At 34.3% G+C, this 57,671-nt stretch carries 41 protein-coding genes and 1 tRNA gene (2 of these 42 cut by a window edge); 28 read left to right on the top strand and 14 right to left on the bottom strand.

The annotated features are described in order from the left end of the window. Both Q0951_RS15850 and Q0951_RS15845 read left to right on the top strand, forming a co-directional pair. Positions 1-1,055 carry the 3' portion of an oligosaccharide flippase family protein gene (locus tag Q0951_RS15850; protein ID WP_299338969.1) on the top strand. It extends 193 nt beyond the left edge of the window, so 1,055 of the gene's 1,248 nt are visible here — the last part of the coding sequence; its start codon lies off the left edge, out of view; it ends in the stop codon at positions 1,053-1,055. A gap of 130 nt (positions 1,056-1,185) precedes the next feature. After that, positions 1,186-2,418 (top strand): glycosyltransferase, encoded by a 1,233-nt coding sequence (locus tag Q0951_RS15845; RefSeq protein ID WP_299338965.1) that lies wholly within the window; start codon positions 1,186-1,188, stop codon positions 2,416-2,418. Here the strand turns inward: Q0951_RS15845 and Q0951_RS15840 are convergent. Genes Q0951_RS15840 through Q0951_RS15830 form a run of 3 tightly spaced genes read right to left on the bottom strand, consistent with a single transcriptional unit; the run spans position 2,396 to position 8,225 of the window. Continuing rightward, entirely contained in the window at positions 2,396-3,913 is a 1,518-nt protein-coding gene (locus Q0951_RS15840; RefSeq protein WP_299338962.1) for a cellulase family glycosylhydrolase, read from the bottom strand. The genes Q0951_RS15845 and Q0951_RS15840 overlap by 23 nt on opposite strands. Beyond that, positions 3,907-5,136: a hypothetical protein gene (locus Q0951_RS15835; RefSeq protein WP_299338959.1), complete on the bottom strand. Its 1,230-nt coding sequence runs from the start codon at positions 5,134-5,136 to the stop codon at positions 3,907-3,909. Before Q0951_RS15835 ends, Q0951_RS15840 begins: the two co-directional genes overlap by 7 nt. Beyond that, positions 5,136-8,225 (bottom strand): hypothetical protein, encoded by a 3,090-nt coding sequence (locus tag Q0951_RS15830; protein ID WP_299338957.1) that lies wholly within the window; start codon positions 8,223-8,225, stop codon positions 5,136-5,138. The genes Q0951_RS15835 and Q0951_RS15830 overlap by 1 nt, the downstream gene beginning before the upstream one ends. A gap of 178 nt (positions 8,226-8,403) precedes the next feature. On the opposite strand from Q0951_RS15830, the gene Q0951_RS15825 reads away from it, so the two are divergent. The 6 genes from Q0951_RS15825 (at position 8,404) to Q0951_RS15800 (ending at position 12,474) form a co-directional block, all read left to right on the top strand. Next, positions 8,404-9,603, top strand: coding sequence for a response regulator (locus tag Q0951_RS15825; RefSeq protein WP_299338955.1), 1,200 nt, complete (start codon positions 8,404-8,406; stop codon positions 9,601-9,603). 12 nt (positions 9,604-9,615) lie between these two features. Next, a complete protein-coding gene (locus tag Q0951_RS15820) occupies positions 9,616-10,122 on the top strand; it encodes a family 2 glycosyl transferase (RefSeq protein ID WP_299338951.1) in 507 nt (168 codons plus the stop codon). After that, the gene (locus tag Q0951_RS15815) at positions 10,119-11,093 is read left to right on the top strand and encodes a type I phosphomannose isomerase catalytic subunit (RefSeq protein ID WP_299338948.1); all 975 of its coding nucleotides are present in this window, start codon (positions 10,119-10,121) and stop codon (positions 11,091-11,093) included. Before Q0951_RS15820 ends, Q0951_RS15815 begins: the two co-directional genes overlap by 4 nt. A gap of 77 nt (positions 11,094-11,170) precedes the next feature. Next, on the top strand, positions 11,171-11,749 hold the full coding sequence (locus Q0951_RS15810; protein WP_299338946.1) for a PhnA domain-containing protein: 579 nt from the start codon (positions 11,171-11,173) through the stop codon (positions 11,747-11,749). Positions 11,750-11,755: 6 nt separating this feature from the next. After that, positions 11,756-12,013 (top strand): DUF1272 domain-containing protein, encoded by a 258-nt coding sequence (locus Q0951_RS15805; RefSeq protein ID WP_299338943.1) that lies wholly within the window; start codon positions 11,756-11,758, stop codon positions 12,011-12,013. A 182-nt stretch (positions 12,014-12,195) separates the two neighbouring features. Further along, positions 12,196-12,474: an STAS domain-containing protein gene (locus tag Q0951_RS15800; RefSeq protein WP_299338941.1), complete on the top strand. Its 279-nt coding sequence runs from the start codon at positions 12,196-12,198 to the stop codon at positions 12,472-12,474. On the opposite strand, the gene Q0951_RS15795 is transcribed toward Q0951_RS15800, so the two are convergent. The 5 genes from Q0951_RS15795 to Q0951_RS15775 all read right to left on the bottom strand — a co-directional run bounded on the left by Q0951_RS15795 (position 12,475) and on the right by Q0951_RS15775 (position 18,126). Continuing rightward, a complete protein-coding gene (locus Q0951_RS15795) occupies positions 12,475-12,945 on the bottom strand; it encodes a nuclear transport factor 2 family protein (RefSeq protein WP_299338938.1) in 471 nt (156 codons plus the stop codon). A 44-nt stretch (positions 12,946-12,989) separates the two neighbouring features. Then, the gene (locus Q0951_RS15790; RefSeq protein WP_299338936.1) at positions 12,990-14,090 is read right to left on the bottom strand and encodes a DUF4407 domain-containing protein; all 1,101 of its coding nucleotides are present in this window, start codon (positions 14,088-14,090) and stop codon (positions 12,990-12,992) included. Positions 14,091-14,224: 134 nt separating this feature from the next. Further along, positions 14,225-15,037, bottom strand: coding sequence for a hypothetical protein (locus tag Q0951_RS15785; protein ID WP_299338933.1), 813 nt, complete (start codon positions 15,035-15,037; stop codon positions 14,225-14,227). Positions 15,038-15,178: 141 nt separating this feature from the next. Then, on the bottom strand, positions 15,179-17,758 hold the full coding sequence (locus tag Q0951_RS15780; RefSeq protein ID WP_299338930.1) for a M56 family metallopeptidase: 2,580 nt from the start codon (positions 17,756-17,758) through the stop codon (positions 15,179-15,181). A gap of 2 nt (positions 17,759-17,760) precedes the next feature. Then, positions 17,761-18,126, bottom strand: a complete 366-nt coding sequence (locus tag Q0951_RS15775) for a BlaI/MecI/CopY family transcriptional regulator (protein WP_299338928.1) — start codon at positions 18,124-18,126, stop codon at positions 17,761-17,763. A gap of 127 nt (positions 18,127-18,253) precedes the next feature. Between Q0951_RS15775 and Q0951_RS15770 the strand changes: the two genes are divergently transcribed. Continuing rightward, complete coding sequence (locus Q0951_RS15770; protein ID WP_299338926.1) at positions 18,254-19,648, top strand: M28 family peptidase; 1,395 nt, start codon at positions 18,254-18,256, stop codon at positions 19,646-19,648. 57 nt (positions 19,649-19,705) lie between these two features. On the opposite strand, the gene Q0951_RS15765 is transcribed toward Q0951_RS15770, so the two are convergent. After that, a complete protein-coding gene (locus Q0951_RS15765; protein WP_299338924.1) occupies positions 19,706-21,097 on the bottom strand; it encodes a dipeptidase in 1,392 nt (463 codons plus the stop codon). A 108-nt stretch (positions 21,098-21,205) separates the two neighbouring features. Here Q0951_RS15765 and Q0951_RS15760 point away from each other — a divergent pair. Further along, positions 21,206-21,287 (top strand) — tRNA-Leu (locus tag Q0951_RS15760). 120 nt (positions 21,288-21,407) lie between these two features. Here the strand turns inward: Q0951_RS15760 and Q0951_RS15755 are convergent. The 4 genes from Q0951_RS15755 to Q0951_RS15740 form a co-directional block, all read right to left on the bottom strand. Further along, on the bottom strand, positions 21,408-24,335 hold the full coding sequence (locus Q0951_RS15755; RefSeq protein ID WP_299338922.1) for an alpha-amylase family glycosyl hydrolase: 2,928 nt from the start codon (positions 24,333-24,335) through the stop codon (positions 21,408-21,410). Between the two features lie 85 nt (positions 24,336-24,420). Next, entirely contained in the window at positions 24,421-25,611 is a 1,191-nt protein-coding gene (locus tag Q0951_RS15750; RefSeq protein ID WP_299338919.1) for a SusE domain-containing protein, read from the bottom strand. Between the two features lie 12 nt (positions 25,612-25,623). After that, a complete protein-coding gene (locus Q0951_RS15745; protein ID WP_299338918.1) occupies positions 25,624-27,222 on the bottom strand; it encodes a RagB/SusD family nutrient uptake outer membrane protein in 1,599 nt (532 codons plus the stop codon). 34 nt (positions 27,223-27,256) lie between these two features. After that, the gene (locus tag Q0951_RS15740; protein WP_299338915.1) at positions 27,257-30,160 is read right to left on the bottom strand and encodes a TonB-dependent receptor; all 2,904 of its coding nucleotides are present in this window, start codon (positions 30,158-30,160) and stop codon (positions 27,257-27,259) included. 315 nt (positions 30,161-30,475) lie between these two features. Between Q0951_RS15740 and Q0951_RS15735 the strand changes: the two genes are divergently transcribed. The 12 genes from Q0951_RS15735 to Q0951_RS15680 all read left to right on the top strand — a co-directional run bounded on the left by Q0951_RS15735 (position 30,476) and on the right by Q0951_RS15680 (position 50,170). Further along, a complete protein-coding gene (locus Q0951_RS15735; protein ID WP_299338913.1) occupies positions 30,476-31,528 on the top strand; it encodes a LacI family DNA-binding transcriptional regulator in 1,053 nt (350 codons plus the stop codon). Between the two features lie 130 nt (positions 31,529-31,658). Continuing rightward, positions 31,659-33,020: an MFS transporter gene (locus Q0951_RS15730; RefSeq protein ID WP_299338911.1), complete on the top strand. Its 1,362-nt coding sequence runs from the start codon at positions 31,659-31,661 to the stop codon at positions 33,018-33,020. Beyond that, positions 33,013-33,711 (top strand): beta-phosphoglucomutase, encoded by a 699-nt coding sequence (gene pgmB / locus Q0951_RS15725; protein ID WP_299338910.1) that lies wholly within the window; start codon positions 33,013-33,015, stop codon positions 33,709-33,711. The genes Q0951_RS15730 and pgmB overlap by 8 nt, the downstream gene beginning before the upstream one ends. Positions 33,712-33,724: 13 nt before the next feature. Further along, positions 33,725-36,031 carry a glycoside hydrolase family 65 protein gene (locus Q0951_RS15720; RefSeq protein WP_299338907.1) on the top strand — a complete coding sequence of 769 codons (2,307 nt, stop codon included), beginning with the start codon at positions 33,725-33,727 and terminating at the stop codon, positions 36,029-36,031. Positions 36,032-36,060: 29 nt separating this feature from the next. Then, positions 36,061-38,028, top strand: a complete 1,968-nt coding sequence (locus tag Q0951_RS15715) for a glycoside hydrolase family 13 protein (RefSeq protein WP_299338905.1) — start codon at positions 36,061-36,063, stop codon at positions 38,026-38,028. A gap of 2 nt (positions 38,029-38,030) precedes the next feature. Next, on the top strand, positions 38,031-38,999 hold the full coding sequence (locus Q0951_RS15710; RefSeq protein ID WP_299338902.1) for an alpha/beta hydrolase-fold protein: 969 nt from the start codon (positions 38,031-38,033) through the stop codon (positions 38,997-38,999). A 59-nt stretch (positions 39,000-39,058) separates the two neighbouring features. After that, the gene (locus tag Q0951_RS15705; protein WP_299338900.1) at positions 39,059-41,491 is read left to right on the top strand and encodes a TIM-barrel domain-containing protein; all 2,433 of its coding nucleotides are present in this window, start codon (positions 39,059-39,061) and stop codon (positions 41,489-41,491) included. A 6-nt stretch (positions 41,492-41,497) separates the two neighbouring features. Next, the gene (locus Q0951_RS15700; RefSeq protein WP_299338898.1) at positions 41,498-43,381 is read left to right on the top strand and encodes an alpha-amylase family glycosyl hydrolase; all 1,884 of its coding nucleotides are present in this window, start codon (positions 41,498-41,500) and stop codon (positions 43,379-43,381) included. 1 nt (position 43,382) lies between these two features. Next, positions 43,383-45,044, top strand: a complete 1,662-nt coding sequence (locus tag Q0951_RS15695) for an alpha-amylase family glycosyl hydrolase (protein WP_299338897.1) — start codon at positions 43,383-43,385, stop codon at positions 45,042-45,044. 6 nt (positions 45,045-45,050) lie between these two features. Next, positions 45,051-47,168: a glycoside hydrolase family 97 protein gene (locus Q0951_RS15690; RefSeq protein ID WP_299338895.1), complete on the top strand. Its 2,118-nt coding sequence runs from the start codon at positions 45,051-45,053 to the stop codon at positions 47,166-47,168. Positions 47,169-47,172: 4 nt separating this feature from the next. Further along, complete coding sequence (locus Q0951_RS15685) at positions 47,173-47,667, top strand: hypothetical protein (protein ID WP_299338894.1); 495 nt, start codon at positions 47,173-47,175, stop codon at positions 47,665-47,667. A 124-nt stretch (positions 47,668-47,791) separates the two neighbouring features. After that, the gene (locus Q0951_RS15680) at positions 47,792-50,170 is read left to right on the top strand and encodes a GAF domain-containing protein (RefSeq protein ID WP_299338893.1); all 2,379 of its coding nucleotides are present in this window, start codon (positions 47,792-47,794) and stop codon (positions 50,168-50,170) included. Here the strand turns inward: Q0951_RS15680 and Q0951_RS15675 are convergent. After that, positions 50,160-51,434, bottom strand: a complete 1,275-nt coding sequence (locus Q0951_RS15675; RefSeq protein ID WP_299338891.1) for a Pycsar system effector family protein — start codon at positions 51,432-51,434, stop codon at positions 50,160-50,162. The genes Q0951_RS15680 and Q0951_RS15675 overlap by 11 nt on opposite strands. Before the next feature lie 147 nt (positions 51,435-51,581). Between Q0951_RS15675 and Q0951_RS15670 the strand changes: the two genes are divergently transcribed. From Q0951_RS15670 to Q0951_RS15645, 6 genes are all read left to right on the top strand, one after another. Next, complete coding sequence (locus Q0951_RS15670; protein ID WP_299338890.1) at positions 51,582-53,144, top strand: YdiU family protein; 1,563 nt, start codon at positions 51,582-51,584, stop codon at positions 53,142-53,144. A gap of 22 nt (positions 53,145-53,166) precedes the next feature. Continuing rightward, on the top strand, positions 53,167-53,448 hold the full coding sequence (locus tag Q0951_RS15665; protein ID WP_299338888.1) for a DUF427 domain-containing protein: 282 nt from the start codon (positions 53,167-53,169) through the stop codon (positions 53,446-53,448). A gap of 23 nt (positions 53,449-53,471) precedes the next feature. Continuing rightward, positions 53,472-54,695, top strand: coding sequence for a bifunctional alpha/beta hydrolase/OsmC family protein (locus Q0951_RS15660; protein WP_299338887.1), 1,224 nt, complete (start codon positions 53,472-53,474; stop codon positions 54,693-54,695). A gap of 15 nt (positions 54,696-54,710) precedes the next feature. Continuing rightward, entirely contained in the window at positions 54,711-55,856 is a 1,146-nt protein-coding gene (egtB, locus tag Q0951_RS15655) for an ergothioneine biosynthesis protein EgtB (RefSeq protein WP_299338885.1), read from the top strand. A gap of 1 nt (position 55,857) precedes the next feature. Further along, positions 55,858-56,802: an L-histidine N(alpha)-methyltransferase gene (locus Q0951_RS15650; protein ID WP_299338883.1), complete on the top strand. Its 945-nt coding sequence runs from the start codon at positions 55,858-55,860 to the stop codon at positions 56,800-56,802. A gap of 74 nt (positions 56,803-56,876) precedes the next feature. Next, positions 56,877-57,671 carry the start of a metallophosphoesterase gene (locus Q0951_RS15645; RefSeq protein ID WP_299338880.1) on the top strand. Its footprint extends 2,913 nt past the window's final position, so only the first 795 of its 3,708 coding nucleotides appear in the window; its start codon is at positions 56,877-56,879; the stop codon falls past the right edge of the window.

Below are 57,671 nucleotides of genomic sequence, written 5' to 3'. Positions count from 1 at the left end.
TTCAATTGGTTACAGCAAAATTCTCAGTTATTTTCGAGCATCATGTTTTTACAAAATTCATTTCTAATATCTATAGAAATGCATGCCTTATAGGTGTTGCTTTCGGACTCTTGATTATTGGATTTTCAAGTCAGTTACAACAATGGTTTCACACCTCTTCTTCTGGTATGTTTGTCATTTTCGGAATTGGTGTCCCTTTGTATTTTTTAATGAGTGTAAACCGAGGAGTATATCAAGGTCAGAGCGCTTTTAAATCTTTATCTATCACTTATCAAGCTGAAATGTTAAGCCGGTTGATCTTTACACTCGGATTAATATTTTTATTTCAAATACAATCATCAATCGTCATAGCTATTGGAATCTTGATCTCATTTGGTTTTGGTTTAATACCGTTTAAGTTCAGACGCTTTCAGTTTAAAACATCATTTGATTTAGAGTTTGAATACTCAAGACAAATTCGACGTTTTTTTGTAATCACAGCGTTTTACGAACTCACTCAAATTATTATAAATAATAGTGATATTCTATTGGTTAAACATTATTTTCCATCTTATGAGGCTGGTCTCTATGCGTCATTGGCTCTTGTTGGACGCATTGTGTACTTTCTGGCCTGGATGTTTGTAATGCTCTTACTTCCTAAAGTTGTTCAGCTTAAAAAAGACGGTAAGTCAACTGCACCAATTTTGTTTAAATACATTGGATACATCGCAGTAATTGCTTTGGTAATTATTTGTGCATGTGCCATATGCCCTGAATTAGGAATTACATTGCTGTTTGGGAAAAGCTATTTAGCCATGGCACCATTACTTTGGAAATATGCCTTAGCCACAGGTTTGTTTGCAATCTCAAATATTTTTGCCTATTACTATTTATCCTTAGATCGTTATATTCCTGTGCTGTTTTCTGGCCTTTTTGGCTTACTTCAAATGGCTTTGGTTATTGTATGGCATGAAAGTTTAGAGCAAGTAGTACAAATGCAAATTGCAGCAATGATACTACTTCTTGTATTTCAACTAGGATACTTCATTTTTGATTCTATTTTGAAAAAGGCTTAAAACGAAATCGAAGCCTTTATTCCTTTCATCTACAGTAAACAGCATTCGGTCTACAGTTGTCAATTATACTGAGTTTTATAGTGCAAATTTACAATGAAATTAATAATTAAAAATAGTAAAAATCCAGTATATGAAATTAGCAATAGTAACAGCATATCCACCGAGTAAAGTCACTTTAAATGAATATGCATACCATCTAGTCAAACATTTTAGACAAAAAGAATCTATTACTGAACTAATCTTGCTAACCGATAAGACCGAAGGTAATAAAGACATTAATTTTACTGAAAACGGTTGTAAAATAACTGTGAGAGAATGTTGGAAATTCAATAGCTATACAAATGTTTTTCATATGACTAAAGCTCTACATCAGATGAAACCAGATGCAGTTCTCTTCAACCTTCAATTTATGAAGTTTGGTGATAAAAAGGTAGCTGCTGCATTAGGACTATTAATGCCTTTGATTTGTAAACTTAAAGGTATTCCTAATATCGTCTTGCTTCACAATATTTTAGAAGAAGTTGATTTAGGGTCTGCAGGATTTACCTCCAATGCATTGATGCAAAACGTCTATGGATTTATTGGATCCTGCTTAACTAGGCTGATCTTACAAGCTGATACTGTTGCAGTGACTATGCAGAAATACGTTACAATTTTACAAGAGAAGTATAAGGCGAATAATGTAACATTAATTCCACATGGAACATTTGAAATAGGTCTGGAAAAACCAGATTATACAATTCCCAACGGACCATTGCAGATCATGACCTTTGGTAAATTTGGAACCTATAAAAAAGTAGAATCCATGATAGAAGCTGTCGCGCTTGTTAGAGCTTCGACTGGATTGAATTTAGAAATTGTAATTGCAGGAACTGATAATCCAAATGTACCAGGTTATTTAGCAAGCGTCAAAGAAAAATATAAGCACATACCTCAAATACGATTTACGGGTTATGTTGAAGAAACTGAAGTGCCAAAGCTGTTTAATGAGAGTGCAGTTGTTGTGTTTCCATATACATCAACAACCGGAAGCTCAGGTGTTTTACATCAGGCTGGTAGTTACGGTAAGGCCGTTGTTATGCCAGATATTGGTGATTTAGCATTACTAATCAAAGAAGAAGGTTATCAAGGCCAATTCTTTGATCCTACTTCTGTTACAAGTTTAGCAACTGCAATTGCATCTATTGTTACTAATACTGATTATAGAATAGCTTTAGGTAAGGCCAATTATAAAGCAGCTACAGCCTTTCCAATGTCTACAATAACAGAGATGTACTTGAACGTATTTAACAGCATAAAAAGCTGTAAAATGGTTTCTAATGAAAAAGATTTAGAACCATCTACTGTCCAGAAATATATTTAAACGCTGACTTTTTTGCCCCATTCTTATTGATGAAGCCAAATTGCTTTTGAGTATGCCTACGCCATGGAAGTTTACCTACAACATCTTTTGGTATATTCTCAAAGTCGTAAAGTGTCCAGGACATAAATTGTAAATTATGATTTGCAATAATTTCCTGGGCTTTTTTATGATAATTTGCCTGATCTTTGTTATTACTTCCAAACGGTTTCCAAAACCCGTTGTAGGATGACATTCCAAACTCGCCCATCACTATAGTTTTATTAGGAATAGATGTTTTTAGAGTGGTTACAGTCTGATCTAAATTCTCCAAATCGTCGTAATAATGAAAGCTTACAAAATCTACTTTGTCTTTTAACAGTAAGGCGCTTTCACTATTAGACCAGCCAATGGTGATTGGGTGATGCTTATCTATAGATTTTACGAGATGTATCATATTGTCTAACCATGCAATCACTTCCTCTTTTCCTCGAGATTCAAAATCTAAATCAGGTTCATTTTTAATATCCCAGGCGAGAATAGCATCATGAGCTTTAAGTTCGGTGACTAGAGTCTCGGCATGACGCCTATTTAAAGTCCAATCTAATACAGAATAATCTCCATAAAAATCAAAAAGGGTCATAACAACTTTCAAGTTATTATTTTGAGCAATATCTAGTGTGCTTTTTAGTTTTTCAAGTTTTGATTTATCAATATTTGCTTTTCCAAAGTCTTCATATTGAATAAACATTCGAATGGTATTTAAGCCTGCGTCTTTAATTATTTTGAAATCTTTTGCTATAGTATCTCTTGAAAATGTATCACTAAACATTTGCCATGGTGTATCCTTGGGGTAGTAATTTATTCCCTTAATATTCAGATGTTCAGTAGCTACATGTTCTGTGTTGTCATTATAGTCTTCAGTAGATTTTTTCACCATATGTCTAATGCGCCAAAACCCATCTTCACGTAGAAGAATTACCTTATAAGTGGATATTTCCGTAGATTCTAAAACAAATTTTTCATTTTGAAAAACACGTTTATATTCAACAACATCTTTATCGGTGATGATTGCTAATTGTCCATCTTCACTAAAAAAATCTAGAGTTGGATGATGTTCAAGAGTTGTAGATTCAATACTAATATTTTGCGAGGTGTTGTATTGAATAAAATCAAAGATATTTGATCTGGCATTGTCTGTATAGTAATCTTTAATTCCATCAGTACGATTGGTTTTGTAGGCAATGTGTTTTACATACCATGCATCCAGATAATTATTTTCTATAGATTTTAAATTTTCTTTGTCCATAACTCTACCTTCGTTGGATAATGGAGCCCATATCACTTTAGGGAGGTATTGTTCAATTTTTTGTATTTCAGTATGAAGAATTGTACTGCGATCTGCACCAGTATTTAGATATCCAAATAAGGCACTTATACCAGCTATGATTAAAGTAATGACCATAATGTAGGAGGCAATTATAATAACGCGAAGTATGCTCTTATTGTAATTTACCATAGTGTTTTTGAATTAAAAGATTGTTCAATACCAGCAGTTTTAATTTTAAAATCATAGGTGTCATTTTCTAAAATATTTGGTTTTAATTTGAAATGAGCAAAACCATCAACCGAGAATTTAATGCGTTGTTCTAGAAGTTCATTATTCTTGTAGATGTAAAGCTTTATCTCTAATCCATCAGGTGCCATTTGTTTCATAAAGCTTTGTAGCGGACCTACAGTAATCGTTCTATTATTATCTGAAAACTCCACGTTGAATTCTTTAAAGACTTGTTTATAGGTTAAAGTTATTGTATTACTTTCTGCCATACCAGTTACGTAAGCTTGGACATTCCATTGCGATTGATGATCTGGATGAATCATTCTTGCTTCAGCAACACCTTTAATGGTTTTACCGTAGCTTTTCAGTATGTTTCCATTATTTGTGGTTATAAAAAAACTCACAAAGGTGCCATCACTAACCACGTTGCCATAGCTATCTTTTAAAACAGAAGTTGAAAAAACGGTTTGTTGATTTCCGTCAGCATAGTCATGAGGTCGTTGAGCCGAAATTGTAAAACCTTTGGGTATTGATGGAAGTACATTAATTGTGAATTCTTTAGAATTGGTATTATGACTTTCGGAAGACACTAACATCCGTCCACTTTTAATTTCAGAATTAATGTTTTTGTAAGCAATGAGATGTCTTGTTTTAACAGTATCGGTAGATATTTTTGTCAAGAACTGGTGTTTTGTTACTACTGTTGTATTGTCTGGTAAAGGATTATCTAAGCTATCTGTGGGAATAACCACTAGCATCGTGTAATCCGTTCCGCCAGCCTCTATACTAGGTGGTCCAATATAAGTTTCCATGTGAGCCACTTGTTTTTTTGAAACGATTTCTATTGATCCACGAATTAAGGAATTGTTGTTTAAAAGTCTCCAATGCAACACGCCTATTTTACGAGTCATATAATCTGGTAGTTTATAATCTATCAGAGTCCCTTTTTTTAGAGGTTCTAATAGTGTTGATCCATGACTGTTAGTACAGTACAGCTGTGGCGCAATAGAATTGTTTGTAGATGAAAACTGAAGCGTTATAGGTTCGCCAGCTTGAAATACACTTTTGTCTGTTAGCAATTTTATATCAGAAAAGGTGTTGTCTTCTCTACGATCTGAAATGTGATCATGAGATAATACGCATGTCAATACAAGAATATGGAAGTAGATAATTTTGAGTTTCATTAGTTCGGATTTCCAATATATGCGTTAGTTTCAATTTTAATATAACTAAATTCTGAATGATTAATGGGTTGTAATTTTGAATTTATATGGTTGTCAATTCTGTGAGGTATAATTTTATTTGAAATGGAATTATTTGAAAGTCCATTGACAAATACATTTTCCATACTATCATTTATTATTTTGATGGATATATTCTCAATTAAGTGATATTCAAAACTCTGTTTTCTCTGTTGCCTTATACCTTCTTTTACAAATTTATGATCTACCCAACTCAGTGTTTTATCACTGTTGTAATATGAAATCAATAGTTGAGGTATTGTGACTTCTTGGATGCCACTATTAAACAAAGTCCCCTGGATTTGTTGTGTCTGCATTTCGATGTCACTTATAATGATTTGCTTATATAGATCTGAACCGGAAACGTTTCCAGCAGCTTGCAAATTAAATTTTGTTGGCTGTTCTTCAAGCTCAATTGGTGTAAACTCATCAGGATCAAATGCTTTTGGAATAGAATCTTGAGTTTGAGACCATGCAATGCCTTCAAAGTTTATTTTGAACGCAGTAGTTTCTTTTGGCATTAATTTGTGTTTTATATGATATTTGGCATTGTAACTAGCTAGCGCTTTGTTATTGTCATTGTACAAAGTTCCTTTCAAGACAATATCAGCTGGCACATTATCAATATTTTGAACTTCACCAATGATAGCATAAGACTTATCAAACTTTACAAGTTTAGCAGAAAGTACTTCCAAAACTGGCTGCTTCAATACATCTTCATGGTGAGTTTGTTCGGTTGTAATTCTTCTTCGACCTTGATTAAAATAACTTGTAGTATTATTTGAATATAATTGATCAGGAGGAAGGTCTGTATCAATCTCTTCTGAATCTAGGTACCATTTGCCATTTAATTTTGTCAATGATTTATAATCTACTCGTTCAATTTTTTCAAGAGGAGTAATCCATTTAGTTGTTACTTTAATTGTGGCTAAACTATCATTTTTGTTTATGATTTTAGTCTCTAAAGCATCCAATTTAGCATAACTACTCAGAAGTCCGTCTGTCACTGATACTTCAAGCATATATTGCGCTATAGTTTTGTTGTTCTCGGGATTGATTAATTGGTGAGCCGTTTCAAAATCTTTAAAATCTAAAGCGTCATAATAAGCTAGAATAACATTCTCAGGGCTATGCTGCGCATCATTTTTGATGTAATAATTATAAATGCCCAACACAAAAATTACAGTTAGGATAAAGGACCAAATATGGGAAACTTTAAGAATAGAGTTTGAGAATACTGAATAGTTACTCTTGAATTTTAGGAATTCAGGACTTGCTTTTATTTTTGTTTTAAGCGCGTTTACAAGCAGCATTTGAATATTTAAAAGGAATGCAATCAGAACAGTGCTTAGAGGAATAACTCCCCAAAGTATTTTTTGCCATTTAGAGACATCGTCTTTTGGTAAAATAGATGGAATTGGAGGTACATTTAATCGTTCCCAAACCATAATGCCATTTTCTAATTGTCTCAAGCGTTGCCATCCGCAGAAGTACAAAATGGGATCATAAAATTTGTCGTTAGAAAAAATATATTTTAGATTATATTTTTCTGGAGTTGTTAAAAACTGTTGTAAAGATCCAATTCCAGCAACGCCCTTGAATTTTGAATTCTCTAATCGTTCTATTGGTCTGGTAGTCAATTCAGGTAGTCTCCTTGCTGAATGGTAATTTCCATCAACGGTCATGGCATTAGTTTGAGCACTAAGCCAAGCCATTTGATCACCAAAGCCAAGAGTTAAAAACCGCCATTTATCATGGTCATCTTGGTTTAAGAAATTGACAATGGGCAACATTTTAATTTTCTGAGGTTGAGATGGTCTAAAATAGCCTAAGCTCATCGTGAAAATAGTCATGCCTACAAATAGACTAGCAAGAAAACCGCCACTAATTCTATGATAAACCGCACCAAATTTTGATTGCATCAAAGTCTTTAGATCACCTTGAACAAATCGGAATGCAAATTCTCCTAAAATGGGTAATGACATAATAGATGCCCATAGTGTAAATCGATCTAAAGTTAAAATATTAAATGCGGTTTCACCTAATAAAAACCTTGGAATTGGCGTACTTCCACCAGTTCCTAAAACGGTTAAAATAGTAATTGATAAACCAAAAAATAGATACCGTCTGCTGTAAAATCTATAAAAAATATAAGGTAAAAGTAAAAGTAAAATACCCCATGGAATTAAAAAGAACACTAATCCGGACGATGTAATTTCAAGAAAATTATCTCTGGATCCGTGTGGTATAGGAACTTGTGTTATTGGATTGTTTTTAGAATTAATCCAATAAGGTAGAATACATCCAATAATGATTATGAGTGAGGCAATTCCAAATGTAATAATACGTTTAAAAAGCTTAGTAAAACTGTTTATGAAACTTCTAAATGTTACTGCTTTTAGAGTGTTAACTTGTTCGGTGGAATGATCCATGATTAGCATTCCAATTAAAGGAAAAATAAAGAAGACCATTCCAAAAATTGGTGTTACGTGATGTGAGGTTACAGTGACAGCAATTAATGAAAGAGAAGTAGCTAAATACCAATATCTACCAGTTTTTAACCATAAATAAATTTCTGGTAATGCATGCATTAAAACGGATATTCCAATAATACTTGGTAACTGACCAAAGACGTGTAAAGTCTCAACAAAAGAAGATGAAAATACAGCAAGTAGTGCTGCATAACCTGCTACAGTTCTATGTCCTGTAATGAGAAGTGAAAAGCGATATACTCCAGTAATAAATAATAATATGCCAATTAAAGCTACAGTAAAGAGTCCGAATTTTAAACCACCAATCATTGAAAACAATGCAATGGATTGATGTACCAAAGGAGGATAACCCATAACAGTAAATCCTGTATACCATTTGTAATTCCAAGGTTCAAACCAACTGTTTGCGTAATGATCTGCAAAAAACAAATGGATTAATGCATCATATGTAGTTTCCAGAGTGAAAAAAATGGAACTTCCATGAAATACAACTCCTAAAAGTAATGCTACTATTAAATATTTATTAGTGGTTTCTTTCATTTAAAAACTATTAGTATTTCGATATGGTAAATATAAATAATATAGATAGCCAGAGGATTATCAGTCATCTACAGGAAACTACCACTCATCGACACTTAAGGTTTGATAGGCTAATTATACTTTTTTTGAACGTCAATCAGGCTAATTTTGGATTCACAAAACGTATAAAAACAGTACTATGAAAATTTTAGCAATAGACGATCAACAGCTTGTTTTACTGCCTTTACAAAAACGACTGGTAGAATTAGGGTATGAAGTAAAGATTGAAACAAATTCTATTAAAGGATTAAAATTATTTGATGCTTTCAAGCCCGATTTAGTAATTGTAGATATAAACATGCCTGATATTTCTGGCATTGATATCATTAAACATATAAAGAATTCAAGTTCAACTCCAACTTCTATTATGGTATTGTCTGGGAACACTCAAGATGATATTATTACTCAAGGATTTGAATTAGGAATTGATGATTACATGAAAAAGCCGTTAAGCCTCAATGAAATATGTGCTCGTGTGAGACGTCTTATAGGAACTCCAACGTCATCAGTAAAACTAACGGAGGATAATTCTAATGTAATCATACAACAACGTTGTGTTGGTGTTGTCATTCCGTGTTACAATGAAGAAGAACGATTGCTAAGTAAAGAGTTTATCGATTATATAGATAAAAATACGGGGTATCATTTGTGTTTTGTTAACGACGGAAGTAAAGACAATACTTTGGAGGTTTTACACACGCTACAAAAAGGAAGAGAAGATTTTATAACTGTTTATAATTGTGAACAAAATGGTGGTAAAGCAGAGGCTGTTAGATTAGGAATGCTTCATATGGCAGCAAAAGAAGACCTGGATTATATTGGCTTTTTAGATGCAGATCTTTCAACAGACTTAGCTGATTTTGATGATTTAGTGAAGGTTATCGAACAATCTGATTTTAAAATAGTAAGCGGTTCAAGAATAGCGAGAATGGGTGCAAATATCACTAAAGAATCTGCAAGAAAAATAATAAGTCTAACCATCAACTTTTTCATAAGAAAAATACTATCCATGGATTTTAAAGACACCCAGTGCGGAGCAAAGATTTTTCATAAAGATGTGATTCATATTGCATTTCACAAAGCATTTGTCACACAATGGATTTTTGATGTTGAAATTTTTAAACGCATGACACATTATTATGGTTTGGAAAAGGCGAGATCAATCATTTGTGAGCAACCTTTGAAGCGTTGGATTCATGCAGATGGTTCAAAATTATCTCTAAAAGACTCTGTCAAGATAATTGGACAACTTGCTCAAATTGCTTGGGTATACAGAAACAAAAAAGGGACTAAATCTAATAATGCATCTCTAAATACTTTAGAGATGATTTCAAACTAAATTCAACATCATATGAAAACAGGAATAATCCTCATATTCCATAACTATGAAAAGCATATCAATAAGGAGGTATTTATTACGCATGCAAACCAATTTGATAATATCATGTTGTGTCTTGTTAATAATGATAGTAAAGACAATACCTACAATGTTTTGAAAGAAATTAAAACAGCTTGTGACAATGTCTCTGTGGTAAATATTAAGAAATTTAAATCAGATGCTGCAGCGGTAAGAGCTGGAGCGCGATTTTTGAATAGTACATGTAAATTAGACCATATTGGATATGTTAACACCAATATATTAAGCTTAAAAGCGAACACATTAGAAATGGTTCTTAAACTGATTAAGCAGAAGCAATATGCAATTATTGAGTATCGTGTTAAGCTATTATCGGCTAAGTCTATTAAGCAAACCCTCTTTAAAAAATTATTTCCGATTCTCGATTGTATTACAAAAATTGAATTAGAAAATCAACATTCTGATTCTTTTCATAACCCTAAAAAAATAATAGTAAAATGATTCTATACCCAATAAAATTTCAGCCCATTTTAAAAGAAAAAATCTGGGGAGGACATAAATTAAATACCATTTTAAACAAGGGAAAACACCAAGGTAATATTGGTGAAAGCTGGGAGTTGTCTGATGTTGAGGGAAATATATCTCAAGTTCAGAATGGTCCTTATCAAGGAAGTAATCTCAAAGCTTTGCTCCAAAATCATAAAGAACAACTTTTAGGTGCTCAAAATTTTGAAATTTACGGAACAAATTTTCCGTTATTGATCAAGTTCCTGGACGCTCATACCGATTTGTCAGTGCAAGTTCATCCTGATAATGACATGGCAGCTGCCTATCATAATTCCTTTGGGAAAACCGAAATGTGGTACATTATGGATAGTGATGCTGATGCTAATATTATTCTGGGTTTAAAAGATGAAACTACAAATACTGAAATTCTAGATCATATTGACATCAACAACGTGGATCATGTTTTTAATAGAACAAAAGTAAATAGAGGTGATAGTTATTTTATTCCTGCAGGAAAGATCCATGCGATAGGAGCTGGTGTGCTTGCTGCGGAAATTCAGCAAACTTCAGACATCACCTACAGAGTTTACGATTGGGACAGAGTAGACGATATGGGATGTAAAAGAGAATTACATACGGAGCTAGCAAAAAAAGCTACTAAGCATTTTGATCTAGATGACAACTACAAATTGCAATATAATTCTGATACTAAGAGTTCAAGTAATCTAGTGAAATGCGAATATTTTACAACCAATCTATTACATTCAAATAGCTCTCAAACATTAGACTATTCTCAACTGGATTCATTTGTTATACTAATGTGTGTTGAAGGATCAGTACAAATAACATTGAATGAGTACACTGAATCAATAAAAATGGGAGAAACCCTGTTAATTCCAGCAGCTGCCAATCACATCATATTAAATTCTCAAAATGCCAAACTCCTCGAAGTTTATATAGATTAATTAATAGCAATAAAATCTTTACACGCTATTACCAATTCACAATTCATATATTTGTTTACCTAAACTAAACAATCAATATGAGCGTATTGCAAACTCTAAAAGACAGAAGCAATTCCACTTGCGAATTATGTACATCTAATCAGGAATTACAACAGTACACAATACCACCATCATTAAATGAAAACGTCGCAAATGATGTATTAGTTTGCAGTACATGTTTAGACCAAATTGAGGGTAAAACAGATATGGACTCTAATCATTGGAGATGTCTCAATGACAGTATGTGGAGTGAACATGTTCCTGTACAAATTATGGCCTGGAGAATGTTACAACGACTACGAAATGAAGGTTGGCCTCAAGATCTATTGGGTATGATGTATCTTGATGATGAGGCCTTGGCTTTGGCAAGAGCTACAGGAGAACATGAAGACGAATCGGCTAAAATCATACATCGCGATTCAAATGGTGTTATTTTAGAAGCTGGAGATTCTGTGGTTTTGATCAAAGACCTTAAAGTAAAAGGATCAAGTATGGTTGCTAAGCAAGGAACTGCTGTGAGAAACATTCGCTTAGACCATGAAAATGCAGAGTATATTGAAGGTAAGGTTGACGGACAACACATTGTAATCATAACTCAATATGTTAAAAAGCTTTAATGATTTATGTTAGATATCAGACCAACCTGTGAACACTGTAATAAATCATTGCCATTTGATTCAAAAGAGGCAATGATTTGTACATTTGAGTGCACCTTCTGTAAAGATTGTGTTGAGGTATTACAGGAGGTTTGCCCTAATTGTGGAGGCGGTTTTACACCAAGACCAATCAGACCAAAAGCGTTATTAAAAAAATACCCAGTCTCTATCAAAGTGATTTATAAGCCTGTAGATCTGGAAAAACACTACGAAAACTTAGAGTAGTGCTAAGGTAAATGGTTTATAATGTGCTGTTTATCGGGTAAAGGCGTCCATTTGTAATCTAAAACCAGCCAATTATACATTTAATCGAAAATATAATAGAAACCCTAATTTATTTTAGATATTTATATCATAATAATATTGATTAATAGCAAACAAGACTATAAACCTTAAATCGTATTGTTATGAACTTAGAAATTACTCAAGCCAATAACTTTTTTAAAGTTAAAGGGTCTCTGGATAGACACAACATTCATGTGTTTAAAAAGCAATTTAGAAACATCTTCGAAAAAGCGAATGTAATTACCGTAAGCATAGAAAACTTAACCAGTATTGACCGATATGGTGTTAGTGCTATTGCACAATTACATAACGAAGCATTGGTTAAGAACAAACGCTTGTCAATTATCGGACTAGGGCATAGCAACCTTTATAATCATTTCAAATCGGAAGAAGCTGCTTAATTAGCAAGACATATCAGCAACTATTTTCCATTGTCCATTTATCTTTTTAAAGATGATCATAAATACACCATTTGCATCACCTACTGATCGTTTTAAATGGTATTCGCCCATCACCCAGTAGCTGTCATTCTCAATTTTAGAAATATCATTGATGATAAAATTTAGTGTACCACTTTCAGCTTGAGTAGGATAACCTTTTTTATAGTTTTCTAAAGTCTTATTCCATCCAAGAGTGAGGCCGTTTGCACCATAAAATTTTAGCTGCTCACTTTTCCAGTAGCCCTCCATAAAGCCTTCTAAGTCATGTTTGTTCCATGCAAGTTCCTGAGCTTCCATAACCAATCTTATACCAGCTTCGGCAGTATTCTTATCACTTTGATGCACTTCGGAAGTTTCTGTTGTTACATCTGCTTTGATGCTAATACAACTTAAACACAAAGCAGAGATTAATATGATGCATACGTATTTCATAAGATCGAGTTTTAAAAATTCAATCTAAATGTACTAACTATTCTTTAAAGCGCATTTTTTTGGTGTTTAAAAAAGGCATCAGCTTGAAGTTGCATGAGTTCGCGAGCTTTTTTACGTTTGTAGGTATATAACTCATCTTCATCGGCAATATCGTTATAGATCTTGTTATTTAAAGTTTGATCAGTTTGTAATAGAATTTTACGTTCGTTTACTTTTTGCTCAACCCATGTTTTAACAGCGGTTTCAGCATCTTCTAATTTATAATCATACTCGCCTTTTGGAGATAATAATTTTGCAAAGATAGGAGAGGTTTCCACTGCCAGAAACAATAATAAAATAAAGAATGATGGTAGCCAAGGTAGCTCACTAAGGGCGTTTACACGAGCCATTAATCCATCAAAACCGTCGATAATGGGTTGAGAAGTACTCACCTGTGTTTCGTAATCTGATTTGAGTTTAGCAATTTGAGTTTCAGTAGCAGAAATCTTAGCCTTGTTATCCGCTTTTAGTTGTTGTAATTCTGCCAAAGCAGCATCATGTTTTTCACGCTTTTCTTTATATACAGGGCCTTTTCCGAGTAATTGAGTGCCAGCTGTACCCTCAGCCTCAGAAATATAAATATCATAAAGAGCATTCACTTCAGCTTCTTTAGTAACTATCTCAGATTGTAGCGTTGTAATATTATTTTCTAGGGCTTCAACATTTGGTGTGTACTGTGCTGCAATTTGATTCTGATTGGCCAGAGTGAGATCATTTTTTTGCTCCAATAATACCTGATTAATTTCCTTTTCAAAGATTTTAAGCTCCAATGGTTTTGAAATGACCACAGCAATGATAACTGCAAGGATAAGTCTTGGTGTCGCCTGGATAATTTCGTCAATAATATTGTTTCTTTTCTTAATCGTTGATACAATAAAACGATCTAGATTAAATATCAATAAACCCCAAACAAAGCCAAATCCTATAGAAGCATAAAGATTATCAAATACTGTGTATAAGGCATAACTACAGGCGATAAAAGCCATAACAGCTGTGAAAAACACAGTAGCACCAATACCTGCAAATTTGTTTTGTTCGCCTATAGCACAACTATCGAGAATATCTGTATCAGAGCCTGAACAGATGATGAAGAATTTTTTTAACATGATGATTTGTTTTTTGATTGATTGACTATTAGAACGCAAAGCCAGTAGTTTTGTTACATTATTTAACAGAAAAAGACCTTTTAGTTTAGTATTCCTAAAAGGTCTGATGGGTTGTGAGGATTATAAATCTATATCTAGTTAGAGTTGCAATATTGGATATTAGTATATTCACCACTAACAAACATATCTGTATGTTCTCTAATAACAAATTCTGAAAGACCGACGTTTGAAGGGTTCTCAGGACTCCAATCATAAGTATAACCTAACTGAGTCCATGGGTAACCATATTCATCAAATATGGAATCGGTACAATCTCTGTATTGAAAAGCTCTAGTAGTATTGAACCAGTTTCTATATTCATTACTTACATTTTCTGGTAAATTCAAACCAGTGGTACTATCATTGGTTTCATTATCTGGAGCAGGTCTGAACATGTCTTCGGGTTTTACCCAAAGTTCAAGGAAAAAGGTTTCAACTGTAAAAGGTTGTAAGCCTAATAGCTGCCTCAAACGCATATTTGGATCTTTTTGCGTTTTATAAAATTTTCTACAGCTATCCTGGATTATTGGCGCCGCAGTTACCCAAATAACTCGTGATTCATTATTAAACTTTCCTTTCTTTGGATACCATTTTGGATCTAGTTTCCAGGACACCATTTTTAAATAGCGTTCTCCATTGATAATGGTATCTATAAGATTTTTATCAGTTTCAAGATTAATAAGATTATGACTAATTTCACTAGGTTCTGGATTAAGAGCATCTAGCATTGCAGCTTTGAATAATTTCTCAAGATGAGGTACACTATCTTTTATGATAGGTAGCATTCCTGTGTTATTAGATTTTTCTTTTGTCTTTGCTTGCTTACACATGGTGAGATTGACCGCCAAGCATAATAAAAAGAGTAAAGATAAAATGATACGCACTCTTGGCTGTTGTGATGATTTCATTGTAGAACAAGAATTGGTTGTTATTCAAAAATAACTTCTTGCACGAGACATTTATAGATACAAAACACCTAAAACGTAAATCAGGTAAAAATACGTGTAAAAAAAGCCTCAATTGTTGAGGCTCTTTTGCATATGATGTGATTATTTTTTTATTGAAACTACAACGGGAGGAAGTTTTAAGCCGTTAGTACTTTTGATATCAAAAAATTGAACACTACTTCCTTCCGGAATATCTTTGACATAAGATTTAGATGTATCATTTAAAGAATTTCCAGAAATTGATACTGTTCGTTTACCAGGAACTTTGAATTTAAAACTCTGAATTTTCAATTTATCCATGGTCAAATTCAAGTTATTGAATTCATTTCTAGGTAGTGAAAGTTGACCATTTACAGGTGTTTTTCCATTGATCATCACTACTAATTCATCAGTACCCTTTACACCAACTAAATGTCCTTTTTCAGTAATGTAAACTAACGGTCTCTTGTTATTCATTGATTGAGTACTTATGTCTACAAGTCCACCTTTTCTTTTTACAATTGAAATAGCTTTGTCTGAAGTAATTTCTTTGTCATTATAAAAGAATTTTGCGTCCTTTTTTGCCATATCGATTATATGATCCAATGGAGATTTAGGAGGCGGAGGAGGAGGTGGAAGATTTGATGTACCTGTGTTTGAATTTGCTTTTAATACTTTATCGTAATGGGTTTTTAAAGATTGTTCTCTACTAGCTTGAGTTTTTTTCTTCCCCTCAGGTGCCAAATTTCCAGGAATTGGCGGAGGAGGTGGAGGTGGAATACCAGCTGAATTTTTCTTTTGCTCATCTGTCATTGCATGGTAAATACTAATGTAATATTTATAATTATCAGAAGTAATTCTATTATAAGTCCCATCCGAATTCTTAAGACCCTTTACCCAATTGTTATAGGTTTTTATTAAGCTTTCGCTCACTTTTCCTTTGTGTATTGGTGGTGGAGGTGGTGGCGGTGGAGGAGGAAAACTTGGCCATGGTTCTGATGCTTTCTTTTGAGTTTCTGTCATTATACTGTAAATAGCTTTGTATTTTTTCACTTCTTTTACCTTTATTATAGGATATTCGTTAACATCGCTATTTGCCTTTGCTTTAGCCATTTTCTGATTAATTGCCTTTGCCCAACTGTTGTATGCTACAACTTGTGCTTTACTTGCGCCTTCTTGATAAACTTTCTTTGCAGGAGGTGGTGGTGGCGGTTTTAGTTTATGTTTTTTTAGCTCCTCTTTGGAGAATGACTCATATAATCTTAGAGAGCGATCTTTAAGTATTAATAGTTCTGAATGATTCATCTGTTCACCTTTTATATAGCGTTGGATAGCTTCAGAATAGGTTTTAGTTGCTGCTTTGTATTCATTAATTTTTGATTCTTGATAGGAGGTTTTAAATCCTTCTTTAGTATATAGGCTCAACTGATTTGGCTGCGGAAAGTCCTCATTACGTGCATTCTTATGAACAAAGCTGTTTACATAGTGTGCGATATCATCAACAGAATAGGAGTTTAATTTGGCATTTGGAATCTTGACACCATCAAGCCAAATAGCATATTCGTTTTCATTTTTCCATGACTCAAATTGATTTACTGAAGGTATTATAGCTTTAGTTTTTGACAAATCTATACCAGGAATTTTTGGATATGGTTCAACAGAAGCCTTTTGTTCATCAGACATTAAATTGTAGATAGTTACACATCTTTCATATTTGGAAAAGTTCAGTTTTTGAGTTGTAATAAAATCAATGATAAAATCATTATACTCTTTCATTAATGCTTCTGAAACACCTTCAGATGTACGGTTTAAGAGTGAGGAGGTGTCAGTGTTTTTCTTTACTACCTGCTTTCTTTCAGTAAAGCTGTAAAATAAAATGGCCAATATAGGCAGAATGAGTAAACTCTTTACCCAAATGGATTGTTTTGATGTTTTTGTTTTCATAACTGTAAATCGTTTTTTGATGGATGAATAATTGATGGCGTTAGCCAATTGTTGATCTGATGCTTTAGAAGAGAAAGCTAATATGATATTTTGATAGGCAGATGGTTGTATACCCATTTCAAGTACAGCCTGATCAGCTAGAAATTCGTGATTGAGTTTTATCTCTTTCCTTAGTAAGTATATTAATGGATTAAACCAGAATACAATTTGAAGTAATTCAAGAAGAAGGATGTCAATACTATGCTTTTGTTTGGCGTGGGTTTGTTCATGTAGCAATACCTCCCTTGGAATATCGTTATTTTCAAATTTATGTCGGTTTAAAAAGATATAGCTAAAAAAGGTATGAGGAACTTTTAAATGAGATACCAAAACATTTATAAAACTATCTGATTTATACTTGGGATTATTTTTTATTCTGGATACAATTTGATAAAGATTATAGCAAAACTTAAAAAGAAAAACAATCACACCCAGCCCATAAAGACTCCACAATATAATAGAAGTGTAATGTATAGAACTGACTTGTGAAGTGTCTTCTTTGAGGTCAACATTGGCTATGGGTTCAAGAAATCCAATGTCTGTAGCCACAGGCTCTATATACTCTATGAATGTTAAAGACGGAATAAGAAACGCAATTAAGAGCGCGCCTAGAAGGTAAAATCTTTTAAACTTATGTATACTGGTGTTTTCTAAAAATAGCTTGTAGAATACCATAAGTATCGCCAAACAAACACTAAATTTTAAGAGGTAAACTGCCATGGTTATTTATTTTTAATTTCATTATCAATCAAAGCCTTTAAGTCTTCCAGCTCTTCTTTGGTCAGATCAGTTTCTTTCGTGAAAAAAGAGGCGAATTGAGAAGCACTATCATTAAAAAACGTCTTTATCAAGGCATTTACATGCTTTGAGAAATAGTCTTTTTTCTTAACTAAGGGATAATATTCCCGAGATTTTCCGTAGAGTTTGTAGGCAACAAAACCTTTATCGATCATCCGTTTTAATAGTGTTGCAACAGTTGTTGTGGCAGGTTTAGGATCAGGATAAATCTCTAGTATATCTTTCATAAAAGCTTTTTCAAGCTTCCATAGATACTGCATGAGTTGTTCTTCTGTTTTTGATAATTGCATTGCTCTACGTTTTTAGAATATGTTCTACAAATGTAGAATAAAAAATTGAATTTGCAAACAGACAGACTATCTATTTTACTAAAATCACTTATCTTTGATAAAAAGTTAAAAGAAAAAAGTGCCCACAATGAAGACAATTACTACTACTTTGATATGCCTTTTATTTTGTTCTGTATGCTCATATGGACAAACGATACAAGACATAATTGACCAGGTTGATTCTAATAGACTAAATCTTTTCTTAAGCGAATTTTCCGGAGAACAAATGACAACAGTCGATGGGAATAATGTCACGATTTTAAATAGAGAAGAAGATAATAATGATTTAGCAGCAGATTATCTGATTGAACAGTTTGAGGCTTTAGATAATATTACGATTACAGATCAATCGTTTAATACCAATGGTCGAAATATTATTGCAACCCAATTAGGGAAGACGAACCCAAATAATATCTATATTGTCTGTGCTCACTACGATACAGTAGCCGATTTTTGTGCAGATGATAATGCTACAGGTACTGGTGCAGTTTTGGAGATTGCTAGAATTTTATCTACCCAATGTTTAGACAATACCATTATTTATGCTTTATGGGATGAGGAAGAAATCGGCCTACGCGGTTCTTCATTTTATGCAGATCAGGCTGCAGCAAATGGGGATAACATACTTGGTGTTTTGAATATGGATATGATGGGTTATGATGGTGATGCTCCTGGTCAGCCTGGTGATAATGAGTTTGATATTGATTATAGAAATATAGCTGGTTCTGTTGCCATGAAAAACGACCTTTTAAATGTTTTAGGTGATTATACCTTCGACTTAAGTGTTGTTGAGGTAAATCCAGGAACAACTGCCAGTGATCATGCTAGTTTTTGGTTCGCTGGAACGTTTCCTAATGATGCTTTTTCTGCAGTTTTGGTGGGAGAATCCTGGGAAACTAATGATGAAACACCTTTCTATCACAGTCCTGGCGATCGTTTGTTAACACTTGATCTTCAATATTATACCGAAATGGTAAAGTTTGTTGCTGCTTACATGGCAACTAAAGGTAGTCTGGTAGCTGTAGATAATACGGTTACTCAAACGTTGACTACATTAACATCCAATCAAGCTTCAGCATCTTACCAATGGTATGACTGTGATACTGGTAGTCCTATTTCCGGAGCAACAAACCAATCTTATATACCATCAGCTAATGGTAATTATGCAGTTGAAGTTACATCAGGAACATGTACAGAGCGCAGTGAATGCCTGCTTTTTGATACACTTGGCTTAGAATCGTTTCAGGAAGGAGAAGTAAATGTATTTCCTAATCCTGTAAAAACCAATCTTAACATAGAAATACATAATGATGTTCAGGATTTAGAGATTTTACTATATGATCTTTCAGGAAAATTACTATTAGAGAGAAGTTCATCCGATACGCTTACAACATTAAATGTTAAAGCGCTACCTCAAGGCATTTATTTTCTCAATGTAAAATCCTCAGAAAAAAATGGAACATATAAAATTGTAAAGGAGTAAAACTTTAGAAAAAATATAAGAAAAGCCACCATCTTTTTTGACTGGTGGCTTTTTTTATTAGGCTTTATTGAGCTCTACAAAATATTTATAGAATAGTGGAATGGTTTCAATTCCTTTAAAATAATTCCAAACTCCAAAATGTTCATTAGGCGAATGAATAGCATCACTGTTTAGCCCAAATCCCATTAAAATGGTTTTACTCTTAAGTTCTTGTTCGAACAGAGCTACAATGGGGATACTGCCTCCACTTCTTTGAGGAATAGGCTTTCTTCCGAAGGTATCCTCATAAGCTTTTGAAGCAGCTTGATAACCAATACTGTCAATTGGTGTCACATATCCTTGTCCGCCATGATGTGGTTTTACCTTTACTTTAACTCCAGCAGGAGCAATGCTCTCAAAATGTGTCTTGAACAATTCTGTAATTTCTTCCCAATCCTGATGAGGAACTAGTCGCATTGATATTTTAGCAAAGGCCTGACTGGCAATAACGGTTTTAGCACCTTCACCAATATAACCTCCCCAAATACCATTTACATCTAATGTAGGTCTTATGGAGTTACGCTCATTAGTTGAATACCCTTTTTCACCATATACCGCATCAATATCTAAAGCTTTTTTATAATCATCAAGTGAGAATGGTGCTTTGGCCATTTCTTGTCGTTCAGCTTCGGAAAGTTTCTCTACCTTATCATAAAAGCCAGGAATTGTAATATGGTTATTCTCGTCATGTAACGAGGCAATCATCTTAGTAAGGATATTTATCGGATTAGCTACAGCACCTCCATAAAGCCCTGAATGCAGATCTCTATTAGGTCCAGTGACTTCAACTTCCACATAGCTTAATCCGCGAAGTCCAGTTGTGATTGATGGTACATCCTGAGCTATCATCCCTGTATCTGAAATAAGAATGACATCATTTTTAAGCTTTTCCTGATTGTTTTTCACAAATGTTGAAAGGTTGACGCTGCCTACTTCTTCTTCACCTTCAATCATAAATTTAACATTACATGGAAGTTGATCTGTTGAGGTCATGAATTCCATAGCTTTCACATGCATATACATTTGGCCTTTATCATCACAAGCACCTCTGGCAAAGATTGCGCCTTCAGGATGAATCTCTGTTTTTTTAATTACAGGCTCATAAGGCGGTGAGTCCCATAACTCAATTGGATCTGCTGGTTGCACATCATAGTGCCCATAAACAAGAACTGTTGGAAGGTTGGTGTCTATTATTTTTTCACCATATACAATAGGATATCCATCAGTTTCACATATTTCAACATGATCACAACCTGCTTTCTCAAGACTGGATTTAATAACTTCAGCAGTTTTTATTACATCATCTTTATAGGCAGAATCTGCACTCACTGAGGGTATTTTGAGTAAGTCGATAAGCTCATTTAAGAATCGGTCTTTGTTTTCTTCAATATAGGATTTGATATGTTGCATGAGTGTCTGTTTTTTATACGCTTTCAAAAGTACAAAAATGAGTGCTATTTTTTCGAAATAAAGTTATTTGAATATTCAAACTATTGTTTATATTTGCAGTCCTTATTTGCGGGCGTGGTGGAATTGGTAGACACGCTAGACTTAGGATCTAGTGCCGCGAGGTGTGCGAGTTCGAGTCTCGCCGCCCGCACGATTTAAGTAAAAGCTAACTTTAACGAGTTGGCTTTTTTGTTTTAATGATAGATATAAAAAACCTCCTTGAGATTTCAAGGAGGTTTTCAGGCTAATTCAAATCACTAATTAATCTATATTAAAGTTTAATAAGCTTCGAAGTTAAAGTTTGACCATTACTATTTTCAATTTTAACCAGATAAATACTCTGTGTTAAGTTTGAAATATCATAAGTGTCATTTTCAGTAAAATCTCCATTAAAAGACTTCACTAATTTACCTGTAATATCAAATATTTGTAAACTATTTAGCGCTTTATTAGTTTTAAATGATGTATTTACAGGGTTTGGATAAATACTGAATGAATTATTAATTTCAAAGTCATCAGTACTTAATGTTGATGGCTGATTGCCAAAAATTCTAAATTGACCAGGAGCTATAGTTACTGTAGAAGCACTATAAGTTGTGTTTCCGGTTTCATCCATTAGGTCATACCAATTACCTGCAATTGGAAATGATGTATTTACAGTTTGTGAAACCACATCAAAGTTTGCAAGTACAATCACATTTCTCAATTCGGTAACTGGAATTGAGGTATCAAAAATATCAATACGTTGTACAAGCGTTGATGCTCCACTATTGTTATTAAAGGTATAATCACCTTCAAAAACAGGTTCGTTTATTTTCAAAAGATTAAGTCTGGCCCAATCATCATAAATTTGTCGTCTTAAAGGATCTCCTAACCAATTTTCTGTCCATTGTGGTTGTGGTTTTGTGTCCAGTTTACAATCTGGATTGTTAACACTTCCGTTAGGACAAGTAAATATAGAATTATCCATTCCTAAAGCACCAAAATGCCAAATCATTTTAGGACCAGGTACAGTTAGGCTTACTGCTCCTAATGCAGACATTCTAGACAACGCTGTATCTAAGTCTCTAACATTATGAGATGGTGTAGATTGATTTCCAAAGGTTACATTTTTGTACATCAAACGTTCTTCATCGTGACTTTCTGGATAGCCCATAACACGAGGACCGTTAAACTGCGCACGTGATTTATGACCTACACCTTCTATATTAGCTGTGAAACCCATTGTTAATTCATTGTAAGGATCTGTCATTTTTCCCCACATCATGATGCCTTTACCTTCACCTAAGCGATAGTTTGCCCATTCTTTTTCTTCATTTTGCGAACCTAAATGCTCGAAAATCACATAGTGATCTGGGTCTAATGACCATGAATAATCTGCATATTCTTTAAGAATATCAATTCTATCCTGCTGATAGGCATTTGTACATCCTTCATTACTTCCACTACAGTTTTGAGTAAATCCTTTAGTTAAATCCCAACGAATACCATCAATTTTAAACTCCTCAATCCAATGTTTTAACACACGTTTTACGTAGTCATTGGTAATTGGGTTTGTCGTATCATTATTGCTGGCACCAGGATCATTAGGTTCTTCTTCTGTATGACTAAAATCAGACCCTACATTATAGCTGTGTTGTGGTGTTTGGTTAAAATACGGATTCTCACTACTTGGACCACCCCATCCATCATTATCAGGATCATCCATCCACATACGAACCATCGGACTTCTTCCAAAGGCGTGATTTATAGCTAAATCAAGAATAACAGCAATACCATTTTGATGACAGAGATCAATGAACTCTTTGAACTTGTCTTCTGTTCCGTAGTATTTGTCCAAAGCCATGTGAAATGAGGTATTGTATCCCCAACTTTCATTACCTTCAAACTCCATAACAGGCATAAGTTGAATGGCATTAACATTAAGATTTTTGAAATAATCAATTCTATCGATTAAATCTTGATAGTTTCTATTGGCATCAAAATCTCTAACTAACACTTCATATACAATCAAGTCTTCTTCTTTTGGTTTCTGAAAATTTGTGACTTGCCAATTGTAAGGTGTTTGTCCAGTTTGCAAAACAGTTACTTCACGTTCTTGACCAGCAGGATAAGCTGGTAAGTTTGGATACGTATTTATAGGAATAAAAGGATCGTCAAAAGGCGATAATACTAATGTAGAATATGGATCAGCAGTTTTTACCAGAGCAGGAGAGTCGGCAATTGGATTTAAATCAAATACCCAATATTGATAAGTCTCAATCTGTCCAGGAGTCAATCCTGTTAATTCTAACCAATATTTGCCAGTTGCTGGATCTCGTTTCATGACATCAGCAGATGTTGGCGAGTAATTATTAAAACTACCAGCTACCTGGATGTATTCCTTTTTTGGTGCATTAAGCACAAGTGTAGCTTTTGTGGCATCAGCACTATAATTAATACCATCTTCAACACCAGTAGGTAGCGCTTGCTCTGTTACACTTCCTACCACAAATACTTCAAAAGAAGCTTCTCCAGTTTCAGAAGAGCCTTGAGGTGAACCAACAAAGGTATATTCAGCATATTCAGTAATGTTGGTTATAGTCGCATTACAATTAGGAAATCCGCAGTTGCCAGTAATGATAGGTGTGATCTCGTCATTCTTATAAATCTCATAAGACCCTTGAACTGTTGTAGATCCTTGAAATAGAATTGTAGCACTCACACTCAGGTTATCTCCAGAATTTAGAACAACAGTAGGACTTGAAGGTTGTGATAAATTTATAGATACACTACCAACCGCAAAAATAAAGTCGTTACAGCCATTAGCTTTCAATTCCTGAGTTCCGTCTTCATTTCTGAAAACTATTCCAATTTGGGTTGCTGCATCAGCTTCTGCCTGACTAAGTCCGTAATAAGATTGTGGTGTTATGGTTATACTGTAGGTACCATCTCCATTGTTAGTCATTTGACCAACACCATCATCTTGTCCCCAGTTTCCGATAACACTAAATCCAAACGCGTTAGAATTATCTCCAATTCCTGAATGCATATATACAGCTCCAGGATTACTGATACCATTACAATCAGAATCAGAACTATTGATATCAACAGTTATGGTAACAGGTTCGTCAACTTCAATTGCACCAACATTTAATGAGACCTGTGCGTTCAAAAAAGCAGTGCACATGAGCAATAAAAAACATAATTTTCTTTTCATAGTTTTTATTTTAAAAAAAAGGCCATGTTGATATGACATAGCCTTTTTTAGTTAACTTATATAATTATCATCAAAAGAGAATCTATTATTCTAAAGTTATAGTTTTAGCAACAGTGTCTATGGTTAACAAGTATGTTCCTGTTGTTCCGATAAAAGCAAAGTTTGAATCATCATCCATTGCATTTACTAAGTTAGAGTCAAATGTATAACCTTCATCTTCATAGAAAGGATAGTTACGTCCAGAACCCCAGTCTGTATTTACAGTAAAGAATCTAAAGTTGTTATCTGCACCACCATTATTTTGTAGTGCTACATTAGCAGTGTAAACACCATCACTAGAACATAGGATTTGTACTGGAGTGTCCCAAGACCATCCTGCATCAGTTAAACCAGCACCAACGCCATATAGTAAATCAAACTCACAAGAACCAGTAGCCTGAGGCGCATCTAATGTGATTGTTTTAGCGTTAGTATCAATTTCTAAATAATAAAGACCTGTAGTACCAACAAATCCAAAGTTTGAATCGTCATCCATTGCATTTTCAAATCCAGAATCTATAGTATATCCAGCATCTGCATAGAAAGGGAAGTTACGTCCAGAACCCCAATCTGTATTTACAGTAAAGAATCTGAAATTATTCATTGGATCATCACCACCCATATTTTGGAAGGCAACATTTCCACCGTACACTCCGTTTTCAACGCATGGTAATGCAACTGGAGTGTCCCAAGACCATCCTGCATCTACAACACCAGCACCAACTAAGTATAATTGCTCAAATTCACAAACAGCAGCAGCAGCTTCACCTTCAGGAAGCACTACTGTTAAAGCTTGTGCAGGAGAGAATGTTTCTAATCCGCCTGTACCTGCAAAAGCACGTAATCTAAATGATACTGATCCTGTATTAGGAGCTTCAGTATCTGGATCGTTGTCAAGACCTGCTAGAGCAGCAAATCCTAACATATCTCCAACAGTTACTGCAATTTCGTTAGCAGTTGTAGAACCAACAGCCTCAGCATCACTAAAGTCACCAGCAATCGATCTTTGTAATTCGAAAGTGAAGTTTGTAGGAACACCTGCATCAGGAGAATTCCATGTAAAACGTTCAGCTAAATTTCCTGCAGTAGCAGGTGTTAATATGTACTCACCCTGAAAAGAGTTAGAGAATTGTAATTCAGATTCACTTGCAACGAAAACTACATCGTCTTCAGTTTCGCAAGAGTTAAAGCCTAATAAGGCTATAAATAATAAGGTTAAAAATTTAATATTTTTCATGTTGTTTGATGTTTAGTATCCTTCGTTTTGTTGTAAATTAGTATTAATTCCAAGGTCTGTAGCTGGAATAGGCATTACGTCTCTGTAAGCATCGGTAGTTACACCTTGCTGAACGTTACCTTTCCATTGCCATACACCTTGATCTGAAAATTGACCAAATCTAATCAAGTCAGTTCTTCTATGTCCTTCCCAATATAATTCGCGAGCTCTTTCATCGAGAATGAAATCAAGAGTGATATCAGATTCATTGATGTTTCCACTAGTATCGCCGTAAGCTCTCTCTCTTAACTCATTGATGTAGTCTCTCGCATTAGAAAGCGTTCCTCCACCACCTCTAAGAGAAGCTTCAGCATACATTAAGTAAGCATCTGCTAATCTAAACATAGGGAAGTCAGTATCAGGATGATCACCAGTAGCATCAGATCCTTGAACACCGTTAACATCTACGTTTCTATATTTTTCAATAGCGAAACCGTTATTGAAAGGTGATGTATCATCGATATCTTTTTGTTGTCCATCTGTGTAGAACATTGCTCTACCATCGGCAGAATTTTCTTCTCCAGGGAATAATTCAACAAAAGTTGGAGTCGTTCTTATTCCAAACCATCCACCATTGATACCAAACTCTGCTGGATCCATAGAACCTCCTACAGGTGCATGAACTAAGAATGTCATACCACCAAAGGATTGTGTGTTTAAACCATCAAATGTGATAGGGAAAATTACTTCCTCTTGTGCTCCGTTAGAATCATTATCAGCTAAGAATAATTGGAAATATTCATTACTTGGAATTGTATAACCAGCATTAATTACATTAGTAGTATATGTAATAACATCAGTATATCTAGGAGATCCAGTATACACTTCTGCATTGATATACAATTTTGATAATAACATCCAAACAGCTGCCTGATCTGCACGACCATACTCATTTTGTCTGGCTGCAACGATATCATCTTCAATATCTAATAATTCACTTTCAATGTAGTTGAATAGATCTGCACGTTGAATCTGTTGTGGTAAGAAAGCTCCAATTGGATCTTCTTCAGTAACAAAAGGAACATTAGCAAATAAATCCATTGCATGCCAATAACTAAGTGCTCTCATGAAACGAGCTTCAGCTCTGTAATCTTGGATTTCTGCTCTTAAATCTGCATCAACACCTCTTCCATCTAATTTAGAACTTGTTGTCTGACGTAAAAATTCATTTGTCAATGCTATTTGGTAGAAAATTCTACTATACATCGTTCTTATAAATTCATTACCAGCAGTCCATGTTTGTCCGTGTAAATCTTTAATAGTTCCATCATTCCAACCGATAATTGCTTCGTCAGTTGTTAGTTCTTGCATTTTCCAATACAATCTAAGGTAGTTGGAAAATCCTTCGTCTAAACCTGCTAAATCTGGATTACCAGCAGGACCATCTTGTCCACTTAGAGAGATTCCAGCATATAATTTTGCAAGGAACTGCTTGTAAGCTGCAGGATCTTCAAAGGCTGCATCTGCAGTAAGACGATTGTCTTCAGGTTGTAAATCTAAATCGCTTGCACAGGACTGTACGAACAGTATCACTGTGAAGGCAATAAAGATATTTTTAACTGTTTTCATCATAGCTTTAAATATTTATTAGTTTTCATCATTTTTTTTAAAAAGTAAGATTCAATCCTAATACATACGTACGTGGTCTAGGATAGAAATTATTATCAATACCATTTTGAATTTCAGGATCAAGACCATCATACTCAGTAATAACAAACAAGTTATTTCCAGTTAATGAAGCTCTTAGTGTAGCCTTTTCAAAAGGTATAGTGTAGCCTATAGATATGTTATCTAATCTTACAAAATCAGCTCTCTGAATGTATAAATCAGAGAATAAGTTTTGATTTTGGAAGTTTGTGTCTAGTACACTTGCATGAGCGTTTGGATAGAAATTACCAGGTGCAGCTGTTACTGTTCCAGTATTACCTCTGTCTGATGCTGTGTTATTGTATACATAGTTACCAAAGCTTCCTCTAAACGTAAAGTTAAAGTCAAAATTCTTGTATCTAAGGTTACTAGTAAAACCTGCAAATGCATCTGGATTACCTTTTTTGTAGGCTTGTCTATCAGCTTCTGTAATTTGGTTATCACCATTTACATCCACATAGGCCCCTTCAATTGGGTTTCCGTTATCGTCATATACTTGTCTGAATACAAAGAATGTTGATGGATCTAATCCTGGTCTCCATAATTGTATGTTGTTACCAACACCACCTGAAATACCTCCAGTTGGGATGAAGAACTCATCATCACCACTTAAATTAAGTTTTGTGATTTCGATTTCTTGAAGTGTCACATTGAATCCAAGGTTCCATTCAAAATCTTCCGATTTAAATACATCACCATTAAGACTAAACTCAAGACCTTTACTTGTTATTGAACCAACATTAGTAGTTAATAAATCTGAAAGGTTAGAACCTGCAGCTGTTGGAATTGTTGCTAAAAGGTCATCAGTTTCTCTGTAGTATCCATCAATAGTACCTGTAAGTCTATCTTCAAATAGACCAAAGTCTAATGCAACATTATATTGAGTTGTTTTTTCCCAGGTTAAGTTCTCGTCAAACTCTTCTGGTCTAAGTGTATTTACGAAGATTGGACTTCCATCAGGATTTGTTCCAATTTGCACGCTTGCATCATTACGACCCGGAGAATATACTCCTAAATAACCGTAGTTATTATTAATTTCATTCTGACCTGTTTTTCCCCAACCAGCTCTTAACTTTAAGTTAGAGAAGAATGAATCGGCCATGAAATCTTCATTGATAATTTTCCAACCAACAGAAGCTCCTGGGAAATTACCCCAACGGCCATCAGGATTAAATCTAGATGATCCATCACGTCTATAACTTAATGATACAAGATACTTATCAGCAATATCAAAGCTTGCTCTTGCAAAGTAAGATTCTAAACTATTTCTATTGATAACTGTCGGACGCATGGTTAAGGTACCATTATCTGTTTCATTTCTATCTGATCTGATATAAAATTCTTGATAAGCGTGACCTGCAGTTAAATCCACAAGTGTATTAAGCGATTCTAATTCTTTTTTGTAGTTGAAGTAGAAATCTAAAGAGGTATTTCTGTTTAAACCAGTGTAGAAGTTTTGGTAAGCAAAACTATCTGGGTTAGTTGGAACAGCTGGATTGAATTGTTTTCCGTCTAATTCAGAATAATCAAAACCTGCGTTTAAATTGAACTTTAATTCTTTTAAGAACCAGAACTTGTAGTCAATATTGAAATTGGTAATGTTTCTTTTGTTTTGAGCTCTATTATCAAAGTTCTCTAATCGGTATAATGGGTTTAGAGGCGCTAAGTTTTCTCCAAAATACTGGAAAAAACTACCATCATCATTATATACAGGTTGAGTTGGATCGAATGTTACAGCCTCACCAATAGCAGCTCTATCGGCAAACTTATTCTCATCAATACTTGTATTTGAGGTTAATGATAATTTAAGATCATTATCTAAGAAACGGTGAACTAAAGCTAAGTTCAAATTATTACGCTCATATAAATCTCCAGTAAGTACACCTTCCTGAGAAGCGTGGTTGAAATTTGCTCTGAAGTTAAAGTTCTCATAACCTTTAGAAACCGTCAAGTTATGAATTGCTCCAATTGCAGTTTGATAAATTTCATCTTGCCAATCTGTACTCGTGTTACCTGTTAAATCAGGATTAAATCCTGGAGCAGTTTCTGCTATAGCTCTGTGTTGTGATGCATTTAATACATCAACGAAATCAGATACTTGTTGTACAGATGCTTTAAGATCATATTCAAAAGTTAACGGACTGTTTCTTTTACCTTTTTTAGTGGTAATTAAGATAACACCGTTTGAGGCTCTAGAACCATAGATTGCAGTAGCCGATGCATCTTTTAAAACAACAAAGTCTTCAATGTCATTCGGGTTGATAGCATTTAATGCACCTCTCACACCTTGGACACCTCTTTGATCTAATGGTAAACCATCTACAACAATTAAAGGATCACTATTTGCAGATAATGATGCACCACCACGAATTCTAATTTGAGAACCTTCACCAGGAGCACCACCAGCAGAAGTTACTCTTACACCAGCAGATTTACCAGCAATTAATTGTTCTGGCGAGACGATAGCCCCTTTGTTAAACTCTTCATCAGATACTTTGTCAACTGCACCTGTAGCATCTTGCTTTCGAGTAGAACCATAACCAATTAAAACAACTTCGTCTAATTGGCTAGTATCCTGAGCTAAGGCTACATTTAATGGTGATTGACCAGTGTAAGTGATTTCTTTAGTGGTATATCCTAAATAAGAATAAACTAGGATATCCCCTTGATTGACTGATATTGTATAATTACCATCAAAATCAGTCGAAGCTCCAGTAGTAGTCCCTTTAACAAGAATATTTACACCTGGTAGCGGTAATGCGTTAGCTTCATCTGTTACTGTACCTGAGATTTTGGTTTGACCAAAAAATGTTGCAGGTATTAAGAAAGTCAGTAATAGTAAGCTATTCAAAAATGTTTTCATAAAATATTTTTAAAGTTAATTGCTTAGTTATTTGTTTATATTTTCACTTCTAGGGTTAAATTTATGTAAAATTTAGGTAAATTTTAACATTCGCTATTCCTATTAATTTGCGAAAACGTTTTCGTGTTAAAAACTTTTTAAATTTTAACAATAATCAGCAAATCCAAGCCTTAAATTATCAACTTTATTCTAAAATAGTATCTTTAATATCAAATTCGAATACTAAAAATAAATATATTTAAATAAAAAAATCAATTATTGTTTAATTTTAACAAAAATCAATTAAACAAAAAACCGCAAAACCATACTCCCTTAATGAAGCGAAAAATTACCCTAAAACAAATAGCTAAAGAACTCGATGTATCAATTTCAACGGTATCTAAGGCACTTCGAAATAGTGTAGAAATAAGTGAAGATACACGTCAGAAAGTTCAAGCGTTTGCAAAGCTTTACAATTACAGACCAAATAATATTGCTCTCAGTCTTAAAAACAGAAAAACTAAAACCATTGGAATTATCATCCCTGAAATAGTGCACTATTTCTTTTCTACAGTTATTACAGGTATTGAACTAGTTGCAAATAAAAGAGGTTATAATGTAATTGTTGGTTTGTCTAATGAGTCTTTTGATAAGGAGGTTATTAATATGCAAATGTTAGCCAATGGAAGTATTGATGGATTTATTTTATCAATTGCAAAAGAAACTCTTCTGCAACAGGATTATCATCATTTTACCGAAACCATTAATCAAGGAATGCCTATTGTAATGTTTGACCGTGTGGTGAATGAAATCCCTTGTGATAAAGTTGTGGTTGATGATGTAAAAGGCGCTAAGCAAGCCGTTGGAAAACTAGTTGCAAGTGGGTGTAAAAACATTGCTATCATTACTACTAAAGATTATGTGAGTGTAGGGAAACTGAGAACTCAAGGGTATTTAGAAGCTTTAGAAGAACATAAAATTCACCCTAAAGCCTCATTGATTCTAAAGATTGAAGATAAGCTATTGTCTGATGATCATTTAGATAAGTTAGAAAAGGAGATCGAACTGTTATTCAAATCGAACAAATCTATTGACGGTATATTTGCGGTAAATGAATTATATGCAGTAACTGCAATTAAGGTAGCTCGAAAACTCGGATTGGAAATTCCTAAGTCACTTCAAGTGGTCAGTTTTACTGATGGTGTGCTTTCTAAACATTCAACACCTAGTTTAACAACAGTGAGTCAGCACGGACAAAGAATAGGAGAAAAAGCTGCAGATCTTTTAATAGACAGGTTAGAGATGGATGAAGGTGACGAGGAAGAAGAAGAGGTCTATGAAACCGTAGTTATTGAAACAGATCTTATCGAAAGAGAATCTACCAAATAAGAGATTTAACATGGATTAAATAAAAACTTTACTATATTTACACCTTAATCAAAACTTATATTTTCACTTCTACAATTAAGTTTTGATAAGTTTTATCGCTTGTCAATAGTATTAAATAATACATACTATTATGAAAAAGCGCACGCTAGGTTTCTGGGAGATCTGGAACATGAGTTTCGGTTTCTTAGGGATTCAAATGGGTTTTGCCCTACAAAATGCCAACGCAAGTAGAATTTTACAAATTTTTGGAGCTGATGTACACGAGCTCTCATGGTTTTGGCTTATTGCACCAATTATGGGACTTATCGTCCAGCCAATTATTGGGCATTACAGTGACAATACTTGGACAAGATTTGGACGTAGAAAACCATTTTTTCTTCTAGGTGCTGTTTTAGCATCTGTTGGAATGATACTTATTCCACAAGCAGACTTTATGATTGCTATTTTACCTGCTCTTTGGGTAGGAGCAGGAATGTTAATGATAATGGATGCCTCTTTTAATATTGCTATGGAGCCGTTTAGAGCATTGGTTGCTGATAATCTTTCTGATGAGCAAACCACTAAAGGATTTAGCATACAAACCGCTTTAATTGGTATTGGAGCGGTAGTAGGTTCATGGCTGCCATGGATGCTAACTAATTGGTTTGGAGTTGCCAAAACATCTGCCCAAGGAACTGTACCTGATAATTTATTATGGTCTTTTATTATTGGAGCGATTGCATTAATTGGATCTATATTAATAACCATTTTTACTACGAAAGAGTATTCACCAGAAGAATTAGCTCAGTTTGAAGCCTCTAAAAACCCTAATGGGAATTCTGAAGATGTTGCTGAAGAGAGAAAAGCCAAACTAACAGATATTTTTGAAGACTTTAGAAAAATGCCTGAGACAATGCGTCAATTGAGTTGGGTGCAATTTTTTTCTTGGTTTGCTTTATTTGGAATGTGGGTGTTTGCTGTACCAGCCATAGCGCAACATATTTATGGATTACCTGCTGAAGATTCTAGTAGCGAGGTTTATCAGGAAGCGGGTAATTGGGTTGGAATTCTGTTTGGAATCTATAATGGGATTTCTGCAATATTTGCGTTCCTTCTTCCATATATAGCAAAGAGAATTAGTAGAAAAAAGACACATGCGTATTCATTGTTTATTGGAGGAATTGGCCTAATTCTTATATACTTTATGCCAAATGAATATTGGTTAATCTTACCAATGTTTTGTATTGGTATTGCTTGGGCAAGTATACTCTCAATGCCTTACGCCATGTTAGCAGGATCTATCTCAGCTAAAAAAATGGGTGTTTACATGGGGATTTTTAACTTCTTCATCGTGATACCTCAAATTATTAATGGAATTATTGGAGGGCCATTAGTAAAATATGCGTACGATAATCAAGCTATTTTTGCCTTAGTAGTCAGTGGTGTGAGCTTTATCATTGCAGGATTATTGTCATTCAAAATAAACGATAAAAAAGATACTGTAAATGTTTAAAAAAGGATTCATATTTGACCTTGATGGTGTCATTGTAGATACCGCAAAATATCACTTCCTAGCTTGGAAAAAACTAGCTAATAGTATAGGAGTTGATTTTTCCGAAGTACAAAACGAACAGCTTAAAGGTGTAAGTCGTGTACGTTCGTTAGAAAAAATATTAGAATGGGGAAATAAAACGCTGCCTGAAGATGAGTTCATGAGACTCATGGCAATGAAAAATGAGGATTATCTCACATACATTAATACAATGGATGCTTCTGAAATTCTACCAGACGTCTCAAAAACACTTGACTTTTTAATTAAAAAAGGGCAAGCTATTGCGCTTGGTTCAGCAAGTAAAAATGCGACACCTATTTTACATAAGGTGAATCTTTTTCAAAAATTTGATGCCATTGTTGATGGAAATGATGTGTCAAAAGCAAAACCTGATCCTGAAGTGTTCCTAATTGGAGCTAAACTTTTAAAAATGAATCCTGAAGATTGTATTGTGTTTGAAGATTCAGTTGCAGGAGTTCAAGCTGCAAACATTGCAAATATGATATCTATTGGTATTGGAGAGGACGATGTGCTTCATGAAGCTGATTACATATTTAAAGACTTTACCGAAATGTCCTCTCAGTTTTTAGAGGATTTGATTTCAGGAACAATAAAAAAACAACCAAAAAATAATTTATCAATCAACAATTGATTTTTAAAATAGAATGAATAATAATTATATACAACCAGATAACTGGTCAATTATAGAAGAAGGTTTTGATGCAGGTCGTGTCAAGTCTTCAGAAAGCTTAATGAGTCTTGGTAATGGTGCTATGGGACAACGTGCAAATTTTGAAGAGCACTATTCCGGAGAGACCTTTCAAGGAAGTTATGTTGCAGGTGTTTATTATCCTGACAAAACAAGAGTAGGTTGGTGGAAAAATGGCTATCCAGAATATTTTGCCAAAGTCTTGAATGCTCCTAATTGGATTGGTATTAATGTTACAATTAATGGCGAAATTCTAGACTTAGCTACCTGTAAGAAAGTAGATGACTTTAGAAGAGAACTCAACATGAAAGAAGGTTGGTTGTCCAGAAGTTTTACTGCAACACTACAAAACTTCACAGAGGTTAGAGTGGAAACTAAGCGTTTTTTAAGTTTGGATATAGATGAGGTTGGAGCTATTAAATATAATGTCACACCTCTAAATAATGATGCTCAGATAGATTTTTCACCATATTTAGATAACGGCATTACAAATGAAGATTCTAACTGGGATGACAAATTTTGGGATGTCTTAAGTGTCAATCATGAAAAAGAACAAGCTTTTATTGTCTCAAAAACAATGAAAACGCATTTTTATGTATGTACTTCAATGCAAACCGAAGTGTCTCTTAATGGTAAAGTTTTGAAGCAAGATAAGACAATTAATGACTCAATCGATAAAATTGAGTTTTCATATCAAAACCAAGTGAGTAAAGGTGATACAATCACACTCACTAAATTTGGCGGCTATACATCAGATCGAAATCATGATAAGAACGATTTAATTTCAGTCGCAAAAAACACACTTAAAACAGTGTCTGAACTTGGTTTTGATGCATTGTTAGAACAACAAAAAGAAGCATGGGCCAAAATATGGGACAAAGCAGATATTACAATTGAAGGCGATGTTGCTGCTCAACAGGGTATTAGATTTAATATATTTCAGTTAAATCAAACGTATTTAGGTACTGATGCACGCTTAAATATTGGACCTAAGGGGTTTACAGGTGAGAAATATGGAGGAAGCACCTATTGGGATACCGAAGCCTACTGTATTCCATTTTATATGGCAACGAAAGATCAAAATGTTGCCAAAAGCCTTTTAGAATACCGCTATAATCATTTGGAAAAAGCCATTGAAAATGCTGAGAAATTAGGGTTTTCTAATGGAGCAGCTCTATATCCAATGGTGACGATGAATGGTGAAGAATGTCATAATGAATGGGAAATTACATTTGAAGAAATTCATCGTAATGGTGCCATTGCATTTGCAATTTACAACTACCATCGTTTTACAGATGATTACAGCTATATCCCTGAAAAAGGATTAGAAGTACTTATTGGAATTGCAAGATTCTGGCACCAGAGAGCTACATTTTCCGATGCAAAAAAGAAATATGTCATTCTTGGTGTAACTGGACCTAATGAATACGAAAACAACGTCAATAATAACTGGTATACCAACTACATTGCCAAATGGTGTATTGAATATGCGCTGGAGAATATTGCCAAAGTTGAACAAGATTATAGTTCTGATTATACCAGAATTATGAATAAAGCGAAACTTTCTAAAGCTGAAATATCACAATGGAAAACCGTCGCCGAGGGCATGTATTTCCCTTTCTCAGAAGAAAAGAATGTATACCTGCAACAAGATGGATTCTTGGATAAAGAATTAATTACTGTAGCTGATTTACCAAAATCAGAACGACCAATCAATCAAAAATGGTCATGGGATCGAATCTTACGTTCCCCTTATATAAAGCAGGCAGATACCTTGCAAGGATTCTATTTCTTTGAAGATCATTTTTCAATTGAAGAATTAGAACGCCATTTCGATTTTTACGAGCCATTTACTGTTCACGAAAGCTCATTGTCGCCATGTGTACACAGCATTCAAGCCGCTAAATTAGATCGTATGGATCAAGCTTATGAGTTTTATTTGAGAACTTCGCGTTTAGACCTTGATGATTACAACCACGAAGTTGAAGAAGGCTTGCATATTACCTCTATGGCTGGTACGTGGATGAGTATAGTTGAAGGTTTTGGTGGTATGCGTATTGTAAATAATATGCTGTCTTTCGAACCTAAAATTCCAGAACAATGGAATGGTTATTCTTTCAAGATCAATTTTAGAAATCAGATATTAAAAGTTAATGCCTGTAAAGATCATACGCATTTTGAGCTTGAAGGTGACAAGGATCTGGATATTATGGTTAATGGTAATTTAGTAACTATTAGTCCTAATAATTTGGTGACTGTATAATTGTAAATAACACTTAAAATAATTTAGAAATGAAAAAACTTAGTTACTTATTTTTCTCATGTATATTGGTTTTAGGTGTGTCTTGTAAAGAGAATGCCAATAGCAACACTAATGAAGTTGTTACTTCAAAATTGATTAACAAATCTGATATTGAGCGTATAGAGCCTCCTAATTGGTGGATTGGTTTCGAGAACGATAGTTTACAACTTTTAGTAAAACACAAAAATATTGGTAATTATACACCTAGTATATCTTATCGAGGCGTTTCAATAGAGAAAGTAAGTAAAGGAAATAATAGTAATAATTATTTGTTTATTGATTTGGTTATTTCTGAAAGTGCCTCACCTGGAACATTCAATATTTCATTTAAAAATGATAATGGTGATGAACTTATTGATGTTTACCAACTAAAGGAACGTGTCAAACCAGCCGAAGATTATATAGGCTTTAATAGTAGTGATGCTATTTATTTGATAACACCTGATCGTTTTGCTAATGCAAATCCTGATAATGATACACCAATTGCAATGGAAGGTCAAGAGGGATTATTAGAGAAAACAGTTGATAGGAATGATAATTATGCACGCCATGGTGGAGATATTGAAGGTATAATTAATCATTTAGAGTATATTAATGATCTTGGATTTACAGCAGTTTGGCCTCAGCCTATGTTGATCAATGATATGAAAGAAGGCTCTTATCATGGTTATGCTATTACAGATCTATATAAAATTGATCCTCGATTTGGTACCTTAGGTGAGTATCAGAAATTATCACAAAAGGCTAAGGAAAAAGGAATGAAACTCATCATGGATCAAGTAGCTAATCATTGCGGACTTGAACATTGGTGGATGAAAGACTTGCCTTTTAAAGATTGGGTAAGCCTACAAGAAAACTATGAAAAGAATATTGATAACTGGGATTGGAAGTCAACCATAAATTCTAATCACAGACGTACAACAAATCAAGATATCTATGCCTCTCAATATGATAAAGATGGTAACTCGCAAGGATGGTTTGTTGCTACTATGCCAGATTTAAATCAACGCAATCCATTTATGGCAAAATACATTATCCAAAATAGTATTTGGTGGATTGAAACCGCGCAGTTAGATGGCATTAGACAGGATACTTATCCGTATCCAGATAAAGCATTTATGAGCAATTGGGCTGGAGCTATTATGACCGAATATCCTAATTTTAGCATTGTTGGTGAAGAGTGGAGTTACAATCCATTGCTTATTGGTTACTGGCAAGAAGGTGCTAATAATAGAGATGGTTATGACTCCAACCTGAGATCACCAATGGATTTTGCTATGCAACAAAAAGTTGTTGAAGCGTTTAATGAAGAAGAATCTTGGGATAAAGGACTTGTTAAAATCTATGAAGGACTAGCCAACGATTTTCATTATGCCAAACCAAAAGATATTATGGTTTTTGAAGGGAATCATGATATGAGCCGCATATTTACCCAATTAAAAGGAGATGTTGTTAATACTAAAATGGCTGTGGCAACTTACGCTATGATGCCACGAATTTTACAAATGTATTATGGTACTGAAATTTTGATGGATGATTTTGATAAGCCTGGTGATCATGGTTTGATAAGAACCGATTATCCTGGAGGTTGGGAAGGTGATACTGTAAATGCATTTACAGGTCAAGGTCTAACTGAAGATCAAAAAAACATGCAATCGTTTGTAAAAACATTACTCAATTACAGAAAGCATAGTAAAGCTATTCATGACGGCAAAACAGTTCACTTTGCTCCATTTATGGGCACTTATTTCTTGTTTAGATCACTTGGTGAAGAAACAGTAGTTATGATTATCAATAAAAATGAAAAACCAATAACTATCGATCTTAAGCGCTATGCAGAAATTGGACTCGATGGAAAGACACTGACAAATATTATCACAGGAGATTCTTTTACTTGGAAAGATGATATTGACCTCAATGAAAAGGGAGTTTTAATACTAACTACTAAAGCCAATTAGAGATGAAACAGTTGATTCTAGTTATAGCAATAGTCTTGATGTATTCGTGCCATGCACAATCTAATGGTATAAAAGTTTCAAAAGAAACACCCAAAGTTGAATTTAAATTACTTAAAGAAGCTGAACTGTACTCAGGAACACTCCATCGTTTAGATAGTTTTCCTTCAAAATATATCAAACCAAGACCAGTTGATGTATGGTTGCCTAAAGATTATTCTACAACTAAAAACTATGCAGTACTCTACATGCATGATGGCCAAAATCTCTTTGATTCCACGACCACATGGAATAAGCAAGAATGGAAAGTTGACGATTGGGCATCAAAACTTATGAGTGAAGGTAAAACTCGCGATTTTATAGTAGTTGGAGTTCATAACATTCCACAAATTAGGTGGTTGGACCTATTTCCGCAGAAAGCTTTTGACTATATCAATAAAAAAACACAAGACTCCTTACTCGATGTAGCTAAGAAAAATAATTTCAAGGCTGATTTTAATGGTGATAATTACCTAAAATTCATTGTTGAAGAATTAAAACCAATCATAGATGAAACCTATGCAACATTGTCTGATAAAAACAACACATTTGTAGCAGGTTCAAGTATGGGTGGATTAATGTCTATGTATGCCATGTCCGAATACCCAGACATTTTTAGTGCAGCTGCATGCGTTTCCACACATTGGGTTGGTGCTATGCCAATGCCAAATAATCCATATCCTGAAGCTATTTTTCAATATATGGAAGCAAATCTGCCATCTGCTGATACTCACAGAATCTATTTTGATTATGGAAATAAAACCTTAGATGCGTTTTATCCAAAATTTGCACCTAGAGTTGATGAAATACTAAAACAAAAAGGATACACAGCAAAAAACTCTAAAAATGTATTCTTTGAAGGTACAGATCATTCTGAAAACTCATGGAATAAAAGATTAGATCAACCACTAACATTTTTGTTAGGTATAAATTAGATTAATAGCAACTTAGATCTTGCAGGCTATTTAGCCTGCGAGATTTATAAATTTTATAAATGAAAAACCTCACGTACGTCCTATTTATCATTTTATCAATACAATGGTCTGTTGCCCAAAATGACAGTCGGAAGTATCAATCACATAACGAGGGGAATGGAATATTCTCGGTGATTACCAATGATGGTACATATACTTTTCAGTTTTATTCGGAAGCAATTATTGAAACGACCTTTATCCCTAATGATGATAAAGTAAACCCTAAAAGTCATGCTGTAGTGATGTCTCCTGAAAAGGTAAAGACTACGTATGCTTATGTTGGGAACACCATAACTTACGGAACCTCTGGAATTAGCGTAAGTATTACAACCAATCCATTTCAGATATCATACACTTATAAAGATCAACCTGTTATTTCCGAAAAACGTGGCTACTATAAGAGTAATCATGAACCAATGGATTTGGTCAAAGGTAATATTGTAGCTGATCAAACAGAAAAGATAGAATTCAATATCACCAAACAAGAAATACTTTATGGAGGAGGCGCAAGAGCTTTAGGTATGAACAGACGCGGAAACCGTTTGCCTTTATTCAATAGAGCACACTATGGTTACGAAACACGATCAGAGTTGATGAATTATACATTACCTATTGTGATGTCATCAAATCAATATATGATCCATTTTGATAACGCACCAATTGGATATTTGGATCTGGATAGTAAACATGACAATACCTTAACTTATGAGACTATTTCTGGTCGTAAGACGTACCAACTCATTGCAGGCGATTCTTGGTACGATATTATGGATAATTATACTAATCTTACGGGGAAACAGCCTATGTTACCACGTTGGGCTTTAGGTAATTTTTCTAGTCGATTTGGATATCATTCACAGAAAGAGGTTCTGGAAACTATTTCAAAGTTCAGAGAAGAAGAGATTCCTGTTGATGCCATTATTTTGGACCTCTATTGGTTTGGAAAAGACATTAAAGGCACTATGGGAAATCTGGAATTTTTGAGAGATTCATTTCCTGATCCTAAGCAAATGGTTGAAGATCTAAAATCAAAGAATGTTGAAACCATTTTAATTACAGAACCTTTTATATTATCAACGTCTAATCGTTGGAAAGAAGCCGTTGACAAAGATGTTCTGGCCAAAGATTCTATTGGAAATCCTGCAACTTATGATTTTTACTTCGGAAATACAGGTATTATAGATATTTACAGTAATAATGGAAATGCATGGTTTAAAACTATTTATAAAGATTTAGCCAAGCTAGGTGTTAATGGTTTTTGGGGAGATCTGGGAGAACCTGAAGTACATCCAAATTGGGTACAGCACGCTACAGGTTCTGCAGATGAGGTTCATAATATTTACGGACATGATTGGGCAAAACTAGTATATGAGGCTAGTCTTGAAGTCAATCCACAACAACGACCTTTTATTTTAATGAGAGCAGGTTACTCAGGTTCTCAGCGCTATGGAATGGTGCCTTGGTCTGGTGATGTGAACAGATCCTGGGGAGGCTTACAAAGTCAGCCAGAAATTGCGCTCCAAATGAGCATGCAAGGATTGGCTTATATGCATAGTGATCTTGGTGGCTTTGCTGGTGCAAATCTTGATGATGAACTATATGTGAGGTGGTTACAGTATGGAGTGTTTCAACCTATTTATCGTCCGCATGCACAAGAAGATGTAGCTAGTGAACCAATTTTTAGAAGTGAAAAAGCTAAAGCATTAGCAAAAGAAGCTATTGGTTTGCGTTATAAAATGCTTCCATACAATTACAATTTAGTGTATCGTAATAACTTAACTGGAGCACCTTTAATGCGACCTCTATTTTTTGAGGAAGCAGAAAATCTAAAATTGGCTACCTATTCTGAAGCCTATCTTTGGGGAAAGGATTTCTTAGTGTCTCCAATCTTAAAGGCTGACCAAAAAGAAAAAGAGATCTATTTTCCGAAGAATAATGTATGGTTTGATTTTTATACAGATGAAAAAATTGAAGGCGGACAGACAAAAATGGTTGAGACCAGAGAGAATTCAATTCCAACCTATTTGAGAGCAGGTGCTTTTATTCCTTTGGAAAGGAAAGAACAGCAAAGCACTACTCAGTATACTCAACGAGACATAGAATTGCATTATTATCACGATGCAAGAGTAACTTCAAGCTATAGATCTATTTATGATGATAAAGCATACGATAATAAATACACTCTAGAGTATGATTTTATGTTTAATCATTTCAAAAGTAAGTATAAGTCTAATAAGCTTTTCATAGAAATCGATTCTGAATTGGGAAAAGAATCAGAGTTTTCTTCTAAAGTGTCATTAGTAGTTATTCATGGAATATCTAAGGCTCCAAAACAGGTGAAGATAAATGGTAAAGCCACTAAATTTCAATATGAAGAGGGAGTGCTTCGCTTTCCAATAGATTACGGACACCAGGAAAAACAAAAGAAAATCAAAATAAAACTAAAAAAATAATCCAAAATGAAACACATAAAATTGACCATATTATCTGTTGTATTAGTTGTTTGCTTTGGATGTAAAAACGAAGAAAAACCTTTGAAGGAAACAACTAAAACTAGGATAGAATTGAAGAAAAAACAAGTCGTTTATCAAGTTTTCACGCGATTGTTTGGAAATACTAATACAACTAACAAGCCATGGGGAACACTTGAAGAAAATGGTGTTGGTAAGTTTAATGATTTTACTGATATAGCATTGAGGGAAATCAAGGACTTGGGTGTGACGCATATCTGGTATACTGGAGTTCCGCATCATGATGTGATTACAGATTACACCAAATATGGCATTTCAAATGATGATCCTGATATTGTGAAAGGGAGAGCTGGTTCGCCATATGCTGTTAAGGATTATTATAATGTTAATCCAGATTTAGCTGAAAATGTAGAAAATCGTCTTCAGGAATTTGAAGCCTTAATTGAACGCTCTCATAAAGCTGGATTAAAAGTGATTATTGATATTGTTCCTAACCATGTGGCACGAAATTATCAAAGTTTGACTAATCCTGAAGGTACAACCGATTTCGGAGCTGAAGATGATACAACGGTAACTTACGCAGTAAATAACAATTTTTATTACAATCCTGGAGAAGCGTTCAGAGTACCAGAGTGGAAAAATGATTACCAACCTCTTGGTGGCGAAAATCATCCTCTGGCAGATAGAAAGTTTGATGAGAATCCAGCTAAATGGACTGGAAATGGCTCGCGTGCATCACAACCAGATATGTATGATTGGTATGAGACTGTTAAGGTTAATTATGGTGTCTCTCCAGACGGAAAAAAAGATTTTAACGAATTACCCGAAGGTTTTGATAACGAAGATTATAAGAAACACTTTGAGTTTTGGAAAGATAAAACAGTACCTAGCTCATGGATCAAATTTAAGGATATCGCACTCTACTGGACTGAAAAAGGAGTTGATGGTTTCCGATATGATATGGCAGAAATGGTGCCTGTTGAGTTTTGGAGCTATATGAACTCACATATCAAAATGAAAAATCCTGATGCTTTTTTATTGGCTGAAGTTTATAATCCAAATTTATATAGAGACTACATCAAAAAAGGTAAAATGGATTATCTCTATGACAAAGTGCAACTCTATGATACGATTAAACACGTGATGCAAGGTCACGGAAAAACAGATCATATTCCACCAATTCAAGAGGATTTAAAGGACATTGAGCATCACATGCTACACTTCCTTGAAAATCATGACGAACAACGTATTGCTAGTCCGGATTTTGCTGGTAGCGCTCAAAAAGGAATGCCTGCTATGGTAGTGTCTTCAACAATTAGTTCAGCACCAACAATGGTGTATTTTGGTCAGGAATTCGGTGAATCTGGAGCAGAAGATCTAGGTTTTGGAGATCCAACTCGTACGTCAATATTTGATTATGGTTCGGTACCGAGTGTTGTTCGTTGGGTCAATGACCATAAGTTTGACGGTGGAAAATCCACTTCCGAAGAAAAAGAACTTCGAGATTTCTATAAACGATTATTGAACTTTACAATCAACAGTAATGCTCTGGCTGGCAACTATAAAGATATTCATGAGTATAATCGTAAAAACACAAACGATTATAACGATAAAGTACTGTCATTTGTGCGTTGGAGTGACGATGAACAACTTATCATTATTTCAAATTTTGATGATGAAACCATTCAAAAATTTGAATTAAGGGTTCCTGAAGCCATAATTAATGCATGGCACTTGGAACACCGAGAGTACCAATTATCAGATCAATTATATAACAATTACAGTACTCAATTAACTATTGAAGGCAAAGAGGGTGTAGTAAATATTTCCCTCGAACCGTTGCAATCAGTCATCCTTAAATTGAAAAAATAACATGAAAAAACTAGCTATAATAACACTATTATTTGTGACCTTTTTTAATTGTGAAACACAAATCAAAGAAAAAGCAAGTACAGAAATTACCGAAACACCATTTGTCTGGGAAAGTGCTAACCTTTATTTTTTACTAACAGATCGTTTTAATAATGGTGATACCTCTAATGATGTTAATTATGACAGAAGCAGCGAAACAGGAGTGTTACGAGGTTTTGAAGGAGGAGATCTCAAAGGGATTACTCAAAAAATTGAAGAAGGATACTTCTCCAATCTTGGCATTAATGCCATTTGGATGACACCTGTTGTTGAACAAATACATGGAGGTACAGATGAAGGCACTGGTGTTACCTATGGTTTTCATGGCTATTGGGCCAAAGATTGGACAGCTATTGATGCTAACTATGGAACAAAGGATGATTTGAAACAATTAGTCGAAGCTGCTCACGCAAGAGGCATCCGGGTTTTATTAGATGCTGTGATCAATCATACTGGTCCCGTTACAGAAAAGGATCCTGTTTGGCCAAGCGATTGGGTAAGAACCGAACCGCAATGTCAATACAGTAATTACGAAAATACAATCACTTGTACCTTAGTGAAAAATTTACCCGACATTAAAACTGAAAGTGATCAGGCTGTTGAACTTCCTCCGCAATTAGTTGAAAAATGGAAAAAAGAAGGACGATATGAGCAAGAGGTTGCAGAGCTTGATGCGTTCTTTAAGAGAACAGGTCATCCAAGAGCTCCTCGGTTTTATATCATGAAATGGCTAACAGATTACATTACTGAATTTGGTATTGACGGTTATAGATGTGATACTGTAAAACACACTGAAGAATTTGTTTGGGAAGAGTTTAAAACAGAATGCGATTATGCATTTCTAAAATATAAAAAGAACAATCCAGATAAGGTTTTAGATGATAATGAATTCTATTTGGTAGGCGAAGTCTATAACTATGGGATAAGTGGTGGAAAATACTTTGATTTTGGAGATAAGAAAGTCAACTATTATGACAATAGGTTTACAAGTCAGATTAATTTTCAATATAAATGGCATGTTGCACAACAGCCATTAGAAGAAGTGTTTAAACAGTATTCTAAGACGCTTCATACTGACTTGAAAGGTTTTGGAGTGCTAAATTATTTGAGTTCTCATGATGACGGACAACCTTTTGACCCAACCAGAGAGAAACCTTATGAAACTGCTACTAAGCTGTTATTAGGTCCTGGAACTTCTCAGGTATATTATGGAGATGAATCTGCCAGAGTGTTAGTAGTTGATGGTGCTGTTGGAGATGCCAATTTACGTTCTAATATGAATTGGGAAGCAATTAAGAATAGTAATGAAACTCAAGCTGTTCTAGAGCATTGGCAAAAATTAGGACAATTTAGAGCAAATCATCCTTCAATAGGAGCTGGAATTCACCAAATGATTACACAACAACCATACACATTCTACAGAAGTTATACGAATGATAATTATAAAGATCTTGTAGTTGTAGGGATAGACTTAGGAAAAGGACAAAAAACTATAGATGTATCAAAGGTATTCAAAGATGGAGACATGATTCATGATGCCTATTCTAATCAGAGTGTGGCAGTAGCTAATGGAAAGGTTGCTATAAATTCAGAATTTGATATGGTTCTTTTAGAGCATAAATAATAAGTTATGAGAGTATTTATTACGGTATTTACAGCACTGCTTTTACTGTCTTGCAATTCTTCTGAAGAGCAAAGGACCTATGAAGCTGTATCATCAAATGGTTCACTTAAGCTTAGTTTTAATCTTTCCGAAGCAGGACAACCCTATTATACTGTGTCTCGAAATAATACTGTTGTGATTGATACGTCTTTTTTAGGATTCGATTTTAAAAACGCACCAGCTTTTGATAAAAATTTTATCATAAAAAATACTGAAACAGAAACGCATAAAGAGACATGGACAATGCCTTGGGGAGAACAGCTGTTAGTAGATAATAATTACAGGGAATTGAGAGTCATGTTACAAGAAAAAGTATCTCCTGAACGTTTCCTGAACATTGTGTTTAGAGTCTATGATGATGGTGTTGGGTTTCGCTATGAATTTCCAAAACAATCTAGGTTAAAAACCGTTGAAATTACCGAAGAGCATACACAATTCAATTTGACCCAAGACTATAAAACGTTTTGGATTCCTGGTGATTGGGATATCTATGAACATTTATACAGTACTACAAAACTTTCTGAGATTGATGCTGTAGCTTATGCTGATCATGTTAATCTAGCACAAACCTATATTCCTGAAAATTCAGTAAATACACCTGTTACAATGGTAGGTGAAGATGGTACGCATTTGAGTTTTCACGAAGCGGCTTTAGTTGATTATTCTGGAATGACTTTAAAAGTAGATACCAAAAACTTAAATCTTGAAAGTCTTCTTGTTGGATCAGAGAATACAAATTATAAAGTAAAACGAACCTTGCCATTCCATACACCTTGGCGTACTGTTCAAATTACCGATAATGCACCAGACCTTATTGAGTCAAACCTTATTGTAAATCTAAATGAACCTAACAAACTTGGTGATGTGTCTTGGTTTAAACCCATGAAATATACTGGCGTTTGGTGGGAAATGCATCTTGGGAAATCCTCCTGGGACTATGGTATGGAGATGGTTGATGGTGAATGGAAAGATACTGGAAAAGCACATGGTAAACATGGTGCAACAACTGAAAACGTGAAACGATTTATAGATTTTTCAGCAAAAAACAATATTAAAGGCGTGTTGGTAGAAGGTTGGAATACAGGTTGGGAACGCTGGATAGGTTTTGAGGATAGAGAGGGTGTTTTTGATTTTGTAACCACTTATCCAGATTATGATCTTAATGAAGTAATTCGCTATGGAAAAGAAAAGGGAGTAGACATTATAATGCACCACGAGACCTCTGCAGCTACCGAAACTTATACCAAACAACAGGATACAGCATTTGCTTTAATGCAACACTATGGGATACATTCTGTTAAAACAGGATATGTGGGAAAAATTCTTCCGAAAGGAGAATATCATCATGGACAATACATGGTTAACCACTATAACAATACTGTTGAGAAAGCGGCTAAGTATCAAGTGGCCATAAATGCACACGAACCAATCAAGGCAACAGGTTTAAGACGAACTTATCCTAATACAATTTCTAGAGAAGGACTTCGCGGACAAGAGTTTAATGCCTGGGCAGAAGATGGTGGAAATCCGCCAGAACATTTACCAATTGTTGCTTTTACTAGAATGTTGGCTGGACCAATAGATTTTACACCTGGTATTTTTAATATAAAATTCAATGAGTATAAATCTGAAAATCAGGTAAATACAACGATTGCACAACAATTGGCATTGTATGTTGTAATTTATAGCCCAATCCAAATGGCAGCAGATCTGGTAGAGCATTATGAAGCAAATCCCGAGCCTCTTCAATTTATCAAGGATGTAGGAGTAGATTGGGAAAGCACTGAAGTACTCAATGGTGAAGTTGGTGATTATGTGACAATTGTTAGAAAAGAACGAGAAACGGGCAATTGGTTTTTGGGTAGTATTACTGACGAAAACGCTAGAGAAATTGATATCAGTTTTGATTTCCTAGATGATGGTGAGACATATACTGCCACAATTTATAAAGACGGAAAAAATGCACATTGGGATAAAAACCCTTTGGATTTAGACATAGAAACAATAACTGTAAATAAGGCATCCAAATCAAAATTTAAGCTAGCCCCAGGTGGAGGAGTAGCCATTAGTATCTTAAAAAATTAATATTATGAAACAGATTTTAACCATTTTAATCGTATGTATCTCCATGAATCTGTCAGCTCAAGTAGATGGTGTTGGAATTGGTACAACTAATCCGCAAAGTACATTAGATATCAATGGAAACTTGTCTCTAAAAGTAGTTAGTCTTAATGGTGGACCAGGTGGTAGTGCAACACCAATTGATGATGGAACTTATATTAATCTAACACCAACTGCAGGTAATGTAGAGTTCATTTTACCTGATGCAACACTGTATCCTGGTAGAATTTATATCTTAAGAAATGTGTCCGATAATGTAAATGCCACTATATATACCTTTGGTGGAAATGCAACACCTGGAGCTGGTGTTGAGTTTTTTAGTGGTGATAGCAGAGCGAGTGCTGGACCTTTTGGTTCTGTTACTATGACGCCTGATACAGCTGCAGATGGCGGTGATATTACAAAAACATTGATCTTTATTAGTGATGGTTCTAATTGGACTTACGGAAGCCTAGGCTTATAGTCAAAACATTTTACAGTTTGTCACATTTTTAACATTAATCCGTGTAACATTTCTAGCGTAAGAAAGTCTCATTAATAGCGACTAAACTATTAATTTGTAACTTTGTATGTTCAGAAAAGTTATTATGAATGATATTAATGAAAATATTGAATCTCCCTTTAGATTAAAGGTTAGTTTTGATACAATTCTTAAGCATTATGAGTCATTATCACAAAGTGATGACGAATTCATAGCTGCCAAGGCTCGTCGTGTGCTTAAGGCTGCAGAGGCTTACCCTGAGTTAAGAGAAGGAATTACAAATCCTAAGGATCTTATTAAAAGGGAAAAAGAGATTAGTATTATTTTACAAGATTCTTTTAGTAAGATCTTAACCAACAATGAGATTAAAACAGCATCAGTTCCGTTTCATAATCTTATTTTTAATTCTTCTGAACGCTTCAAATCCATTATAAAAACGGCTGGTGACGATTTTGAATTAGAGATAAAGAACATGCCTAAAGATGATACGTACATCATTGCTTGTACAATCATACTTAACTTTTGCTATGGATATCAACTAAACTTTAAGAGGCCGTTTTATTACGAAATTCCTGATGCTAATGGAATCATGCGTTATTACAAAATTCTATATAATGCAGATTTTACTGAGATCACTCCAAACAAAGATGCTCCCAAAATAACTGAGGAGGATTATAAAATGCTACTTGATAACTTTGAAAATATTGAGTTATGGAAGGAAAAGTTTCCACCTAACAGTTACACATTTAAAGGGTTTGTAATTTCTAATATTTTTGATGTCACAGATGATCAGTCGATATCAAATATAAAGTCTAGTTTAATAGGTAACGATAAGAGAAAAAACGAAAGTTTCATGAAAGATTTTCATGACATATTTCGTTCGCTTTTAGGTTTAAAAGACATTAAAGTTGGATTTTCAATTTATAATAAAGAAGACGATGTTTTTGAACGTGTTTATGGAACAGGAATCCATAGTTACCTTCTTAATGATGCTGAAACCAAACAATGTGCTGATGCACTTTGTAGTTGGTCATACCAAAGATTATTAACTGAAAAGAAATATTTCTCAGTATCAGATGTCGATCGCATGTTTGGTATTTCAAAAGGTAAGGCTCCACATATAAAATCACTCCATAGTCAAGGTATAAAGAGTGCAATCTTTGCACCTATTGCCAATGATGAAGGCTTAATGGGTATTTTAGAAATTATATCTCATAAACCTAGCGTATTGAACAGTATCAATGCCAATAAACTAGTCGATGTGATGCCGTTTATTGTGTCTGCTGTTGAGCGTTCAAAAGTTGAAGAAGAAAACTTAATAGAAGCTATTATTCAGCAAGAATGTACTTCTATTCACCCAAGTGTATATTGGAAATTTGTGGATAATGCCAGAAAGTTTTTAAAAGACAAACATCATCTTGGGAACGAAGCCTCTTTTGGTGAAATAACGTTTGACAACATTTATCCTTTATTTGGTCAAATTGATGTGAAAGGTTCTTCTAATGCCAGAAATGCTGCAACTCAAAAAGATCTGTCACTTCAATTAAGTTTAGTATCTAAAATTATTGACAAGGTTTTAAAGCTGGATAACCTGCCAATTTATGAGCAGATCAAGTTTCAGGTTAAAGCATTCAAAAAGGATTTAAAGACCAATTTCAAAGTGGATAGTGAGCAAACCATTACAGCCTTTTTAAAAGAGGAAATTGAACCTATATTTAAGTTTCAGCTTAAAAAGAATCCCGAGTTAAAAGAAGATATAGATGATTACTTCAGTAAAATAGACGAAGATCTCAATCTTATTTATTACTATCGTAAGAACTATGATGATACCATTATGCTCATCAATAAGAATATGGCGTCTTTATTAGATCAAAAGCAGGTTGAAGCTCAAAAAATGTATCCGCATTACTTCGAAAGATATAAGACTGATGGTGTTGAGCATAATATGTACATTGGAGAGGATATTACCAAAGAGAAGAGTTTTAATGAGGTATATCTTTACAACTTAAGACTTTGGCAATTACAGGTGATGTGTGAGATGGAGAATGACTACTATCAAAATCAGCATGAATATCCTATTGCTCTAGATGTGGCTTCTATGATCTTAGTGTTCAACCAGCCATTATCCATCCGATTTAGAATGGATGAAAAGCAATTTGATGTGGATGGAACTTATAATGCGAGATATGAAGTGGTGAAAAAACGAGTTGATAAAGCATTGATTAAAGGTACAGATGAGCGTATTACTCAAAATGGTAAAATTACTATTGTCTATTCGCAAAGAGAAGACGAACAAGAATATCTACAATATGTAAGATTTTTACAGTCTAAAAATGTGTTGGATAAAGAGGTTGAAATATTAGAATTAGACGACCTTCAGGGTGTTACCGGTTTAAAAGCAATTCGTGTCAATATTTTATATCATAAAAAAGAAGACAAGTCATTTTACACATATGATGACCTTATGAAGGAAATCAAAGCCTAAAAGCAAAACTTTCATTTTGATGTTTTGGAACCATTAGTTGATGGTGTGATTGAGCATCTTCTATAACTTCTTTGGCTTTTGCAGGATTGTTTTTTACAGCAATACCAAATGCCAGGAGTGATACAATGATTCCAACCATAAAAACAGTATAGGTAATACGTAATAACCTATATTTTCGCTCCAGTACTTTTCCTAGAAAATATAAATCTTTGGTCAAAGCTTTGTAGATATAATCCTTATCATTAACCATTTCCTGAATAGCCCATTCAAACTCTTCTAATTCCATTTTATGGAAATTTCCGAAGAAACTTAAATTGACTTTTTGGTTTTTAACATCTTCTTTAGTGAATTGACCACTGGTTACATTTGGACGAGTAGCAATTATAGACATGACCATTGAAATAACACTAAATACAGTAAAAATTACCGTAGGCCAGATGAGGTATGGATTCGTGTCTAATTTGGAAATTAAATTAGCCAAAACAACCGAAATGATAATAGCGTTAACAGATAGTAGAATATTAGCTTTTGTATCTGCTATATCACTTAATTTGATATGATTTCTGAGTGCTACACGATAAAATGTTTGAACGCCACGTTCTGGACTTTCATTTTTATATTGCGCTTTATATTTAGCTTTCAACTCCTCTTTTTTAAGTTTTGCCTTTTGCTTTTTCTTAGTTTTTAACAGCTTAGACAAATTCTTATCTTTTCTAGCTTGCCAATTTTTTAAGGCATAATCAGTATAGAATTGATGCTTTTTTGAAAGCACTTTAATATTTTCATTTCGCCATTCTGTAGATGAATAAGTTTGAACTCCTCTAAGCTCCAATTCTTTTCTTAAAAATTCACTAGCCTCCTCAAAGTATTTCTTCCCAAAGTGTGAAGCGTCGGCATCTCTTATGATCTTTCCAAGTTTTGTTGTTGGAACTTCCTTAAACTTGGTTTCCATAATGCATTTATTTACCGCTTCAATTAGATCATCACTTGCATTTTGATCTTTTAGAAATTTGGTTGCAATTTCCACACCTTTCTCTTCGTGGTCTGCAGCACTTCTCGTATATCCAGTGTCATGAAGTAAAGCAGCAATCTCCAGAATTTCAGCTTCCTCCTCAGTAACATCACAATTTTCAATAAGTTCACGAGTGCTTTTTAATACACGTTCGGTATGTTTGTAATTATGATATAAAAAAACAGGATCCAGTTCTTTTTTTAGAAGATCAAAAACAAATTCTTCAGTCTTTTTTACAAGGTCAGTAGCCATAAATAAAAGTTATAGATTAGGATAAAATTACGAAAATAAGAATTAACATTTTATGTAATTTTTCAGAAGGAATAACGACTAAAAATTTTGTAAATTATGTGATTCAAAGAAATTAACCTCAACAATGCACAAAGCATCAATATTTTAATGAAATTTAATCTCAAAAACACCTTTACTGAAGAGCTTCCTGCTGATCCAGTCACGGAGAACTCAAGACGTCAGGTTAAAGGTGCCTGTTTTTCGTATGTGTTACCTAAACAAACAAAAGCACCTGAAGTTTTACATGTTTCACTAGAAATGGCTGAAGCTTTAGGAATTTCAGAAAGTGATATCGCCTCAGAAATGTTTACTAAGATTTTCACAGGAAATAAAGTGCTGCCAAATACAAAACCTTATGCGATTTGTTATGGCGGTCATCAATTTGGACAATGGGCAGGACAATTAGGAGACGGGAGAGCCATCAACCTGTTTGAGGTTGAACATAAGGGACAACAATGGACCGTTCAGTTAAAAGGTGCTGGTGAAACACCATATTCAAGAAGTGCTGATGGTTTAGCGGTTTTGCGTTCATCAATAAGAGAATATTTGTGTAGCGAAGCTATGCATTATCTTGGTATTCCTACAACGAGAGCCTTATCTTTAGCCTTGTCTGGTGATGAGGTGTTGAGAGATATGCTATATGATGGGAATTCTGCTTATGAAAAAGGTGCTATAGTGTCTCGTATTTCGCCTTCTTTTTTGCGCTTCGGAAATTATGAGATCTTAGCATCCAGACAAGACCATAAAACACTCAAAACACTAGTTGATTATACAATAAAGCATCATTTTGAACATTTGGGTAAACCCTCAAAAGAAACCTATATCAATTTTTTTGCTGAAGTAGCCGAACGTACCTTAGACATGATTATCCATTGGCAACGTGTTGGATTTGTTCATGGTGTGATGAATACAGATAATATGTCTGTTCTTGGACTCACTATAGATTATGGGCCTTATGGATGGTTGGAAGGATTCGATTTTGGCTGGACACCCAATACAACCGATAGTCAACACAAGCGATATAGATACGGTAATCAACCTAATATTGGCTTGTGGAATTTATACCAACTCGCAAATACATTGTATCCATTAATAGAGGATCCAAAACCTTTGGAAGCTATTTTAGAACAATACAAAACCGATTTTGAAAAGAAATCATTAGATATGATGAGATCTAAATTGGGATTGCTACAGAAAGATGATAAAGATAATTTGCTAATTGAAACATTGGAAGATACATTACTATTATCTGAAACCGACATGACCATATTTTTCAGGAATTTAGGTAAGTTCAAAAAAGGAGATGCTAAAAAAGGGTTAGAAATCGTTAAGGATGCTTTTTATGCACCCAATGAGGTCTCTTCAGATATAGCACAACAGTGGAGAGATTGGTTTGAGCGCTATGACTTTAGACTGGATAAAGAATTGTTGACAGATCTTGAACGACAATCAAAAATGAATGCAGTAAACCCAAAATATGTCCTGAGAAATTACATGGCACAATTAGCTATTGATGATGCTAATAAAGGGGATTACAAGTTAATAGATGAATTATTTCAGCTTTTAAAGCAGCCTTATGCAGAGCAACCTGAACATGAAAAATGGTTTGCTAAACGACCAGACTGGGCCAGACATAAAGTAGGATGCTCCATGTTGTCGTGCAGTTCGTAATAATTATATAAAACAGTAACAGATGAAAGCAATTTGGAATAATCAAGTCCTTGCAGAAAGTGAGAATACTATTGTCATTGAGAACAATCATTACTTTCCGCCGGAGAGTATTAATAAAGCGTTTTTTAAAACTAGTGATACACACACAACTTGTGCCTGGAAAGGTGAAGCGTCATATTATACTATTGACGTTGACGGTAAAGAGAATAAAGATGCTGCATGGTTTTATCCGGAAGTGTCAGAATTAGCCAAATCAATTAAAGGCTATGTTGCATTTTGGAGAGGCGTAGAAATAGTTCAATGATAGGTGTTTAAAAAAAGAGAAAAATGAGGAATGAGAAATTACAAATAGAAAATGATAAAGGTATTAAGTTGCAAGCGTATTTAGAGTTGCCAGCAAATCAAAAGCCAAATCATTATGCCATTTTTGCCCATTGTTTTACTTGTAGCAGCTCACTTAGTGCTGTAAAAAACATTAGTAGATCACTTACAAATCATGGCTTTGGTGTTGTGAGATTTGATTTCACAGGTTTGGGAAGGAGTGAGGGAGAGTTTGCAGATAGTCATTTTTCTGCCAATGTAGGAGACTTAATTGCTGTTAATGATTTTTTAAAGGAACATTATGAAGCTCCATCATTACTTGTAGGACATTCTTTAGGTGGAGCCGCTGTTCTAGTTGCTGCCTCTAAGCTAAATAATATTAAAGCTGTAGCCACTATTGGAGCACCTGCAACCGTTAGTCATGTCAAGCACTTGTTTTCTCATGGTATGGACCAAATCAAAGACAAAGGAAAAGTAGAGGTGAATATTGGTGGTAGACCTTTTAAAATTAATGAGGAGTTTGTATCTGATTTTGATAAAACCGACTTGCCAGCTATTGTTAAAGCACTTAGAAAACCTATACTCATATTACATTCACCAATTGATACTATCGTTGGAATAAAAAATGCTGAGCAGCTCTATCATAACGCTCACCATCCCAAAAGTTTTATAACCTTAGATCAGGCAGATCATCTGCTTTCTAAGAGTAGAGATAGTCTATATGCTGGCAATTTAATTGGCTCATGGGTACAGCGTTATTTTGAGCCTCAAGACAATACAATGTTAGATACTGAAGGCGAACAGTTAGTAGCACATCTAAACTTAAAAGAAGACAAATTCACAACGACAATACAAACCGCTAAGCATAGTTTTATTGCTGATGAACCAGCATCTATTGGAGGTGATGATTTTGGACCATCACCTTATGATTTTTTGAGCGCAGGACTCGCCGCATGTACAGTAATGACATTAAAAATGTATGCTCAACGGAAACAATGGGATTTACAAGAAATTTATACGCACATTACCTATTCTAAGAAACATAGTGACGATCTCATGTTGGATTTGGAAAAGCCTATTCGTATTGATCATCTGTCAAAAAAGTTAACGCTTATTGGTAATTTAGACGAAAAACAAAGACAACGATTAAAAGAGATTGCTTCTAAATGTCCTGTACACAAAACATTACAAAGTGAAGTGATTATTGACACAGAACTCGTTTCATCATAATTTTATCATCAATCAATGACATTAAAAGACAGATACCTTCAAACAAGACAGCGATTTAGTTCTATCTGTGAATCTTTAAAAATTGAAGATTATTCAGTTCAGCCAAATGTGTTTGTTTCACCACCTAAGTGGCATTTAGCACATTCTACTTGGTTTTTTGAACAATTTGTATTAACAGCATTTAAATCAGATTATAAAGTGTTTGATGATGATTTTGCATATCTGTTTAATAGCTATTACAATAATGCAGGCGATAGAGTGCTCAGACCCAACAGAGGTTTAATGACACGTCCAACAGTTGATGAGGTTTATCAATACCGAAACTATGTCGATGAACATATGACAATTTTTTTGGACTCAGAGCTTTTAGAAGAAACTAAAGCAATAATTGAGCTAGGAATCCAGCACGAACAGCAGCATCAGGAATTATTCTATTATGATATCAAGTATATTTTAGGACATCAGCCAACATTTCCTACCATTGAAAATACGATACGTTTAAATGAAATTAAGACAGCTTCAAATTGGTTAAAGATTGATGAAGGTCTTTACAATATAGGACATGATAGCAATTCATTTTGTTATGATAACGAAATGGGACACCACAACGTGTTTTTACATGAGTTTGAAATTTCTGATCAATTAATCACCAATCAAGAATATATTGATTTTATAGACTCTGGTGCTTACCAAAATTTTAATTTATGGCATGCTGAAGGCTGGGATTTTATTCAGCAGAATAAGATCAAAGCTCCTGAGTATTGGCACAAATTTAAAGGAAAATGGCATCAGTACACTTTAAATGGTTTTGAGGAAGTAAACCTAAAATTACCTGTGAATCATATCAGTTTTTATGAAGCTTATGCCTTTGCAGAATGGAAACAAATGCGATTACCTACAGAGTTTGAATGGGAAGTCGCATCAAAACAATTAGATTATGGTCAGCTTTGGGAATGGACCAATAGTGCCTATTTACCGTATCCAAACTTCTCTAAAGCACCAGGAGCTCTGGGAGAGTATAATGGAAAATTTATGATCAATCAAATGGTACTTCGTGGTGCCTCAGTAGTAACAGTTAAAGGGCATAGCAGACCCACTTATCGAAATTTTTTTCACCCTGATATGCGATGGCAGTTTTCAGGAATTAGACTTGTAAAATAATATGAACAACACATTTGCCAAAGACGTCATTGAAGGTCTTTCAGCTCAGCATAAACACCTTTCATCAAAATATTTTTATGATGATAATGGGAGTCGGATATTTCAGGAAATCATGAACATGCCCGAATACTATTTAACAGATGCTGAGTTTGAAATCTTGTCCCTTCAGTCAAAACAAATTATTGAAGCTCTGGAGTTTTCAACGCCTTTCAATATTGTAGAATTAGGTGCTGGAGATGGATTAAAGACTTTCAAACTATTAGAGTATTTAGTAAATCACAATATTGATTTTAATTATGTGCCAATTGATATTTCTCAAGAGGCTATTGACATATTAACTAAAAGACTTAAAGATCGTCTACCTAGCTTAAAAGTAAAGCCCAAAGTTGGAGATTATTTTGAGATATTAAAACAAAATAAGAAAAGTGATTACCCAAGTCTTTTACTTTTTTTGGGAAGTAATATTGGTAATTATGTTCCTAAAAAAGCAAAAGAATTACTACAACTTTTTAATGATAACATGAAAGTTGGTGATAAATTACTTATTGGTTTTGATATCAAGAAAAATCCAATCGTTATTCATAACGCCTACTATGATAAACAGGGCATTACTAAGCGTTTTAATCTGAATTTATTGCTGCGAATCAATAGAGAGTTGGAAGCGGATTTTAAAATAGATGACTTCGATTTTTATTGTCATTACAATCCAGATACTGGTGAAGTAAAAAGTTATTTAGTGAGTCTTAGACAACAAACTGTTGAGTTTAAGGCTTTACAAACAACCATTGATTTTGATTTTAATGAATTGATATGGACTGAGCTTTCCAAAAAATACGCGCTTTCAGAAATCGAATCACTTGCAAAGCAGACGGGCTTTTCCAATAGTAAACATTTTTTAGATTGCAAACATTACTTTACTGATAGTCTTTGGGAGAAATTAGCTTAAGAATCAATATCTTTATGGATAAAGATAAAAAGACAATAGTTTATTATCTTCTTTTGTAATTCAAACTAGTAGCAATGACCAACCTCAACAGATTTACAATTATATTTTTATTATCCTTTTTACTGAATGCATGTGCAACACATAAAGCACAATATAAGCAGGAAGACTATTCTCAAATTGAGCGTCCAGATAAAGACATTGATAGAACATTCTATTTAATTGGAGACGCAGGAAAGTCACCACAAGGCGGAATGTCTAAGGCTTTGACTGCTTTCAATAATCATATTGCCGATAAAAACACTAAAGACGATTACACTATTTTCTTAGGAGATAATATTTATCCAAGTGGTTTGCCAGCAAAAGACAAGAAGGGCAGAAAGGATGCTGAAAACGCTTTAAATGCACAAATTAAATCAGTAAAGAATTTCAAGGGTGAAGTACTATTCATTCCAGGTAATCACGATTGGTATGCCAATGGACTAAAGGGACTCAAGCGTCAGGAGAAATATATTGAGGATGCATTAGGAAAGAATACCTTTCAACCTGAAAATGGATGTCCGCTAGAAAGTATCGATGTTAGTGAAAGTATACAATTAATTGTTATTGATACTCAGTGGTATTTAGAGAACTGGAATGATAATCCTACTATAAATGATGAATGTGAGATTAAAACCAGAGAACGTTTTTTTGAAGAGGTAGAGGGCGAAATAAAAAAAGCTCAAAACAAAACTATAGTATTTGCCATGCATCATCCAATGTATACTAATGGTGTTCATGGAGGGCAATATGCATTTTCTAAACACGTGTTTCCCGGTCAGAAAAAAATACCAATTCCAATATTAGCATCTTTAGTCACTCAAATTAGAACA

The sequence above is a fragment of the uncultured Psychroserpens sp. genome, assembly GCF_947501425.1.
In the GTDB taxonomy this organism is placed as follows: domain Bacteria; phylum Bacteroidota; class Bacteroidia; order Flavobacteriales; family Flavobacteriaceae; genus Psychroserpens.
Note: the sequence above shows the minus strand (reverse complement) of the source record. Positions and strands in the feature narration are given on the sequence as shown.

Coding starts and splice junctions, on each gene's coding strand:
- Q0951_RS15845 (WP_299338965.1), top strand. CDS start 1,186: ATGAAATTAGCAATAGTAACAGCATATCCACCGAGTAAAGTCACTTTA.
- Q0951_RS15840 (WP_299338962.1), bottom strand. CDS start 3,913: ATGGTAAATTACAATAAGAGCATACTTCGCGTTATTATAATTGCCTCC.
- Q0951_RS15835 (WP_299338959.1), bottom strand. CDS start 5,136: ATGAAACTCAAAATTATCTACTTCCATATTCTTGTATTGACATGCGTA.
- Q0951_RS15830 (WP_299338957.1), bottom strand. CDS start 8,225: ATGAAAGAAACCACTAATAAATATTTAATAGTAGCATTACTTTTAGGA.
- Q0951_RS15825 (WP_299338955.1), top strand. CDS start 8,404: ATGAAAATTTTAGCAATAGACGATCAACAGCTTGTTTTACTGCCTTTA.
- Q0951_RS15820 (WP_299338951.1), top strand. CDS start 9,616: ATGAAAACAGGAATAATCCTCATATTCCATAACTATGAAAAGCATATC.
- Q0951_RS15815 (WP_299338948.1), top strand. CDS start 10,119: ATGATTCTATACCCAATAAAATTTCAGCCCATTTTAAAAGAAAAAATC.
- Q0951_RS15810 (WP_299338946.1), top strand. CDS start 11,171: ATGAGCGTATTGCAAACTCTAAAAGACAGAAGCAATTCCACTTGCGAA.
- Q0951_RS15805 (WP_299338943.1), top strand. CDS start 11,756: ATGTTAGATATCAGACCAACCTGTGAACACTGTAATAAATCATTGCCA.
- Q0951_RS15800 (WP_299338941.1), top strand. CDS start 12,196: ATGAACTTAGAAATTACTCAAGCCAATAACTTTTTTAAAGTTAAAGGG.
- Q0951_RS15795 (WP_299338938.1), bottom strand. CDS start 12,945: ATGAAATACGTATGCATCATATTAATCTCTGCTTTGTGTTTAAGTTGT.
- Q0951_RS15790 (WP_299338936.1), bottom strand. CDS start 14,090: ATGTTAAAAAAATTCTTCATCATCTGTTCAGGCTCTGATACAGATATT.
- Q0951_RS15785 (WP_299338933.1), bottom strand. CDS start 15,037: ATGAAATCATCACAACAGCCAAGAGTGCGTATCATTTTATCTTTACTC.
- Q0951_RS15780 (WP_299338930.1), bottom strand. CDS start 17,758: ATGGCAGTTTACCTCTTAAAATTTAGTGTTTGTTTGGCGATACTTATG.
- Q0951_RS15775 (WP_299338928.1), bottom strand. CDS start 18,126: ATGCAATTATCAAAAACAGAAGAACAACTCATGCAGTATCTATGGAAG.
- Q0951_RS15770 (WP_299338926.1), top strand. CDS start 18,254: ATGAAGACAATTACTACTACTTTGATATGCCTTTTATTTTGTTCTGTA.
- Q0951_RS15765 (WP_299338924.1), bottom strand. CDS start 21,097: ATGCAACATATCAAATCCTATATTGAAGAAAACAAAGACCGATTCTTA.
- Q0951_RS15755 (WP_299338922.1), bottom strand. CDS start 24,335: ATGAAAAGAAAATTATGTTTTTTATTGCTCATGTGCACTGCTTTTTTG.
- Q0951_RS15750 (WP_299338919.1), bottom strand. CDS start 25,611: ATGAAAAATATTAAATTTTTAACCTTATTATTTATAGCCTTATTAGGC.
- Q0951_RS15745 (WP_299338918.1), bottom strand. CDS start 27,222: ATGATGAAAACAGTTAAAAATATCTTTATTGCCTTCACAGTGATACTG.
- Q0951_RS15740 (WP_299338915.1), bottom strand. CDS start 30,160: ATGAAAACATTTTTGAATAGCTTACTATTACTGACTTTCTTAATACCT.
- Q0951_RS15735 (WP_299338913.1), top strand. CDS start 30,476: ATGAAGCGAAAAATTACCCTAAAACAAATAGCTAAAGAACTCGATGTA.
- Q0951_RS15730 (WP_299338911.1), top strand. CDS start 31,659: ATGAAAAAGCGCACGCTAGGTTTCTGGGAGATCTGGAACATGAGTTTC.
- pgmB (WP_299338910.1), top strand. CDS start 33,013: ATGTTTAAAAAAGGATTCATATTTGACCTTGATGGTGTCATTGTAGAT.
- Q0951_RS15720 (WP_299338907.1), top strand. CDS start 33,725: ATGAATAATAATTATATACAACCAGATAACTGGTCAATTATAGAAGAA.
- Q0951_RS15715 (WP_299338905.1), top strand. CDS start 36,061: ATGAAAAAACTTAGTTACTTATTTTTCTCATGTATATTGGTTTTAGGT.
- Q0951_RS15710 (WP_299338902.1), top strand. CDS start 38,031: ATGAAACAGTTGATTCTAGTTATAGCAATAGTCTTGATGTATTCGTGC.
- Q0951_RS15705 (WP_299338900.1), top strand. CDS start 39,059: ATGAAAAACCTCACGTACGTCCTATTTATCATTTTATCAATACAATGG.
- Q0951_RS15700 (WP_299338898.1), top strand. CDS start 41,498: ATGAAACACATAAAATTGACCATATTATCTGTTGTATTAGTTGTTTGC.
- Q0951_RS15695 (WP_299338897.1), top strand. CDS start 43,383: ATGAAAAAACTAGCTATAATAACACTATTATTTGTGACCTTTTTTAAT.
- Q0951_RS15690 (WP_299338895.1), top strand. CDS start 45,051: ATGAGAGTATTTATTACGGTATTTACAGCACTGCTTTTACTGTCTTGC.
- Q0951_RS15685 (WP_299338894.1), top strand. CDS start 47,173: ATGAAACAGATTTTAACCATTTTAATCGTATGTATCTCCATGAATCTG.
- Q0951_RS15680 (WP_299338893.1), top strand. CDS start 47,792: ATGAATGATATTAATGAAAATATTGAATCTCCCTTTAGATTAAAGGTT.
- Q0951_RS15675 (WP_299338891.1), bottom strand. CDS start 51,434: ATGGCTACTGACCTTGTAAAAAAGACTGAAGAATTTGTTTTTGATCTT.
- Q0951_RS15670 (WP_299338890.1), top strand. CDS start 51,582: ATGAAATTTAATCTCAAAAACACCTTTACTGAAGAGCTTCCTGCTGAT.
- Q0951_RS15665 (WP_299338888.1), top strand. CDS start 53,167: ATGAAAGCAATTTGGAATAATCAAGTCCTTGCAGAAAGTGAGAATACT.
- Q0951_RS15660 (WP_299338887.1), top strand. CDS start 53,472: ATGAGGAATGAGAAATTACAAATAGAAAATGATAAAGGTATTAAGTTG.
- egtB (WP_299338885.1), top strand. CDS start 54,711: ATGACATTAAAAGACAGATACCTTCAAACAAGACAGCGATTTAGTTCT.
- Q0951_RS15650 (WP_299338883.1), top strand. CDS start 55,858: ATGAACAACACATTTGCCAAAGACGTCATTGAAGGTCTTTCAGCTCAG.